Here is a 57,671-nt window from a genome sequence, read left to right on the forward strand (position 1 = left end):
ATTCGGAAGGATCTAGCGTATTTCGGCGACTTCGGCCGCAAGGGCATTGGGTATGATGTATCGTATTTGATTCAACAAATCAGACATATTTTGAAACTGGATCAAGTTATCCATGTTGGATTGGTCGGTGCAGGTAAATTAGGTCACGCACTCTGTAACTACACCGTATACTTGAAAGATAATATGAAGATCGTTGCAGTGTTCGATGCACAGGAATCCAAAATCAATACCGAGATAAATAACCTGAAAGTTCAGCCGATGTCTGACCTAATTACGACGGTACGCGAGAAGCAAATCCGTATCGGGATTATCACGGTTCCTGCTACAGAAGCTCAGTATGTAGCTGATCAATTTGTAGAGGCGGGTGTAGAAGCGATCTTGAACTTTGCGCCTGTCATTTTGAGGGTTCCTTCGAATATCCGTGTGCATACTGCCGATTTTACAACGGATTTGTTCAGTTTGGCCTATTATTTATCTGATAATGGAAAGGAAGTACCCGCCGAATGACACACCGAATCATTATTAAAAACGGCATGTTCGCCGATTTGTCTCCAACTGCGAAGCAGTCCTCATTCCATGGGTTCATGGTTGTTGAGAATGATCGCATCGTTCATATTGGATCGGAGCTGCCAGAGCAATATACAACAGCTGATGCTGAAATCATCGACGGCAAAGGTCTATTCTTCATTCCAGGCCTTATTAATACACACGGGCATGCTGCAATGTCTCTGCTTCGTGGGTATGGGGATGACTTGGCGCTTCAGACATGGCTGCAGGAGAAAATGTGGCCAATGGAAGGCAAGTTCACGGCCAATGATGTCTATTGGGGAACAGCTCTGTCTGTGATCGAAATGCTGAAGGGCGGTACAACAACCTTCGTAGATATGTATGACTACATGGACGAAGTAGCGAAGGTATGTGAGCAATCCGGTATCCGTGCATCGCTTATGCGCGGTGCGATTGGCTTATGCCCAGAGGATGTACAGCGCGAGAAGCTGAACGAGGCGATTCAATTCGCGAAGGATTGGAATGGGAAGGCAGATGGCCGCATTCGTACGATTATGGCGCCGCATGCTCCGTATACTTGTCCTCCAGCCTTTATTGAGAGCTTCGTACAGGCTGCTCATGATCTGGATTTGCCATTGCACACGCATATGTCAGAGACAAAGGCAGAAGTTGAACAGAATGTGAAAGATTATGGACTGCGTCCGGTTGCGCATTTGGAGAAGCTCGGATTCTTCTCCCGTCCTTCCTTCGTTGCGCATGCTGTCCATTTGACGGACGAAGAGATTGAGACGCTTGCGAAGTATCAAGTTGCGGTGTCCCACAATCCAGGAAGCAACCTTAAGCTTGCGAGCGGTGTCGCTCGTGTTCCTGAGATGCTGCGTGCGGGTGTTGTTGTATCCTTGGGTACGGACGGTGCAGCAAGCAACAACAATCTGGATATGTTCGAAGAAATTCGCCTTACGGCCTTGATTCATAAAGGGGTGTCCGGCGATCCAACTGCGGTTCCTGCTGCAGAGGCGCTGCGCATGGGTACGATCTATGGCGCGCAGACCATTCGTCTTGACGATATTGGAGCGCTTGAAGTAGGCATGAAGGCTGACTTCGTTGCGGTAGATATTGATCAACCTCATTTCCTGCCACATACCGACTTGGTATCCCACATGGTATATTCAGCGTCTGCGAAAGATGTCAAGCATGTATGGGTTGACGGCAAGCAGGTTGTGAAGAATGGGGAATGTTTGACGATGGATGAAGAACGAATCCTTCGCGAGGCGCAGCAATGCTTTGATGGCTTGCTGGCAAGATAGGCAGGAGGAGAATTCATGCAGAGAAGACGCGTACGCCGGAGGTCGCATTGGAAGTGGTTGATTCCGGTACTCGTTCTCTTATTTCTAGTCGGATTGTTCTTCGCCACTTATCAGTATGTGCAATACATCAATAAGGACGAACGGGTCAAGGAAGCGGAAATAATAAAGCGGGCGAATGAAGCAGTGAAGCTCGTAAATGTGACAGAAGTGGAGAAGGGTGTATGGGATCAAGTCGTATACATGGTGCGGGGAACTGACGAACATGGTAAGGAGCAGACCGTGTGGGTACTCCCTGATAAGGTAACTCCTATGGCGGAATCAACCTCTAAAGAGACGATTCAAGCCCAGATAGAAGCCCAATATCCGGATGCGGATGTAATCCGCATTACGCCAGCTTTTAAGGATGATCAATATGTATGGCAGGCATTGGTCAAACGCAAGGATGAACAAGGGGTTGTTCATTACTTCTATCATTTCTATTCATTTGCGAATGGTTCCTCAATAGGGGATGTCTATACGCTGCCTAATAAATAACATATTCAATGTTAGCCAATAACGAGTAATAGGCGATTTTGCAGCGCTGCTGCTTTGCATATGACGTACATATTGTACGCTATGCGAAGCAGCAGCGCTTTTTGTATTGGAGTAAATCCATTTCGATGGCAATCATGGTACACATTACATCCATAGTTGAAGTGACATATGTGATATACTCTTGATATATCAGATAGAGATTACTAGGGGTATTGATATATATTTGCAACAGGAGGTTTCAGCATGGCGAAAAAGATTCGAATCATGCCTACTTTGCTCATTATGGTCACGACAGCTGTTGCACTATTTGGAGGTTGGACACTGTATGAACGTAATTTCGTGAAGCAGCCTGTGGAACGAGTATTGAAGCAGCATGCTGAAATTACGCAGTATGATGTTCAATGGTATCCTGATGCGCTGCAAGTGAAACTGAAGAGCAAGGATGGCACCAATATTAGCAGCCTGATTGAAAGAGTGTCGGACGAGCTGCAACAGAATTCGAGCGGGAAAAAAGTACAATTGGAATACTTGAATGATGAGAGCACGCCGCTTATCGATAAGTTATGGTCACGTGCAATGTTCGACATTGCAGATGCAATGGTACATCAGAAATACAGCGATATTCCTGTTAGGTTGAAGGAACTGCAGCAGCAAAATCCAGGTATTCAGATCCAAACGGAAATGGATTCACGATATGTGTATATTCAACTCAAGGATGAGAAAGGAAGCAAGACCGTATTGCTTCCTTTGCAAGCATCGCCTGTGGGGGTATGGCCTAATGAAAAAGCAACGGCAATCCGTTCGTAGTTGGGAATTGGCATTAGGGATCGTAATCCCAGCGATATTATTTGTCAGTTATCTTGGAGTTAATATATGGCCGGTCATCGCGGCAGTTGCCGCGATCAGTGCTCTTCTGCTGTTTGTAAATCGCAGAGGACAAGCTGGCTTGGCGCGTTCGTCAGGGCGTGCGAAGTCAGGCAATAATCAGATTAGTGAAATGAGCTTCGAGCGTATTGGCGGGCAGGATAGAGCCAAGAATGAATTGATTGAAGCTCTTGATTTTCTGGTACGGCCAGATGACATTCGTAAATTCGGGATTCGTCCAATGAAAGGGATATTGTTAACTGGCCCCCCAGGAACGGGGAAAACGTTAATGGCGAAAGCATCTGCTCATTATGCAGACGCGATATTTATTGGTGTGTCAGGCAGTGAGTTTGTTGAGATGTATGTTGGTGTCGGAGCGGGACGTGTACGAGAGCTGTTCAAGGAAGCAAGACAGCGTGCAGAGAAAGAGAAAAAACAAAATGCAGTTATCTTCATTGATGAAATTGATGTGATCGGCGGCAAGCGTGAAGGTGGGCAACAAAAAGAGTATGATCAAACGCTCAACCAGCTGTTGACGGAGATGGATGGACTGTACGCAGATGAGTCACCGCGTATTCTGGTAATGGCGGCCACGAACCGTAAAGAGATGCTGGACAGTGCATTGCTGCGCCCAGGCCGTTTTGATCGACATATCCAAGTAGATATGCCGGATAAGAAGGGACGCAAGCATATTTTGGAGCTGCATGCTACGAATAAGCCACTGGCGGAAGAAGTAAGTCTGGAGCAAATCGCAGAAGAAACGTTCGGCTTCTCAGGCGCTCAATTAGAGAGCGTCCTGAATGAGGCGGCTATTTATGCAATGCGTCAGGAGCAAGAGGCGATTACGATGGAGCATCTCTCGCTTGCGATTGATAAGACGTTAATGGGAGAGAAGAGTGATCGAGAGACGAATGAGGAAGAACGACGCCGGGTGGCGATTCATGAACTTGGACATGCGATAGCCGCAGAGCTTGTCCGGCCGGGAAGCGTATCTCAAGTTGCGTTAAGCCCTCGCGGCCAAGCATTAGGCTATGTTCGACATCAACCACAGGGAGATCGCTACCTGTATACAAAGCCATTTCTTGAGGAGCAAATCATCATTGCGCTGGGCGGATCGGTAGCAGAGGAGTTGTTCTACGGCAACCGTAGTACGGGCTCACAGGGGGACTTCGATCAAGCACTCAACATTGTAGAGACGATGGTGAATGCAGGATTGACGGATCTCGGCATTGTCCGTTTGAAACATCTCTCACCAGATGTCTTGACAAAAGAAACGCAGACGATTATGGTAGATTTGACCTATCGAACGCGTGAATTGTTGGAACAGCACCGAGATGCTTTTGAGCGATGTTTGCAGCGTCTATTGGAAGAGGAATTGGTGAACGGAGATACGTTCCGGTGTCTGTTATGTGACAAGAAACAATTACCAGCGTGATTTCACGCTGGTTTTTCTTTTTTGCTCTCATATTCATGATAAGATAAGGTGAGGTACCTATGCACTGATAACGAAACCATCATCTCGGGTACACTATGCAGAGCATAGCAACAGGAAAGGTGGAAGAAACCATGTTTTTCAAAAAGATCGGCGTCATCGGCGGCGGTACAATGGGCCAAGGCATTGCAGAAATGCTTGCTGTCAAAGGCTTGGACGTGCTGTTGGTGGAGCAATCGCCGGAGAAGCTGGACCACGCGTATGAAATGATTGAAACGAGCCTGGATAAGCAGCTTGAAAAATGGGCAATCACACAGGCCGAAAAAAAATTAATTCTTTCGCGCATACATAAAGTGACGCATCTGGCGGAACTAAGTGCATGCGATATGGTAATTGAAACAATATCTGAAGATCTGGAAGCGAAGAAATTGGTCTTCGCTGAACTGGATCGCGTATGTCCAAGCAGCATTATCTTGGCGAGCAACACATCAACACTGTCCTTGACAGAAATGGCAAGCTCAACGAAGTATCCTGAGCGTGTTATTGGCATGCACTTTATTCATCCGGTCTCCAAAGTCGATCTCGTGGAAATTATCCGCGGGTTGAAAACTTCTGACACTACTTTCAATGAAACAAAACGTTTCGTTGAAGAAGTTGTGCAAAAGAAAGGCATCATGGTATATGAGTCGCCAGGCTTTGTGACTTCACGCATGATCTGCCTTCTCATCAATGAGGCATTGCATGAATTGCAAGAAGGCGTCGCTTCTGCAGAAGATATCGACAGCGCGATGAGAATCGGATATAATTTCCAATACGGGCCGCTTGAAATGGCTGACCGTTTCGGCTTGGATTCCATACTTGCAGCGTTGGAGCGCATGTTCCGCGAGTTCGGCGATATTAAATATCGTCCGTCCGTATTGTTGAAAAAAATGGTGCGCGCAGGCCACCTCGGCGTGAAATCGGGCGTCGGATTTTTCAAGTATGATAAGGATGGGGATAGACTATGAAAATACTCGTAATCAATGCAGGCAGCTCCTCACTTAAATATCAGCTGTATGATATGCAGGACGAATCGGTACTGGCAGCAGGCCGTGTAGAACGTATCGGAATGGATTCCTCCATTCTCATTCACGAACCGCATCACACGGATGAAATTACAGAAGTAAGCGAAATTCTTGACCATACGATTGCGATTCGTAAAGTATTGGACAAGCTGACAGATGCTAAGGTTGGCGTAGTTAAGACGATCAATGAGATTGAAGCTGTTGGACACCGTGTCGTTCACGGCGGTGAATCGTTCAGCAATTCCGTATTGGTTGACTCCGAAGTCAAAGCGGAAATCCGTCGTCTGTTCGATTTGGCTCCGCTGCATAACCCTGCTCACATGATGGGAATTAAGGCAGTAGAAACGAACTTGCCGGACGTACCGCAAGCCGTTGTATTCGATACTGCTTTCCATCAAACGATGCCTAAGAAGGCATACATGTACGCGATCCCGAAGGTGCTCTATAAGAAGCACAAAGTTCGTCGCTACGGCTTCCACGGGACTTCCCACAACTATGTAAGCCAACGTGCGGCTGAAGTTGTTGGACGCCCGCTCGAAGACTTGAAGATCATTACTTGCCATATCGGTAATGGCGGCAGCTTGACAGCGGTTGAAGGCGGCAAATCGATCGATACTTCGATGGGGATGACTCCGCTTGAAGGCTTGATGATGGGTACGCGCAGCGGTGACTTGGATCCAGCTGTCGTACCGTTCACAATGATGAAGGAAGACTTGACGGTCAACGAAGTCAACTCCATGTTGAACAAGCATAGCGGCTTGCTTGCAATCTCTGGCTTGTCCAGCGACATGCGTGAAATTACGGATGCAATGGCTGAGGGCGAACCCAATGCTACTTTGGCATTCGAAATGTATGTATATCGCCTGCGCAAGTACATCGGTTCATATGCTGCAGCGATGGACGGCGTAGATGTGATCGTATTTACGGCAGGTGTGGGTGAGAACTCCATCGTAATCCGTGAAGCAACATGCGAGAAGCTGACGTTCTTGGGCGTTGAAATTGATCCGGAGCTGAATAAGATTCGTTCGAAAGAGCCGCGTCTCATTTCGACTCCGAATTCCAAGGTTCAAGTTCTTGTCGTTCCTACGAACGAGGAGCTTATGATTGCACGGGATACTTACCGCCTTGTACAAGAATCGAAATAATTAATGCGTAAGGGAGAGAGCGATCGATGACGACGACTTGTGTCATCCGCGAAGTTAGCCGTCATGTGGGCGAAGAAGTCCGCATGGGGTGCTGGCTGCACAACAAGCGTTCCAGTGGCAAGATTCAATTCCTGCAGCTGCGTGACGGTACTGGATTTATCCAGGGTGTTGTAGTGAAAAGTGAAGTGCCGGAGGAAGTCTGGGAAGCGGCGAAGAGCTTAACACAAGAGAGTTCCTTGTATGTAACCGGGACAGTTCGTGAAGAGCCACGTTCCAAGTCCGGTTTTGAAATGACTGTAACGAATGTGGAAATCATTCAGATTACAGAGAATTATCCAATTACACCGAAGGAACACGGTGTTGATTTCTTGATGGATCACCGTCATTTGTGGCTGCGTGCACCGAAGCAGCATGCCATCTTGACGATCCGTGGAGAAATCATTCGCGCGGTACAGCAATTCTTCGATGAGAAGGGCTTCACACTGGTGGATCCTCCGATCCTGACGCCTTCTTCTTGTGAAGGGACGACAGAGTTGTTCCATACCAAATACTTCGAAGAAGATGCATTCTTGACACAGAGTGGTCAGCTGTACATGGAAGCTGCTGCAATGGCACTCGGTAAGGTATACTCGTTCGGACCAACGTTCCGTGCTGAGAAGTCGAAGACGCGCCGTCACCTGATCGAGTTCTGGATGATCGAGCCGGAAATGGCGTTCGTCGATCATGAACAGAACCTGAAGGTACAGGAGCAATTCGTATCGCATATCGTACAATCTGTGCTGAAGAACTGCCGTCCAGAGCTGGAAACGCTTGGCCGCGACACTTCCAAGCTGGAGAAATGTGTAGCGCCATTCCCACGCATTACGTATGATGAAGCAATCAAATTCTTGCAAGAGCAAGGATACGATATTCCTTGGGGTGAGGACTTCGGTGCACCGCATGAAACGGCAATCGCTGAGAAGTATGAGACGCCTGTATTCATCACGCATTACCCAACGAACATCAAGGCCTTCTATATGAAACCAGATCCGAACCGTCCAGAAGTTGTTCTGTGTGCGGATATGATCGCTCCAGAAGGTTACGGAGAGATCATTGGTGGATCTCAGCGTATTGATGATCCTGCCTTAATGGAAGAGCGCTTCAAGGAGCATGAACTGTCTCCAGAAGCGTACCAATGGTATATGGACTTGCGCAAATACGGTACAGTTCCACATTCCGGATTTGGACTCGGGTTGGAACGTACAGTAGCTTGGATCTGTGGGTTGGATCATGTCCGTGAGACAATTCCGTTCCCTCGCTTGCTGTATCGCTTGTACCCATAAGCATATTGCTTGGTTTTACAGTTTATGAAGATCGTCCCGTATCGCAACAGCGATGCGGGGCGTTTTTTTCACTAGTGACAAAGCCCTATTTCTACTGTTTGAAAACGTTGCCAATTTAGTGCTTATCAAATAGCCGTTCGTATGAGACAATAGAGGGGTAGTGAAGCGGAGAGGGGATTTATTGTATGAGTGGAGACGCTTTTCGCACCTTTGCTAAAGGGATGGCGCTAGGCATGCAATCAGGCAGCATCAGTGTGCCGTACCATCTGCTGCGCTGTTATCGACAGTTGAAGCTGAACGATACGGAGGCTATGCTGCTCATTCAGCTTATAGGCTTTAAGCAGCAGGAAATGAAGGACTTTCCGACGATTGATGAGCTGCAGGAACGAATGGGAACAGCCCCAGAACTTGTGATCAAATCACTTCAGCGCCTGTTGAAAGATGGCTTTATCAGCATTGATGAGGAGATCGATGCGGCTACGGATATTCAATATGAGCGTTATAATCTGACTGGATTATGGGAGAAAATGGCTGTGCTCGTGACGGAAGAGATACGAACGGAACGTCAGCGACTCAGACAATCATCTGCCTTAACGGATTCGGATCAGCCGAATCTGTTCAATATATTCGAGAAGGAATTCGGTCGTCCTCTTTCACCAATGGAATGTGAGACGATAGCTGGGTGGATTGATCAGGATCACTATCCAGAGGAACTGATCTTATTGGCGTTGAAGGAAGCCGTCTTTGCAGGCAAGGTGCACTTCCGCTATGTGGATCGCATCCTGCTGGAATGGAGCCGCAACCGCGTTCGTTCGATTGAAGATGCGAAGGCTTATACACAGAAATTCCGTTCTAGTGGAAGATGAGGTATGAGCTCCTGTAAGTTTGCATGGGAAAATAATTTTGAGGTTGCTGCAGAGAGGCTGTAATGGTGTTTCGGCGGCAATCTCAGATAATAATCTTATTCGGTTCTGGTTCTACGATCATGTATCAATGGACGAACACTGATAGCTTGATATTGACCTTGATATGGAAATGTTTAAAAAATCTCCGCCTTTTACTTCTCATTTGATATAGCCTCTACATATATTGTTCTTATCTGGATCTTTACCTTTATTTGTTGACTTTCCTTTAGTAATTCGTAACGACGATATATTCAATCTGGAGCTCTCATTCAGCTTATATGTGAGTTTTGTTAGATCGCTATGGAGGAACAACGCATGATTTATTTTCAAAATAGTGCAGAAGGATCAGAAGGACTTTGCAATCAGTTAATGTCCGTTTTTCGTGCTGTTGGTGAAGCGCTATATCATGCGAGCGAGGGCTCTCCTGCAGGAATCCTATTACAAAATGTTCAAACGAGAACCTCGATTGATTTTGATGTTACTCCGTATTTTCGAAGCATAGCAATCGATTGCTTCGTTGATGTACATGCGTTGCGGCAATTACTGTCAAGTCGACAGATTGATGTGAAACGCGCTGAAGAAGTACATGCAGAAGTACGTAATCAAGCGGTTAACTGTAAAAGGTATGCCATCCGCCAGATGTCTGCAATCGAAAATAAAAATAGCGGATTGTTCATTGCCAATGCCTTTCCTTTCGCTAAGCATATCGTAGAATTATCTAATTTCATTATCGCTTCCATGTCCGAGAAGCATCAGTGGATAGCGGCTCATCTAAGAATTGAAAAAGATTTATTGCTAATTTCCGATATAAAAAGTATGGGCCTAGAACATTATGCGGAAAGTCAGCTTCACTGTATTTATGCTTGTATGGAGGCTAAGCAAAAGGTATCAGCCATATATTTAGCATCCGGTTTATTGGATGAAGAGTATGCAGCTATAGCAAAAGGGACACAGGAAAAAAACGGGGATATTATGATTTATAATAAAAAAATAGTGTTAAAAGGATGCCCTGATCTGAAGCAGAAATTTGACTCCTTATGTTTAGAGGAACAAGCTTTGGTCGATTGGCTCGTATGTATTCATGCTCCTTATTTTATTGGCCCACATTCCTCATCCTTTTCTTATTTAGCGGGCTACATGCGTCATTATCGTGGTTATCAACCAGATACGCTGGAGTTATTTCCAACGTATCAACCCTATTGGGATATGTGGTTTCCTTGCATATAGGTGTTGTCATTCCTACACATGAATTTTAAAGCCCTCTGTCTATTGTGACTGAGGGCCTTATTCAGTTTTATGGAACAATAGCTAGAATTTATTGATGAAGTGCTTGTTTGCGGTATACATATTCGAACAAAAATTCGAATGCCTCCAAATGACGTTTGGCCTCAAAGGCATTGGCACCCCAAGCATATATACCGTGCTTCCGCAGCAGAATACCCGGAATACGGGGGTTAAGAGACGCTGTAACACAGGGTACGATACGGGGGATATCAGCGTAGTTAGGTACAACAGGGATGTGAATTTTTGCGTCTTCCTCCCAAATATTAAACGCTTTAATTAATTCCACGCCTTCGACGGGTACAGCACCACGATCCCCATATAAATCAGATACGATCGTGTTGAATACCGTATGTACGTGGAAGATGGCACCACATCCAGTGAGTCGATAGATTTCACAATGAATTAAGGTCTCGGCACTAGGTTTGAGATGAGTGGCTTCCGTTGCACGGCCATTCTCATCGACGAACAGGAAATCTTCGGGAGTATGAACCGATTTGTCTTTGCCGCTGGCTGTGATGGCAAATTGGAAGTGTTCTTCCTGTATGTCGCCAACACGAACGGAGAGGTTACCGCTTGTTCCTGGGAACCAGTGGCGGCTGGCAAATTGCTCTTTGATTGTTCGCAGCTCGGCAAGTGCCCACTGCTTCTGCTCTAAAGTGAGCGTATGCGTATTCATTCTATAGGTTGGCTCCCTTCACTTATCCACTTTCTCAGCCGATCTACGGATGAGTTATATGTGTATTGGAATGACTCAAATGTTCAATAATATCATAAAACGTCTGGAACGGCGCATATGGGAGCTGAAGCTCGTCGCATCGTTCTATTAATTGAGCTCTGGCAAACACGAAATCAGCTAACTTGGCTGCTGTAAAATCAGTGACGCTGTCGCCAATGACAATACGCTCATACTGATCCTTAGGGAAGCGGCGCACGATAGTTGTTTTGCACATCCCGCAATCATTCGTACATGGCGGCTGACAATAATGCGGCCATGTAATCTGAATCTTATCACCACGAAAGTCACTGCCATTGCAATAGATGTGATCGATAGATATTTGATAAGGCTTCAGCAGCGGATACACGAAGAAATCGATGCCGCCGCTTGTAATATATAATTCGATCCCTTCTGCTTGGCAGAACTGAACAAATTGCTCGAAACCAGGGCGAATACGTGCCTGTGTTACGGCGTATTGAATAACCTCTTCTTGCAATGAAGAAGGGAGCAGGGCGAACATTTCACCGACCCCTTGACGAATCGACTTGCGTTCATGGATGACGTCCTGCACGATTTTGTCCCATCCAGGCGGTTCGAAATGTCTAATAATCGACACGATGTTATCATTTTCAGTTATCGTTCCGTCGAAATCACAAAAGACAACTCGAAGCTTCTTCTCGGCGCTCACTTCTTCACACCCCACAATCCAATTGCGGCAGCCAATGGTTCAGAGATTGCGGCTCTTGCTTCTAAGGTGTCACCCTTCAAGACGGCATCAATGGCATCGACAAATGCGTGTCCGCCTGCAGCTGTTCCCATTGGATGGCCGTGAATACCGCCTCCTGCATTGACGACAACATCGTTGCCGAAATCTTGAATAATAAACGGAACCAAGCCAGGATGTATACCCGCGGAAGGCACAGGGAAGCTTCTCTTATGTATCGCTCCAAATGAATCATTTACACTGGTAAGAGCGTGACGGATCCCTTGCGTCTCTTCTTTCGGCATTGTGACCGAACCATATGGGGAAGGGAAGAGTACGAGATCAGCACCAGCTAATCGCATGAGTTTGCCAAGCAGAAGTGGGGCGGCAATTCCATGCTCCTTCGCTGGGTAGTAGGCACCGGCAAGTGCAGGATGAGCGGCAATTGGAACTGTAATATCAGGATCTTGGCTCAATCCATGCAGGACATCGTATCCGTAGCTTAATACGTTGAAGAGCAAGGCATTTGCTCCAGCTTCGATTGCACGGAGTGCTTGTTCACGAAGGGAGAACGTAGACCCTGTTAAGTTTACGGCATATAGCAATTTCTTGCCCGTCACTTGTTCGGCACGAGCGGCAGCTTCCATACATGCGCGGACACGCATGTCGATCGGTGTGAGGGGATTTTCAAATAAAATCTCGTCATCCTTGATCAAATCAACTCCGCCAAGTGCTTGCTGGTAGAACTGCTCCTTCAATGCTGCTAGATCATGACCGATGACAGACTTGAAAATGCTCATTAACAGTGGACGGTCTTGGACGCCCAGCAGTTCGCGAACTCCATCGATTCCATACTTAGGCCCTTGAAATGAAGCTGTAAATGTATCGGAAAAATCAAGATCCAGAAGCTTAATCCGACCATCCATGGACAGCTTGCCGAAGGCCGTAACGAGCAGGGCAGGAATGTCAGGGCTAAAGTTAATGTCCGGATAAGCAATTGCAATATCCGCGTAGCGTTCCCCAAGGACATCTGATGGATGTTCCTCAATCGAGATTACCTTGCCGAGATGCTTCGACATCTCGGCCTTTCTCGCCTCAGGGAGCTCGGTCCAGCTCCCGACCGTCAATCCAACGGCAATTCCTTCGGCCTTCTTATGAAAGTCTGCACGATCATCGAACAGCCGATAGGTGGCGACGCAGTGATCTTTCATTCGATTTCCCTCCCAATTTGGTGTTCCATTTCCTGAGATCGTTCTGCAGCGCGGTGCACAGCAGAAACGATGGTTCTGCCTACATGATGGGTATTCATGACGTCTATTGCAGCTTGTGTCGTGCCGCCAGGGGAGGTCACCTTGCGGCGCAGTTCAGCAGGTTCTTCCTGTGTTAGCCGTACCATTTCAGCCGCACCTAGAACAGTCTGGACGGTTAAATCCCGCGCATCCTCTTTTGTAAGTCCCCCATCTACAGCTGCTTGTATCATCGCTTCCATGACGTAGTACAAATAAGCAGGGCCGCTGCCAGATAATCCGGTCACGATATTCATGTGCTGCTCTTCAACTTCAACTGCGATGCCGACTGCTTCGAACATCGCCATCGCGATGGCGCGCTGTGTGTCATTGACCGCATCCGAACAGCAGATTGCAGTCGCACCGAGACCAATCGTGCTCGATGTGTTCGGCATGGTGCGAACAGCGGCAACTGGACCAAGAATATGCGCAATGGCATGAAGCGATAGACCAGCAATCACAGAAATGATAAGCGTTCCGGGGCGGAGAAGCGGCTTCAACTCATGAAGTGCTCCTGCGGCATCCTTCGGCTTCATGCACAATACAATGACATCTGCTTCCTGCAAGAGCTGCTGTTTGCCTTCTGATGAGAGCTCAATCGTGACGCCATACTTCTGCTTCAACTGCAGAAGCCGTTCGTTATTGCTGCGATTGATCATGGAGATTTGCGAAGGCTCAGTCAGCTGCTTCGCAAGTACTCCTCTCACAATCGCTTCGGCAATTGATCCTGCACCGAAAATACTAAAGTGAAGAGACCGGAATGTGTCCTTCTCTTGTGTTTTTATTTCATTCATGATGTCCATTCCTCTCCCTTCTTGCCAACACTTAAATGGAAAATAGTACTGGCGTGCGATGTTACTCGCGAATTTGACCTTTGCCATATATCCGATACTTCGTGGACGTTAGGGCAGGTAGGCCCATTGGACCTCTTGCGTGTAGTTTCTGTGTGCTAATGCCGATCTCAGCACCAAATCCGAATTCAAACCCATCTGTGAACCGCGTTGATGCATTATGGTAGACAGCAGCAGCATCAACTTCCCTTAAGAAACGGCTGGCACGGTCTTTGTTCTCGGTCACAATACATTCGGAGTGCTTCGTGCCATAGCGAGCGATATGCTCAAGTGCTTCATCAAGCGAGTCAATGACGCGCACGTTCAGTACATAGTCGTTATATTCTGTTGCATAATCCTGTTCGGATGCTTTCTTAGCCCATGGCGCATAGGCGATTGTTCGCTCGCAGCCGCGCAGTTCAACACGATGTGTGTCAAATCCTTCAAGCAATCCTGTCAGATGGCGCTCTGCAAATTGTTCATGTACGAGCAGTGTCTCCATAGAGTTGCATACGGAAGGGCGCTGCACTTTCGCGTTGAATGCAATTGCTTCGGCCATCTCCGGATCAGCGGACTGGTCAATATAGGTGTGACAAATACCTGCCCCGGTCTCGATAACGGGTACAGTTGCATTTTGAACGACATTCTGAATGAGCGATGCACCACCGCGCGGAATGACGACATCCAGCAAGCCGTTACATTTCAACATCTCGTCAACAGAAGCACGATCCGCATCTTCGATTAGCTGCAAGGCTTCAACCGGAACAGAAGTGAGCTTCAGCGCTTCATGCAGCACAGCGACAATGCGCTTGTTAGATTCCAGCGCAGAAGAGCCTCCGCGCAGTACGACCGCATTGCCTGTCTTAAGACACAGGCCAGCCGCATCCACGGTGACATTCGGACGCGCTTCATAGATCATGCCAATTACACCTAGTGGCACACGGATTTTCTCAATATGCAAGCCGTTGGGACGGTCAATTTTCTCAAGAACATCTCCAACAGGATCTGTCAGTTCGGCGATCTGGCGCAATCCTTCTGCCATATCTTCAATTCTTGCCTCATTTAGTGCAAGGCGATCCAATAGAGAATCTGATGTTCCCTGCTGCTTCCCTCGTTCTAGATCTTTTGCGTTTGCTTCAATAATCGAATCTGCATGTTGGACAAGCAGATCCGCCATTCTCAATAATGCTTCATTCTTCTGATCGGTTGTCAGTCGGTTCATAACTGCGGCTGCTTCTTTCGCTAACGTAGCCTTGGAAAGTACTTCACTCATCGTACATGCCTCCCTCTATGATCGTAGTGTGACCCATTCATCTCGATGTATCACTTCAATGCGCGGAACCTCGATGCGATTGAGAACCTCATCCGTAGACCAGCCCGCTGCAATCTTTAATTGATCGGCTTCGTAATTGACGATGCCTCTGCCAATCACACGTCCATCCTCACCAGACACCTCAACCACATCTCCAGGGTGGAAGTCGCCTTCGACTCCTCGAATACCAGCAGGCAGCAGACTTGATCCTCGTGATATCAATGCCCGTTCAGCGCCTTCATCGACAATAATTTGTCCATGTGGGGTAGAGTGGAAGCCAAGCCATTGCTTCTTCATCGGCAATGCGTGCAGGTGAGTATCGAAATAGGTACCCTTGCCAATACCGTCCACAGCAAGGAGCAAATCACCTGGCTCATTGACCCGGCCAACAAAGGCAGGTACACCGCCACGCATGGCGATACGTGCTGCATCTAGCTTCGAACGCATGCCGCCCGTACCGACAGATGAGCCGGCTCCTCCAGCATATGCGTAGATTTCCTCGTTAATTTCCTCGACTCTGTCGAATCGCTTTGCATTCGGATTGGAACGGGGATCGGCAGTATACAACCCGTCCGTATCCGTAATAATCACTAGCCGATCAGCATGAACAAGATTCGCAACCAGTGCTGAGAGCGTATCGTTATCACCAAACTTGAGTTCCTCAACAGATACGGTGTCATTCTCATTAATGATAGGGACGACACGCTGCTTCAGCAGTTCCTCCATTGTCATCTGGGCATTATGGCCGCGCTTGCGATTGGCGAAGTCTGGCCGAGTTAACAGCAGCTGTGCTGAAGGAATGCTGTACTTCTGGAATTGTTCTTGGTAGGCCTGCATTAGCAGCGCCTGACCGACTGCAGCAGCAGCCTGCTTCTCATGGAGAAGCTTCGGACGAGTCATATATCCAATATGTCGAAATCCGGCTGCAACGGCACCTGAGGTGACGAGGACGACATGTGCACCACGTTCCATAAGAGAGACGAGCTCGTGTACGTAGAATTCAATATGTTCTCGATTTAAGCCGCCATGCTCAGAGGTAAGCGAGCTGCTTCCAATTTTCACTACAATTCGTTGACACTGTTCCATCATTCATTCACTTCCTGATTCTTTGACTCTCATGAGTATAAGTATCATACATCTCACGATTGCCGGTACCAGATTGTAATACGATGATGTGAATGGATCAAGGGAATGCCGAACAGTGATGTCGCGAAAACGGATTATGGGTATAAAAAAAGACCCTCGTCCTCTAAAGGACGAAAGTCACACTTCCGCGGTACCACCTTCATTGAGGGTTCCTAGAGCATATACCTGAACTGCGTTGATCGCAGATTCATGATCATGCAGAAACCATCCCACTTGATCGCCTATAACGGAGGCAGCCGTTCAGCTTCACGCGTAACGCTTATGCTGACCGCTCAAGGATAGGTTCTGTAATGGCTCTGCGGCGGATGCTTGCAGCCTATGGCATTCCGCTCTCTGAACGCGACCTTCATTACGTACTGGTCCTGTCATCACGATAAGGGTATTCACTCTGGCACCCGCTGCTCCATGAGAGCAATGAGTGTATTACGAATAGAATACCATGTGATTCCAATGGAGTAAAGAAGGCGAATCCTGTATAAAGGCAGGTGACAGAAGATTCCTTTAGTTAGAAACACAATGAAATTGTTGATAAGCCCGATCATGAACCGGGACAGCATCATTGCACTGATCTAGCTTAGAATAGCGATAGTCTTCCAATTCGCTCGGCAGCTTCGCATAATCGCTCCTCTGGCGCGAGCAGTCCGACCCGGACGTAGCCCTCTCCATGCTCGCCAAATCCGATGCCTGGCGCGGTTACAACATTGGAACGCTCCAGAAGCAAGTCTGCGAATTGGGCAGAGGTGAAATTCTTAGGCACTGGGAGCCAAGCGAAGAAGGATCCTGCCGATGGAACGGCTTCCCAGCCAATGCGATGAAGCTCCTTGAAGAATACATTCCTGCGCTGTTCATATGTCGCACACAGTTCATGAACTGGTTGCTGCGAACCGGTCAATGCGGCGGCAGCGGCAGCCTGAACAGCACTGAACAGGCTAACATACATGTGATCCTGCATCAGATTGATTAGGCGGATAAGCTCTTTATTACCTACAGCAAATGCAACTCGCCACCCGGCCATGTTATAAGTCTTGGACATCGTGTAGAATTCGATACCGACTTCCTTCGCACCAGGCGTCTGTAAGAAGCTCACAGGTTGTTTTCCGTCAAATCCAATCGATCCATATGCGAAATCACTGGCAACGACGATATTATGCTTAGCTGCAAATTGCACGGTGTCCGCATAGAAATCAGAACTTGCAGTCGCTGCCGTTGGATTGTTCGGATAGTTCAGGAACATTAGCTTAGCCCGTTCTAGCTGCTGCTTCGTAATCCGTTCATAATCTGGAAGGAATTGATTTTCTTCCAACAATGGCATCATGACCATGTCAGCACCAGCAAGGGCAACGCCAGACCAATAATCAGGATAGCCTGGATCTGGAACGAGGCAGACGTCGCCTGCGTTAAGCAGAATTTGACTGATTTCAACGAGTCCCGTCTTGCCTCCGAACAATACGGCTACTTCTGTATCGGGATCGAGATCCACATTATAGTCTTCCTTATACCGCTTGGCTATCGCTTCCTTCAAGTAGCGATGTCCACTGAATGGAGGGTATTTATGATTGATTGGGTCAGTTGCTGCTTCCTGCAGCGCAGTCACAATATGAGGAGCAGTTGGCAAGTCAGGATTGCCCTGACCAAGATTGATGACATCATGACCGTCAGCGATGCGAGCGTTCGTCCGCTGCACAAGCTGGGCAAAGAATTGCTTCGGAAGCCGGTTCATGCGTGCGGCCGGCTTGATCGAGATAGAACGGTATGTTTCTTCTAACATGTCTTATCCACTCCAGCAACCGGATTCGTTATCGGTTATCAAAATAATAACGATAATTTAGCATGTTTCCACTGAAGTGTATACCCTTTTTTTTCATCGATTTCCGTAGCTTACATACGGTTTTTCTTTAAATACAACTTATCCGCTCGATTTTTCAGCCTTTCCTGTCGGTTCTGTTGTCAATAGCTGCTGCATAAATGGTTTGACATCTAAATTTAATCGCAGCAAATAGGGCTTGCGTTCCTTCGAGAATACGAGCAGCAGCGGATCTTTATCTGGGCAATAGATAAGAAATACGTCTTTTATCTGCACCGTCTCTCTTGGAAGAACCACATCAGCCACTGATGTTAATGGGATACGTACGATATATCCACATTGATGCCCAATCGTGAGCTGAGGGGACAGTCCAGTTATCGACTTGAGCCAAGAAGCAGCGACTGCTTGGAACTCCTTGCTGTTAGGGAACGTCTTCACAATCCGTTGTGCCTTAATATCGAACAGTTGGATCTGAGGACTTGCAGCCGAATCGCTGCCTTCACTCGGTGCCCATGCGGATACAGAATTCGTCATCAGTGTACTTGTGCTGCATACAAGTAAGAGAGCAATAGCTACGACCCATTTGACCATACAACAACTGCGCATGCTACTTTTCATCCTTTCAAGACCGCGGTGGGTGATTATTCGTTGTTTATTTTTGATTCCGCTTGCTTCCTTAACGTACCCATCTTGACTCCAATCCATGAAAAGGTATGATGGATGGTAGAAAGTGCTACCGAAGAACAAATGCATGCTGAAAGCCGAGAGAAGGAGTGTATACGATGGAACAATTATGGAATGTGTGTGCGATTCAAATGGATGTTGCAATCGGCGAACCGGACAAAAATATGGAGAACGTTATTCAATGGATCGGCAAAGCAATGGAGAGAGATTCGAAGCCGGACGTCATTGTGCTTCCAGAAATGTGGAATACAGGTTATGCACTTGAGCGGATTCACGAAATAGCAGATGTAAATGGACAGCAGACGAAGCAAATGCTCACGATGCTTGCTGCACGATATGGTGTAAACATTGTAGGTGGATCCGTATCGGTTCGTGAAGGCGACCAGATCTACAACCGGGTGTATGCAGCAAATCGTAACGGCGACATTGTTGGCGCCTATGACAAGGTTCATCTGTTCCAGTTGATGGATGAACATGTTTATTTATCTTCCGGAAATGCGCTCGGGACGTTTACCCTAGATGGTGTGAAGTGTGGAGTTATTATTTGTTATGATCTCCGTTTCCCGGAATGGACCCGAACAATGGCGCTCCAAGGTACAGAAGTTCTATTTGTTCCAGCTGAGTGGCCGCATCCACGGCTTCATCATTGGAAGACGCTGTTGACTGCGAGAGCCATTGAAAATCAAATGTATGTGGTAGCCTGCAATCGAGTCGGTACGAGCAAGGGGGCTTCCGGACAAGAGACAGCTTTCTTCGGACATTCGGCAATTATTGATCCATGGGGGGATACACTTGCTTCATCAGGGGAACAGGAGGCATTTGTGCAGGCACCGATCTCTCTGTCGCTCGTACAAGAGGTGCGGGGGCGAATTCCTGTGTTCGCTGATCGTAGAGAATCGCTTTATCAATCTGCTACGGCTTCCTATGCTTCTGCTCCATTGCTTGATCGTGTATGATGTCGAGAAAAGAGCGGCATAAGCGGGCAGACACATCTCGTAAACGTCGTCAAGCACGTCTTCTTTTTCTCATTCTTGGATGTACAATAGGTGTGCTCCTTCTAGTCTGGTCTAGATATGGCGCTCATGTGGTAGATTGGGTGCTGGGTATAGATGGTGATGGTAGAGTCCTTCATCAAAACGGTACGGATGCGATCCAATTGAAGGGTTCGGATTTTTCATTTGACCAGAAAATTGTAAACGGCTCTGCAGAAGACAACATTCAAGTGGAAAAATGGCTGCAAGCACTCACCTTAGACGAGAAAATTGGCCAAATGTTTTTGGTTCACTTATCTGCGCTTACTGCTGAGAAGCCTAACCAAGCGCTGTCGAATATCCTTCATGAACTGGCTCCTGGAGGCGTTATTTTATTCAAAGATGACATCAAGACTGTGGGGCAAACGATTGAAGACAATGTCCAAATGCTCCGCTCATCCCGTATCCCACTCTGGATTGGCGTAGATCAGGAGGGGGGAGTAGTAAATCGTATCCTGTTCACTGGCGATTGGAATGGAAATATGGCGATTGCTGCGACTGGACAACCCCAGCTTGCGAAGGAAACGGCTATTGAAACGGGCAGCCTCATGCAGTTGCTCTCCTTCAACCTAAATTTTGCCCCTGTTGCTGATGTAAATGATGATCCGTACAATCCCGTCATCGGACTTCGCTCATTTGGCTCTGAGCCTAAACAGGTGTCTGCGTACGTACGCGCCTATGTACAGGGAGCACATTATAGCGGCATGCCCGCCATTGTGAAACACTTCCCTGGGCACGGCTCGACACGTACTGATTCGCATGTGGGACTACCTCAGTTGACTCATGACTTGAAGCGGTTCGAGCAAGTAGAATGGTTGCCCTTCAAGGCAGCCATTGAAGAAGGAGTGGATATGGTTATGTCCGCTCACATTCAGGTTCCTCAACTTGAGCCGAAGACAACCTCCTCTCAAAAAGATGGCTCACTCATCACGATTCCAGCTACACTATCTTCCCGTGTCCTTACAGATATTTTGCGTGATCAATTGCATTTTCAGGGGGCCATTATTACGGATGCATTGAATATGAAGGCGATCGCGGATCATTTTGGTTCGGATAAAGCTGCTGTAATGTCCATCCAAGCAGGTGCAGATGTGCTCTTGATGCCCCCTAAGCCGCATCAGGCAATAGCTGCGATTCATAAAGCGATAGAAGAGGGGACATTGACCGAGCAGCGCATTGATGAGAGTGTGCGTCGCATCTTGCACTTAAAGTTGAAGTATAAGGTGACGAATGCAAAGCAGGCTTCTCAATTAAATGTGGAACAAGCGATTGGGAAAGCCCAATCATTTATTGCTTCCAATCAGGCGCAGGGATTAATGAAGCGCATAGCGGAACAGGCTGTTACACGTTGGGGGACAGATTCTATTGCTAATCAGCCCAGTGAGCTGATTACATCCAGTATGAACCAAGTACTTCTGGTCGGTCATGATAGTGCCAGCTTGGAAGCGATGCAGCGTGCATTAGTAGCTGAGGTGAAGGGAAGACGAGATGTTGGGGCGGAGGAGAAGGAAGCTCATGCAGCAGCTAATCGCAACAAGGTGCGTTCGGCTGTGACAGACGTTCGAGTGAGTAAGCTTGAAGATACAGGATTGACCGATGCAATCAGAGCCGCAGATGCCGTCGTTATCGTGACGAACGATGTATACCGACAGCCTCGTAGAATCAAACTGCTTGAAAAGCTGGTAGCTCAGCTTGAACAAATAAAGAAGCCTGTTGCAGTCGTTGCAGCAGGACTTCCCTATGATGCTCAGGCTTTGGCTAACATACCAATCGGCTATGCGATTTATGGGCTGACGGATAGCAATGTGCGGGCTGCAGCACGAGTATTGCTTGGACGCGCAGCTGCATCAGGTCAATTCCCTGTTGCGGTTGCAGGATTGCCATAGTGCGAATCGATGAGCTGATTCGTACATAGAGATACGATCTCATTCAGACTTCTTAGGTTGATTCATCATTCCTCCGGCGCGAACTCGTGAGCCGAAGCGGGCTGTGATTGTATCTTGCAGCGTCTGCATGAATGCTTCTGCTGCATGGGACATATAGCGGCCTTCACGATACGCGATAACAAGCGTACGGGAAGGTCTTCCTGTCAGAGGAAGATATAACGGAACAAATTCGCTTCGAGGAGCAGTCGCAATAAATGAAGGAACTAAGGCAACCCCCATACCAGCTGCTACGAGAGACTGGACGGTCTCAATGTTCGTGCTCTCGAATACGACATTCGGGGTAAAACCGGCTTCCTGGCACAATTGTACGGTAATTTGCCGGAATCCTTGACCACGCTTCAAGAGAATGAAGGGCTCGTCTCGGAGGTCTGATAAGGACACCGGACTTGGCTCAGAACATTCGCAATGCTGCTTGGCAAGAGAATGGTGCGGGGGGATTGCCAGCAGAATCTCCTCTTCCACGACAGGTCGATAGGTAAGAGAATCATCCGTTAAGGGCAGAGATAGCAGGCATAGATCATTCTTGCCTTGTGCCGTCATCCGCTCCAGGTTGGACGTCGAAGTATCCTCTACGAGTACCAGATCGATGGCTGGATAGCGTTCATGGAATTGAGGAAGGACATGGGGGAGGATATGGGATCCCGTAATCGGCATTGTCCCGATAACCACCTTTCCCCTCTTCGTTTGGCTGATATCGGCCATTTCGTTCTTCAACTGTTCCATCGCATCGAGCATCTTCTGCGCGCGGTCGACGAATATCTCTCCTGCATGTGTGAGTTCCACTGAATTGGTCGTCCGTTGAAATAAGAGGACGCCAATTTCCTTCTCTAGCTTCGACAACTGCTGGCTTAATGAAGGCTGTGCGATGTGCAGCTTCTCAGCAGCCCGGGAGAAGTTCCTCTCCTGTGCAATTTGGACGGCATAGAGCAGCTGTCTAAATTCCATGTCCGTTCATCCTTCCTCTGGATAGCTTATAGGTTAAACCTATTGTAATTATAGATATTATATCTTGGATCAATGAAGAAAGAAATGCTATATTTGGTGGCAAGAGAAATAGAGAGAGAAGCGTAAAATCGCGGAGAGGTGAAGGAAATGACGATAAAGAAGACCATGTACGAGAAGATTTGGGATCGGCACGTCATCGTGCAAGAAGAAGGCAAACCAAGCATTTTATACATTGATTTGCATTTGGTGCACGAGGTAACATCCCCGCAAGCTTTTGAAGGATTGCGCTTGAGCGGCCGCAAGGTAAGACGTCCGGATCTTACATTTGCAACAATGGATCATAATGTACCGACGAAGGATCGGTTCAACATAACAGATCCAATCTCGAAGCAGCAGATCGATACATTATCACAGAACTGTGCAGACTTTGGTGTTACGCTGTTCGACCTGGACAGCATTGATCAAGGCGTGGTGCACGTTATGGGGCCTGAGCTTGGTCTTACTCATCCAGGGAAGACGATTGTCTGTGGGGATAGCCATACGTCGACGCACGGTGCATTCGGCGCCCTTGCGTTCGGAATTGGCACAAGCGAAGTTGAGCATGTAATGGCTACACAATGCTTGCAGCAAGCGAAGTCGAAGACGATGGAAGTGCGCTTCGTTGGCAAGCGCAAGCCAGGCGTTACTGCGAAGGATATGATCTTGGGCTTCATTGCGCAGAACGGCACTGATTTTGCAACTGGGTATGTCATTGAATACACAGGCGAATCAATCCGCGAATTGACGATGGAAGAGAGAATGACTGTGTGCAATATGTCCATTGAAGCGGGTGCACGTGCTGGTCTAATCGCACCAGACGAGACAACATTCCAATACTTGCGTGATCGTCAGTATGTGCCTCAAGGCGAAGCTTTCGATGCTGCTGTTGCAGAGTGGAAGAGCTATGTAACCGATGAGGGCGCTGCTTATGATGTTGTTGTTGAAGTGGATATGGATCAGCTTATCCCACAGGTGACTTGGGGAACGAGCCCAGGTATGGGTACCGATATTACGTCGAATGTACCGAACCCTGCTGATTTTACAACCAAAAATGAACGTAAGGCTGCTGAGAAAGCGCTTGAATATATGGATCTGACACCTGGTACGCCGATGACTGAAATTGCTGTCGACTATGTATTTATCGGCTCCTGCACAAATGGTCGTATTGAGGATTTGCGTGCAGCGGCTGAGGTAGCTAGAGGCTACAAGGTGAGCGATAAGGTAACGGCTATCGTCGTTCCAGGCTCTGGCCGGGTTAAGCTTCAGGCGGAGAAAGAAGGATTGGATCAAGTATTCGTGGAAGCGGGCTTCGAATGGCGTGATGCTGGATGCAGTATGTGTCTTGCCATGAACCCGGATGTGCTCCAGCCAGGACAACGATGTGCCTCGACTTCCAACCGTAACTTCGAAGGACGTCAAGGCCGCGGTGGACGTACGCATTTGGTATCGCCAGCAATGGCAGCAGCAGCGGCAATCAAGGGGCATTTCGTTGATGTGCGCAACTGGGAAATCAAAGCGGAAGTATTGAACTAAGGGAGGAACGAATCATGCAACCATTTACATCATTGAACGGTCTTGTTGCCCCAGTTGATCGGGTCAACGTGGATACAGATGCAATCATTCCTAAGCAATTTTTGAAGCGTATTGAACGGAGCGGATTCGGCCAGTTCTTGTTCTACGAGTGGAGATTCGACGAGGCGGGCAACGTTATTCCTTCCTTCACCTTAAACCAGCCGCAATATGAAGGAGCTTCCGTATTACTGTCCCGTGCGAATTTCGGTTGCGGTTCTTCACGTGAGCATGCACCATGGGCGATTCTTGATTATGGCTTCCGCTGTGTTATCGCTCCATCATTCGCAGATATCTTCTACAATAACTGCTTCAAGAATGGTATTCTTCCTATTAAGCTGTCAGAAGAGCAAGTTGATGAACTATTCCGTCGTGCAGCGGAGAAGGACGGCTATCGTCTAGACGTGAATTTGGAAGAGAAGACAATTACGGATGAGTACGGATTGAACTACACTTTCGATCTGGATGAGCACCGTCGCCAATTTTTGCTGCAAGGTCTCGATGATATCGGATTGACGCTGAAGCATGAAGATGCAATTACTGCATACGAAGCCGCGAATGCGGGTCGTGTCGCTTACCCAGTCGTATAAGCACAGTTGATAATAAAAGGTATTAAAATCCCTGGATTCGCTTCGGCGTTCCAGGGATTTTATTGTATAAGCGTCGAGTAGCAGATTAAGATTAGTAAGTAGCATGCGGCACATAACGGACTTTTTCCTATTTGAGAAAAAATACATATTGTAAAATAGAAAAGAAAATGGATTCCGGATTTCGTCCATGACAACGCATGGATATAGGAGATGAATAATAAATGAAGCAAAACAAATACGATGATGCGAATTTCTTTGCCGCATATGAGAATATGCCACGTTCTATCCATGGGCTAGAAGGAGCGGGAGAATGGCATGTATTACAGACACTAATTCCAGATTTGCGCAACAAGAGTGTGCTAGATCTGGGCTGCGGCTTCGGGTGGCATTGTAGATATGCCCGAGAACAGCATGCCGACTCTGTAATAGGGGTTGATATTTCAGAGAAAATGCTGCAGAAAGCACGTGAATTGACAAATGATTCGTCGATCTCCTATTTACAAATGCCAATTGAAGACATTCAGTTTGCAGATGAGCAATTTGATGTGGTGATTAGTTCGTTAGCCTTTCATTATATTGAGTCGTTTGATACGATTTGTGACAAAGTCTATCACAGCTTAAAACCAGGGGGCGTGTGTGTTTCTGTTCTCGGTGGAGCATCCGATCTTCACTTCGCGCAATGAACAAGATTGGGTGTACGATGAGCAAGGGAATATCCTCCATTGGGCAGTGGATGGCTATCAGGATGAAGGGAAGCGTGAAACGGCCTTCTTAACGGAGGATGTCGTTAAGTATCATCGAACGTTCGCTACGTATATGAGTAACTTGATCGATGCGGGATTTACGATACGTGCAGTGAAGGAGCCGACTCCATCTGAGAAAATGCTGCGAGAAATACCCGGGATGACTGATGAGCTGCTCAGACCCATGTTCTTGATTATTTCTGCTACTAGAAGTTGATACTTTTAATGACGTGGAGACCGTTTTCTATTTGCACTTTTTGTATGATCAGGTGCGAAATAGAGAACGGTCTTTTTTTTGTTGTTACGAATCATGTCAATATTTATGTTCAGATGTGCAATTTTTGTCTTGCCATGTGGGAGTAGGTGATTTACAGTGAAAACAAGGGATATTTTAGCAGGTTTATTTTAGCCAAAAAATGTAGAAACTACGCAACTTTTGTACTTTTTATACGTCTAATATTACGTCCGTTCTTAATAGACAAATAGAATAGTGCGGAACATGACGAAAGGATGTAGAGGTGAAGATGCAGAAAAAACAAAAATTTGCGGTTGGATTGCTATTAATGCTGTTGTGTTTAGTGTTTCCTACGCTGGGACAAGCTGCACCTAATACGAGCTTGTACTTGAATGGAAATTCTTTGGCGATGTCAGAGAATATTTTGATGCTGAACAATTCGGTCATGGTCCCGATTCGCGTCGTTTCTGAAGAGTTGGGTTATAAGGTTGATTGGAATCAGAAGGCGAAGACGGTAGCTATAAATGATAATAGCAGAAGCATGAATCTCACCGTCAATCAGAAGACGGCGACAGTTGACAACAAGAGTGTTACACTCGTTGCACCACCGGTTATTAAAGGCGAGACTACACTAGTCCCACTTCGTTTTATCGGGGAGAATATGGGATTGAAAGTGGATTGGGATAACTCAACCAAATCTGTGTACATGTTCACTTCTGACGAAGTAACGCCTCCAACACCTGATAAAGGCAATGAGGACAAGCCGACAAAGCCGGACAACGGCAATGGAGATAATGGCAGTAATGGTGGAGACCAAGTAAAGCCAGATAACAATGCTTCAGTCGTTACGAACTTTTCTTTTGACAATAATCAATTACATATTGCTTTAGATCGTAATGTAAGACCGAGCATTATGACGATGGACAGCCCTAACCGGGTAGTTATTGATTTGCCGAATGCAGTGTTCTCGGACGAGTTCTATGAAAAATATAGTTTCAATAAAGATGGGCAAGGGGAATATGTAGTATCAGATTACCCAGATGTTCAGCGCATTCGCTTTGCAATGTTCAGCGATAAGCCGAATACAGCGCGCTTCGTTATTGATTTGAACTACCCGTTGAATGGTGAAGTCACACTGAATGATCAAGGTTTGACGACCATTTCGCTGAATCAAAAGAGTGGAAATGACGATGGGAACGGCAATGGCGGAACAACGAAACCACCTGTAACGCCAAACAAACCAAATGGTACTTATACCGTTGTTATTGATGCAGGCCATGGAGGTAAGGACTCCGGTGCGCTTAGCTTGACGAAGAAGACGGAAAAGGACTTTACTTTGGCACTTTCCTTGAAAGTCGGAGAACTGCTTCGTAAAGAAGATAAGATCAATCTTGTCATGACGCGCGAAGACGATTCCTTCCCTGAATTATCGGATCGTTCATCGCTTGCGAACAAAATTGGTGCGGATATATTCGTATCGATACATGGAAACAGTGCGAAAAACAGCCCTTCCGTAACAGGTACGGAGACGTTCTATTATCACAAGAGCAGCGAAGCACTTGCCAAGACGTTGCACAAAAATTTATTGAATGGAACGCAATTTAAGGATCGGGGTATCAAATTTGGAGATCTCCATGTCGTTCGAGAAACGAAGATGCCGTCGGCTCTGCTCGAAATAGGCTTTTTGACGAGCACGAATGACGAACCAAAAATGTATGACGACCAGTTCCAATGGCGCGTTGCGGAGAACATTGTCAAAGGGATTAAAGAATATTTGGGCGTATCCTGATTCTATAAAAAATGCAACCTTTGACGATCTGTTGCGTTATGAACGATGTAAAGGAGGTCGTGCTTCATGAAGACACGAAAATGGTGGGCACTTGCTGCCGCAGTTCTATCCATTACAATTATAAGTGCATGCGGTGCTAAGCCGACAACAAATGGAGCTGCTCAACCTGAGCAGCCAACAGCTGAACAACCTACGACGGAGCAGCCGACAACAGAGCAGCCGAACGAGGAAAAGCCGTCAGACGAGACAACGAAGCCTGAGCAGCCAACAACTGACAAAGGTCAAGAAACGAAGTCTGACAAGCAAGAAATGTCGCTTGACGTATTTGTCTCTGATGATCAGCTGATGGAATTGAAGTCGTATAAGAAGATGATCCAGTTCTCTAATGATGACGAGAAGTATCAAGTTGCACTTTCAGCGTTGAAGACATCTGACAATGATAAAGATATTCCGTTGTGGGAAAAGATCGACTTCAAATCTGTGGAAATGGATAAGGGAACGCTAGTCATTGACATTCATATTCCGGAAGAGGGTCATCTTGGAGCAGGCGGAGAGGCTTTTGCATTGGATGCTCTTACTAAAACGCTGTTCCAATTCGATGAAGTAAAGGCAATTGATATTCTGGTAGATGGAAAGTCAGATGAAAGCTTGATGGGCCATGTTACGTTGAAACATCCAATCAAGCGTCCATAGAGATCTGCACGAATCATGTAATTGAACAAAATAATACCAACAATTATTCGAGAACAGGGGCAGGAATTGCCCCTGTTCTTGTCGAAAAAGAACATCTTACGAAGAAATATATGTGGAAGGGGATGCATCATGCAATTAAATTCTAAACCGTGTGTGCGCAAAGCGCGAGCATTAACAAGTGCATTATTGGCCGTATCCATGATGCTGACATCTATGCAATTCGCGATGGCAGCTGAATCAAATACCGCTACAAAGACGAATCAAGTTACATCAACTTCGAGTACAAGTCCGATATTCAGCGATGTTAAGCTTGGTTATTGGGCAGAGAAACATATACATAAGCTTGCAGCATTGGATATTTTAAAGGGGAATAACGGCAAGTTCCGTCCTGGTGACGATGTAACGCAGCAGGAAGCTATCACAATGGCAATTCGCTATATGGGACTTGAGGGGGAATTGAATGCTGCAGATTCCGTAGCACTACCTGCTGATTTTAAGGTCGGGAATTTCTTCAAGCCGTATATTGTTCTGGCATTCCAAAAAGGGCTGTTGGACAAAGAAGAAGAGATGGCGAAGCCGGATCCGAAGCAAGCATGGGGCGATCAAAAGGCAACCCGTGAATGGGTGACGAAAATTTTGGTTCGTGCTGTAGGAAAACAAGCAGATGCAGAGCGTGCAAAGACGAAGAAAACGACATTTGCCGATAATAGCAAAATTAGCGCGTCTGCATTAGGATATGTCAACACTGCTGTTGATCTGGAATTGACTACAGGAATGAGCGGCAACAAATTCGAGCCGCAAGGCAAAGTAACGCGCGCGCAGCTTGCAACATTCTTCAGTCGCGGAGAAAAAGTATCTAAGGTAAAGCACGCATTCGAATCATTCGGTTATGTGATGAGCCTAACGGATCAAGAGATTCGCTTGTATACGGAAGAGGGCAAGACAGCAACCTTCCGCCGCGATAAAAACACGATGTACTATAAAAATGACAGCGAGCAGGCGATCAATGCCTCCGATATTGGCCTATACATGAAAATCCGTGTCGCTGGACAATCGGGAAGCGCGGCATATGTTGAATTATTAGACGCTGAACCGAAGGTGGAAACTTCAACGGTTAAGCTGAGGTATGTTGCGCCTTCAGAGAAGAAGCTGTATTTCACGAAGGATGGCACTGATGCATTGTCTGATATTGTGTACGACAACAGCGCGACTGTATTCAAGGATGCCAGCGGCAACACGATCGATCCTTCTAAGCTGATGGCGGACAGTGAGCTTGTCATCAAGCGTGAAACGTTTACGAATGAACGCAAAATTATTGAGGTTCAAGTAAAGTCTGGGCCTGTCAACAAATCGGCCAAAGGTACTATTACTTCTATTGATGTGAGAAACCGTTCCGTGACGATCAAGAACGAACAAGGCGAGAGCGAAACCTACACGGTTGTGGAGGGAGCTTACGTTCGTTATAAGGATCAATTGTTATCCGGTCTAAGCAGTATCAAGGAAAATGACAGCGTCAATTATACGGTGAAAAATAGCGTCGTAACGGAAATCGAATTGACAAATGCCCAACAAGTTACGATTTCTGGTACGCTGTACGAAAAAGGTGCGACGAAAACGAGCATCACGATCCGAAAAGAAAACAATGAACTCGTGGCGAAGCTGCTTGCTCGTGATGTAAAGATTGAAATTGACGGAATGAACAATCCAACGTTCGACGATATTGTCGCAGGAGAATACGGAGATCGCGTCGAGCTGGCCATGAACAGCGAGGATCAGGTTGCCAACATCAAAGTAATGAACCGCAAGGCGGAAATGATAATTGGAGCTACAGTTGTAGATTTCGATAAAACGAACAAACTGTTAATGGTAACTGACGAGCGCAAAGAACCTCACGTCTTTAAGCTCACATATGAGACTCGCTTTGAGAATAACGGCTCCAAGGTTGGACTTGAGGATATCGCAAATCAGCTTAAGGATGGCAAACGCAAGGTGAATGTGCAACATACGGCCAAAAACGCGCTTCTGGTGCAGCTCGTCAACAAATTCGAAGGAACATTCGTCTATGCAAGCTCTACCGCGAAGACAGTGACGATGAAGCTTGCGAACGGACAAACGGTAACACTGCCTTATAAGGGGACTGAGCTAAGCGTAGAAAAGTATGGGAAAAACAATGTGACCTTGAATGATGTGAATAATGGTGATACAATAGTTGCCTACTTCACGGATGATCAATCCACACTATCGTCTCTCGCTGTTCGGCAAACGCTACAATTCGATATCGCGTATCGGGATGCGTCGGGGTATCGCCTTCGTCTGCGCTCGAGCGACTCGAAGGTTGAGGACTTTTATGTGGGAAATGCCAAGATCTATGATCTGAATAATAAAGAGATCAAGATTGCAGACTTGAAGGATAATGACTATGTCAACGTTGTAATGGACGGACGTTCTATCGTGGAAGTGCGTCAAGTTCAAGTTACTTATGGCCGAGTAGAGTCTGTGGATACAAACAACGGAGCAATTCGAGTACGCGACAATGCTGGCTCCTTATCTGTACACCAAGTAGGCAAGAACGCGCAAATTCAGGTTGATAATTCTTCTTCTACTTCGAATTTGAGCGCTTTGAAAGAAGGAGACCGCGTAGAGGTGCGCAAGGACACAAGCGATCTTTCAGCTGTGAAGCTGGTCAGCGGAATGAAGCGCAGCTTCTGGCGCTATAATTCAAATACAAATGAATTGTATGTAAAGCGCACGATGGCTGAAAACAATTATATATTCAAAGTTCATCCGAATGCATCTATTCATTCGAAGGGCGAGAAAATCAGCCTGTCTTCCATCAAAGAAGATACCGATATTATGCTGTATATTATTAAGGATCAGGTTGTTGAAATCGAGAAAGTGTCTTAAACTACGATTAGGTTCACTTCGAACCGTCTCACCTTAGCGGGTGAGACGGTTTTTAGATGTGAATAGTCAAGCAGAATGGATAGAAAGGTGAGGTGACTTCCAGATGGCAACAAGTGCCCGCGTCCGACATATTCTCGATACGATTGGTCAGATGTACCCTGACGCGCATTGCGAGTTGACTCACGCCAATCCGTTCGAATTGACAATTGCAGTCCTGTTGTCAGCGCAGTGCACGGACGAGACGGTGAACAAAGTAACAGCTACGCTGTTCCAGAAATATAAAACACCGGAAGACTATCTAGCAGTTCCGCTTGAAGAGCTGGAGTCAGATATTCGGCGCATTGGCTTATTCCGCAACAAGGCCAAAAATATTCAAAAACTATGCCGCATGCTCATAGATAAATATGAGGGTGAAGTACCAAGGGAGCATGCTCAGCTAACAGAGCTTCCAGGTGTCGGCAGAAAGACGGCCAATGTGGTCGTATCCAACGCCTTCGGTGTTCCTGCAATGGCAGTGGACACACATGTCGAGCGCGTCTCCAAGCGCTTGCGACTTGCCAACGAAGACGATAGTGTGTTGGAAGTGGAGAAAAAGCTGATGCGTAAAATTCCCCGTGAGGAATGGACAGATACGCATCACCGGTTAATCTTTTTTGGACGTTATCATTGCAAAGCGCAATCCCCCAAATGTGACATTTGTCCGCTGTTAGATAGCTGTCGAGAGGGTAAAATACGTATGAAAGCGACCAAACCTAGAAAGACTGGAAACTATAAGAACGTGGATGGGAGTCGGTCGTGATGAAATGTATTTCGGTATACACGAATGATTTTGAACAATTCTCTAATATTTATGAAAAGATTATGCAAACACCTATGCAAGAGGATGAAGAACGTGAGATTGACGGCGTTACGGTATATGCAGCTGGACAAGTTCCTGATCAGTATGTAGAACGTATGCGTCAAAAACGTGATGTTGTCGTAATGCGCGTGAAAGATTCAGGCATTACTATTTTACAGCGCGGAGAACAATTCGAAATCATTCTCCCCGAACAGCAAAATATGGTACACTAGAAACCGAGTATAAGGCAAAAAGAGGAAGCCGATTACTCGGTTTTTTCTATGCGCAAAAATAACGACAATTCGTGTTCCGTTAGGATAAAAGCGGTGAGGGAGACGTGAATGGAGAAGATGAATGCGAGGTTGCACACCAATTCGGCCATTGTGGAAAGAGATAGCGATGAACTCGGAAAATGGCTGAAGCATACAGCGGATCAGATGCGGCATAGGGGAGATGTGCAGCACGCCGAGAAGATGACTGAGCTTGCGAAGAAGTGGCAGGAAGCGATTGTGATGGTCACGTTTTGTGGACACTTTTCGGCAGGCAAATCAAGTGTAATTAATGCATTATGCGGCAAGCAGCTGCTCCCGTCGAGTCCGATTCCAACGAGTGCGAACGTGGTTACGCTCCGCTACGGAGAGCGTCAGGCGCGGGTTCTACGCAGATCTGAACAAGATGGAACGGTTCTTGAAGAGCCTGTGCAATTCGAGCAGCTGGATGATGTGTGCCGTGATGGTGCTGGTATAGAACGTGTCGTTCTCTTTGATGAAATTGATTGGTTGAAGCAAGGCGTTGCTCTGCTGGATACACCCGGAGTAGATTCTACAGATGCGGCACATCGAGCAGCTACGGAGGAAGCCATGCATCTGGCTGACATTGTGTTCTATGTGACGGACTATAATCACGTCCAGTCGGAGACGAACTTCGCATTCGCGAAGGAGGTTGCAGATGCAGGTAAGCCGCTTATCTGGATTGTGAATCAAATCGACAAGCACAGGGAGCAGGAGCTTACCTTCGAATCGTATCAGAGCGATGTCCGAAGTGCACTTGATGCATGGCAGTTGAAGCCCGAAGGCGTATTCTATATCTCTGTAAGGCAGCCAGAACATCCATTGAATGAATGGAATGCATTAGAAGCCTATGTTCGTCAGACAGCGAGAGAACGGCTGCCGCTCGTTCGATATGGTATCTTACGTGCGGCACGTGAGCTCGTGTCTGCCCATGCAAAGGTTTTAAAGGAGCCGTTTGTAAGTAAACGTGAACAGCTAGTGGAACGTATAGGCGACGAAGCCTCCTTGGCTGCTTGGAAGGAACAGCTGCATCTAACGGAACAGCGCATTGCAGAGCTTACAGCTCAGGAGCAGGAAGTAAATGCATCGTTCCAGAAGCAAGTGCAACAGCTGCTTAGTAATGCGAATGTTACGCCTGCAGTAATGCGTGAACAGGCGCAGTCATATTTAGAATCCCGCAAGCCTGGCTTCAAGGTCGGTTTCTTATTCTCCAGTGCGAAGACAGACAATGAACGCACGCAACGACTGCAGTCCTTCACATCCATCTGGAAGGAAGGGTTGCGGGCAAATGTTGAGGTTCATCTCATCCAAATGATTCGCTCGCTGGCTGAAGAGGTAGGAGCAAACGAGCAGGAGGCATCGGCTGCGATGGAGCAAGCCATGCCTGATCTAGGTGATTCCTGGCTTGCTGATTCGGTGTCAGAGGGAGCGAGCGGTTCACCTGAGTATACCTTGAATTATTGCAGATCAATAGCTGATGAAGCACGCGCGATGCTGCGTAGAGCCGCTTTGACAGTGGCAGAGCCATTACTAGAGATCAAGCTCCGTCAATATCGTGAAGAGCTTACGCGGGCAGAATCTAAGCTTGCTTCCATGAGCGAGCTCTCCCTCGAATTCTCGGAAGTGGAGAATCGCCTACAAGCTACTACAGGGATAGAATCGGAATTGGTTCAAGCCATACAATTATGGCTGCCTGCTGATAAGCTGGAATGTGGCTGGATCGGTCTTCTTCCCGATATTCACAGCTTGAAGCAGGAAGCAAACAGCAAGGAGAAGGTAGTAGACCAGCAGCATGCTGCAGAGGCCAGGAACCAGGAACGCGTTCACAATGCTCCGGCCGGTAGTGGCATAATTGATCACGTACAGCAGAGACGTTCAGATAAGCAGGCAATCGTTGAATCATGGTTGGAGTTGTCTACAGAGGCTGATGGGCTCGGGACAAGCGGTAATCTGGATAGACATGCCCAAGATCAATCTTTTATAAAAGACCCTGAGCGCAATCTTACTGATCATGGGTCAGCTCCTAGTGGAACAGAACAGCGGTCAGAGGCTGCTGCTCCTAGCCAAGTTCGACGCAAGCTGATCTATACTGCTCAGAAGCTGGAGCAAGCAGCAGGTGTGCTTGAACGGCTGGAATCAATGCAGATGCTCGCAGCAGAGATGCGAGAGAAGGCTAAGCGGCTCGACGAGAATCGCTTTACGGTTGCCTTATTCGGTGCGTTCAGCGCTGGCAAATCATCGTTCGCGAACGCCCTTATCGGGCAAGATGCACTGCCAGTATCACCTAACCCGACAACAGCCGCAATTAATACGATCGAGGCAGCGACAGATGAGCATCCGCATGGCACGGCTCGCGTAACAATGAAGCGCGAAGCGAAGCTGCTTGATGACCTTCGCTATGCGCTGGAGACCTTGGGCGAGCCTAATGCATCTACCATGAACATGGATGAAGTGCTCCATTCGCTTGCGCGAATTCGTCCAGAGACAATTCATCCGTCTGGGCGGCCATATTATCGATTCATTCAGGCTGTGGATCGTGGGATAGAAGAGGCTCGAGGCCTATTAGGTCAGGAGCTAATGGTTGATGAGGCACAGTATCGCTTATTTGTGAGTGATGAATCAAGATCAGCGTTCGTAGAGCGCATTGATTTGTTCGTAGACAGTGAGCTTACGAGACAAGGCTTCGTATTCGTAGATACTCCGGGTGCGGATTCCATTAACGCGAGGCACACGGGCGTTGCATTTGAATACATGAAGCAGGCGGATATCATATTGTTCGTGACGTACTATAACCATGCCTTCTCCCAAGCTGATCGACAATTCCTTACGCAGCTGGGCCGGGTGAAGGATGCCTTTGAGCTTGATAAAATGTTCTTTGTGGTCAATGCATCTGACCTTGCTGCCTCACCTGAAGAGCTGTCAAGTGTACTGGATTATGTGGAGGATCGTCTGCGCGAATTCGGTGTGCGCAGTCCGCGGCTATTTCCGATTTCGAGCTTGCAGGCATTGGAGGGCAAGCAGCAAGCACAGAAGGACAAGATTAGAACGTCGGGTATTGGTGAGTTTGAGCAGTCATTCCTAGAGTTTGCAGGCAATGAGCTGACTCAGCTCAGTATTCATTCGGCTCACAATAGTCTGGATAGGGCAGCAAGACAGCTGAAGGCGATGTGGGATGCCTCACATGCCGATGCAGCAGAGCGTGAACGGGAAGTCATTCGTTATCAAGCATTGGCCGAACAAGCGCGTCGCAGCTGCACGGAGTGGCTGGAGCGAGATGAATCAAGCCTATTCCAGCAGGAAGCAGATGAATTGCTCTACCATGTGGGTCAACGATTGCAATTCCGCTTCGGTGATATGTTCTCTCACGCCTTCAATCCGGCTTCCTTGCGCAGAGATGATCGGGATATAGATAATGCGCTGCAGCGCTGTTATGTGGAATGGATTCGCCTATTTAGCAAAGAGCTTGTGAATGAACTGTATGCAACCTCATTGCGGATGGAACAAGGAGCCAAGAAGCTCGTAATGAGCTATCACGATCGCCTGCAGCAAGCCATAATGGAGCAGCTGCCCGGGTACTCACCGGCTGATGTGGATATGAGGGCTTGGCCAACGCCTGAGGTATCAGGTGAGCTGGAATTGCCGAATGTAACAACGCGGTGGATTCGTGGTTATTTCCGCAATAGTAAGACCTTTTTCGAAGGCAGCGGACGCAGCGAACTTAGACAGGCGCTAGAGCTGCAGGCGATGCAGGCGGTTAAGCGGGTAACAGAAGCTCATCGGCAACAATTTATCGAACATATCCTCACTCACTATAATAAGGTCATTCAAAAGTCCTACAAGGAGCTGTCAGACGCATTGGATCTGTATATGGAAAGATTGAACAATGCGCTGCATGCAAATGTGGATGAAGAATTGCTTCAAGCTGTGATGAGTGCTTTGGAAGAGGTTATTACGACAGATTCATAAAAGCATCCAAGTGAAGAGATGAATTCACACGGAATTGATATCAAAACCGTATAAATTGCGTTCAAACGCTTACTGGGCATATGCTCGGTAAGCGTTCTTTGTTGAATAATGAACGACAAGTCAGTAAATCAGACGATTTAAAAGAAATGAATGGATATGTTACCGCAAAGCTCGGAAAAATCGGGCACAAACGGCATTATGATGAAATTGGCGTTTTGCTGTTGTGTTTTCATGATGATAAACTGCATTACATCTCACGAGAACGTAGAAAAGGGGAGGAGAAATCATGAACGTCTTCAAGCGGCTAAGCACTTTTTACTGGCCGAAAAAAGGCTACCTATTCGTATCTATACTTTGCTTGATGGCGGCAACAGCGCTCGGATTGGTGTATCCCAATATGCTGCGCATCTTGATTGACGACGTCATAGCAAAAGAACGATTCGATTGGGTGCCTTGGCTGTCATTGACGGTGGTCGTCGTTGTCAGCATCAAAGGCACCCTCACATTTTTACACGGCTATTTTGGCGGTCGTCTAGGCAACTATGTTGCCTACGAAATGAGAAATGCCTGCTATCGCAAGCTGCAATTCCTTTCATTCCGTTACTATGACAAGGCAAGAACAGGGGATTTGATGTCCCGCTTGACTGCAGATCTTGAAGGGATACGCAACTTTGTTGGGTTCGGCTTCGCACAAATTTTGAATATGGTGCTGATGGTTCTATTTGGTGCGGGAATGATGTTCTCAATTGATTGGAAGTTAACGCTAACAACGCTTATCCCAATACCGCTGTTAATTCTAGTCGCGCTTCGGTTCGAGTCCAAGATACATCCGGCCTTCCGTGAAATGCGCGTCGCCTTCAGCCGCCTGACAACGGCAGTACAGGAGAATATTACGGGCGTGCGTACGGTCAAATCTTTCGCGCGTGAAAGCCATGAAGTCGATAAATTCTCTGTACGGTCTGAAGCATATAAGGAAAATCAAATTCATGCTGCGACACTATGGGGACGATACTTCCCTGTGATGGAACTTCTTGCTTGCTGCTGTGTGGTCATGCTGCTTGCGCTTGGAGGTACGAAGGTCATTAACAAGGAACTGACGCTTGGTGAGTTAGTTGCCTTCTTCAGTATGATCTGGTACATCATTGGCCCGATGTGGGGAATTGGCTTCCACATCAATAACTATACGCAATCGAAGGCATCTGGAGAGCGTGTTCTGGAACTGCTGGACACCCCAATTGACATTGCGAACAATGATCGTGCGGTTGTATTGAATGATGAAGAAGTTAAGGGACATGTTCAATTCAAAGATGTTACCTTCCGCTATGAAGGTGATGTAAACGCTCTTAGCCACATTACGCTAGACGCAACACCTGGGAAGGTGATTGGATTGCTTGGCGGTACAGGAGCGGGCAAGTCAACAATTATTCAACTGCTCATGCGCGCGTATGATGTGAAGTCAGGTAGCATTATGCTAGATGGTCATGATATTCGAGACTTGGATGTGAAGAATCTCCGCAGTCAGATGGCTACCGTATTCCAAGAGACATTCCTGTTCTCATCTTCGATCTATAACAACATTGCTTACGGACGAGATGATGTGACCGAAGAAGAAGTGGTTCGAGCAGCGAAGCTTGCGCAAGCACACGACTTCATTATGGAGCTGCCGCTTGGCTATGATACGATTGTGGGCGAACGCGGTATGGGACTCTCAGGCGGTCAGAAGCAGCGGATTGCGATTGCCCGCGCGCTGCTGAAGGATCCGAAGATTCTGATATTGGATGACGCAACAAGTGCCGTTGACATGGATACTGAACATGCGATTCAGGCTGGCTTCCAAGAGGTTATGCGTGGACGTACGGTATTTATAATCGCACACCGTATCTCGTCGCTGCGGCATGCAGATGAGATTCTGGTATTGGATCAAGGGAGCATCGCACAGAGAGGTACTCATGAGCAATTGATTGAGGTGCCGGGTACCTATCAAGATGTATATCGTATTCAGTATGCTGATAAGTTTGAGTCAGAAGATCAGATGGATTCTACCACCGATGGAACGTCGAACAGAGAGCAGGTGAGAGTATGAGTGGAGCACGATTCACAGCAGCATCCACGGCGGCGAGCCCGGCGAATGAAGACGAGAACACAGCTGCGGAGAACGCAGAACGTAAGCGTTCTCGATTCGTCTATCAAGATGATGAAGCAATAGAAAAGCCGTTCAACTGGGCTCAGATGCGTCGCCTGCTGGTGTACATGAAGCCGTATAAACGCCAACTGCTGCCGGTATTGTTGGTAATGATGGTTCTGGGTACGCTTACGAAACTGGCAATCCCATTTCTCATCAGCTATGCCATTGACCATGCGATACAGCCCGCTGACGGAAACCCATCGCTGCGTATGCTGTATATGATCGCGGGAACGGTGTTTGGACTTTATATTGTGCAGTGGGGCGCCAATGCGTTCCGCATCAAATTTATGAATGTGATTGGCCAGCGCATTATTCATGATTTGCGAGGGGATCTGTTCAAGCACATTCAGAAGCTGTCATTCCATTTCTATGACAAACGTCCAGCTGGTTCCGTGCTAGTGCGCGTGACGAACGACGTCAACTCCTTGCAGGAACTGTTCACGAACGGTGCTGTCAATACGCTAATTGATTGCATGCAGCTGGCAGGTATTATCATTATCCTCTTGTTCTTGAATGTTCAGCTTGCACTGGCAGTTATGATTACGGTTCCAATCATGTTCTTAGTGTCGACGAAGCTGCGGAAGAAGATCCGCTTCGCTTGGCAGGACGTCCGCATGAAGCAATCGCGGATTAATTCTCACTTGAACGAGGCGATCCAAGGCGTTCGTGTCACTCAAGCGTATACACAAGAAAAGCAGAACATGGAATTCTTCGATCATATGAACAATGTGAATAAGAAGTCTTGGGATCGCGCTTCTGCCATGAACCAATCGTTCGGCCCTGTTATCGAGATAACAAGCGCTGTAGGTGCATTTATTCTATTCATGTACGGTTCATATTTGATCCAGAGCCATGTGATTACGGTTGGGGTACTATTCGCATTTGCCCAGTACATCGGGAACTTCTGGGAACCTATTAATCGCTTGGGGCAAATGTATTCGCAAATGCTAATTGCCATGGCTTCTTCGGAACGCATCTTTGAATTTATGGATGAACAGCCATCTATTGAGGATACAGCGAAATCAAAAGTGCTTCCACCAATCCATGGCGATGTGGAATTCGAGAACATAATGTTCGAATACGAGAAGGGACGTCCCGCGTTGAAGGGCATTTCATTATCAGCCAAGGCAGGCGAGTCCATCGCGTTAGTCGGACACACAGGTTCCGGTAAGAGTACGATTATCAATTTGTTGTGCCGTTTCTACGATACGACAGAAGGCCGTGTCACCATTGACGGTCATGATATTAAGCAAGTTACAATTGAAAGTCTGAGGTCGCAGGTTGGTATTGTTTTGCAAGATACCTTCATCTTCTCAGGTACGATACGAGATAATATTCGCTTCGGCCGTCTCGACGCAACAGATGCAGAGGTAGAAGCGGCAGCACGGGCCGTGTATGCACATGACTTCATTGTAAGTATGCAAGATGGCTATGACACTGAGGTCGAGGAACGAGGAAATGTGCTGTCTATGGGTCAGCGTCAGCTTATCTCGTTCGCACGTGCCTTGCTTGCAAACCCTAGAATATTAATTCTTGATGAAGCGACTGCAAGTATTGATACCGAGACCGAATTAAAGATTCAAGAAGCATTGAAGACGTTGCTGCAGGGTAGAACCTCCTTCATTATTGCGCACAGGTTGTCTACGATTCGCAATTGTGACAATATCGTTGTGCTTGACCATGGGGTTATTCAGGAACAAGGTACGCATGATCAATTGATGAATCTGCGTGGCACTTATTACAATCTAGTAGCGGCTCAGTATAAGTACATGTAGTCGCACCGCGTGTAGCGATGGAGCGATTCTGCTGCTTGTAATTGCTTCTGTGTCTTGTACAATCGTATAGGAAATTGATGAAAGAGGCGGCCGAATTGATCGGTCGCCTCTCTTGTTGCCAGGGAACGTGGTAACAGCAGATGACTCAGTTTGCAAATAGGAACCTGAACAGGTAATGTAAAGGGAGAACAGAGTTCAGGGATTGAGACAGGAGGACTAGGATGAGTCGTAAAACGGCATCGCGGCAATGGTTATGGATTGCTTCATGCGGCGTGGGATGTACGCTGCTCTTGCTCGTTGGCTTCGGACTTGGAATTGCGGATATTATCTATCCTGCTTCTGTTCCGTTTGCGGATGCGCCTGGGGTGAAGACTTCACCGACAACAGATACCGCCTCTCACTCGGAGCAAGAGATACGGATCGCTGCTCTTGGCGATTCGTTGACAAGAGGTACTGGCGACGGGACGGGACAAGGATATGTACGACGTGTGTTGAGTACGCTTGAGAAGAGCAAGGAGAAGCCGGTTACGCTTCTGAACAATCTGGCAGTGAACGGGCTTCGTGCAGATCAGCTTGTGGAACGAATAGAGAAGGATAGTGCGGGTTATGTATTGAAGCAAGCGAATGTCATCCTACTAACGATTGGCGGCAATGACTTATTCCAAGGTGCTCAATCGGAACAGATGAGCGCCAAGGAAATGCAGCTCGATACACTCATAGCCAAGGTGGATGCTGGCATTGTCCACTTGAAACAGGTGCTGACTCAACTGCGTAAATGGAACCCGGATGCGCTTATCATCTATGTAGGACTGTATAATCCATTCTCGGATCTGCAGGCGATGCGTGAAATAGGAAATGCCGTCGTTCAGAAATGGAACGATTCAGCTTATGCGTTTATCAATAAGGACAAGAATATGATGATGGTTCCAACCTACGATTTGTTCCAGCGGAACAGCAGCAAATATTTATCTTCTGATCATTTTCATCCTAATGGAGACGGATATGATGCCATTGCGAAGCGGATTGTGCAGAGCATTCAATAATAGAAGGACACTAGAGGACGGCCAGGAGGTGGCTTAGTGATGGAGCATGCGAAGGAAGTTATATTATCTGTAGAACATGTGAAGAAGAAAATAGGCTCTAAGCTGATTATCAAGGATGTAACTTTCGAGGTTCGAGCAGGCGAAATTTTTGGCTTCCTCGGGCCGAATGGGTCTGGCAAGACAACGACTATTCGAATGCTGGTGGACTTGATTACTCCCACTTCAGGCCGGATTCAAGTATGTGGTCTGGATGTGAATCGAGATCCGGAGCGGGCCCTGCGGCATGTTGGCTGTATCGTAGAGAACCCGGAAATGTATAACTTTCTGACAGGATGGGAAAATTTAGAACATTTCGCGCGGATGGTAAGTGGCATTGGTCAAGAACGCATTCAAGAAGTTGTCGAGATCGTTGGGTTGTCGAATCGAATTCATGATAAAGTGAAGACCTATTCGTTAGGGATGAGACAACGGCTTGGGATCGCGCAAGCATTGCTTGCTGAACCGAAGCTGCTCATTCTGGATGAACCCACGAATGGATTGGATCCACTCGGCATTAAGGAGCTGCGATCATTTATCCGTACGCTGGCTGACAGTGGTATGGCTGTGTTCGTCTCGAGTCACTTGTTAAGTGAAATTCAACTAATGTGTGATCGCGTTGCGATTATCAGCCATGGTGAAGTGCTTGCTGTAGATGATGTCGAACAGCTGCTTACGGGACGCAATCAGTTTGTAGTATGGCAGGCACAGCCTGCGGAGCGGGCTATGGAGCTGTTAGCAGAAAACGACAGGGTTACAATCTATAGCCGAGAGACAGCGCCGATTGACGAGTCTACCTTGATCGGGATACCTGATTACGCAATCGTAACGGAAACTGCACCGGACATCATTCCAGAACTGAATCGCAAGATGATGCATGCCGGCATCCAAATCGAAGGAATCCAGCATATTATGCCTACCCTAGAACAGCTATTTCTAGAATTAACGGAGGGTGAACGCATTGAGTAGCTTGCTGCCGCTTATCCACAATGAGACATTAAAAGTGTTGAAGAAAAAACGATTTTATGTCATCATGCTCATATTGATAGTGTTAATTCCTGTCTTCACATATGCGCAAATGAAGATGGCGGAAAATAGTAGGGAGAAGTTCAAAGAGGACTGGCGACTGGAGTTGCAGCAGCGCATCACCGATATTCAAAATTCGCTCGGAAGCGACCGAATACCCGAAGAGTGGAAGAAGTATCGGCTCATTATGCTGCAGCAGCTGCAATATTATTTGGACCATGATGTGAATCCGAGTGAGCCGAACGGGGTGACATTTACCCGTACTTTTATGGACAATGCAGTAACTCTGTTCATTCCGCTGCTTGTTATGGCGATTGCTTCGGACATCGTTTCATCGGAGCGGTCTACCGGCACGATCAAGATGCTGCTGACTAGGCCGGTTCGCAGGTGGAAGGTGTTAATGAGCAAATGGATTGTCCTGATGATGTTTACCGGAATCATTGTCGTGATGACAGCACTGCTTGCTTATTTGATTTCAGGGGCGGTCTTCGGGTATGGAGGCTGGTCTTTTCCGATATTTACCGGATTCTCGGTAGCGGGCACGAACGTGGATTTCAATGCCGTACATACGCTTCCCTCATGGCTGTACTTGCTTATGCAATGTGGCCTTATCTGGTTCTCCAGCATCGTAGTCGCAGCACTTGGGTTTATGATATCCGTGCTCGTCCGGAGCACAGCGGCAAGTATTGTAACCTTAATGGCTACCCTGATCGCAGGTACCATCTTGTATAATATGGCCTCTTCTTGGCCGACTGCCAAATATCTGTTCATGATTAACTTGAAATTGACGGACTATATGGCGGGTACACCGGCCCCTGTAGAAGGGATGAGCTTGCCGTTCTCGCTTGCTGTATTAAGTGTATGGGGCATTATTTCCCTATTCATTGCATTCCGTGTCTTTACGAAACAGGACATCTTGAATTAAAATATACAAGAATGCGAAACATCTGTTTGCATCCGGACGATATAAGTAATGGGGCATTTTGTTGTTCCTCTCGTCCGGCAGCGGCAGATTTTCTTTTGCCAACGAAGGTTGGAACGCTAATAAGGTAGCATTTTATTTGTGAAGTACGCATTTGGTATGAAGCACGTATTATGGTATGGAACACGCATGATTATTGATTATGCACTACATGTATTTTTGAAGGAGGAGCATGAATGGTCGAGCAAGTCGATATGTTCGGACAGTCGCCTGAGAATGGGGGGGCATCTGGCAACCGCAATTCTGAGTATGGGGCTGACGACATTCAAGTGCTCGAAGGGCTTGTCGCGGTACGCAAACGGCCAGGGATGTATATTGGCAGTACAAGCTCCTCGGGGCTGCATCATCTGGTATGGGAAATCGTAGACAACGCTGTCGACGAGCATCTCGCCAAATTTTGCTCTCAGATTGATGTGACAATTCACAAGGACCAGTCGGTCACCGTTCGAGACAATGGACGAGGAATTCCGACAGGTATGCATAAGACAGGGGTACCGACCCCGCAGGTCGTCTATACGATCTTGCATGCGGGTGGTAAGTTCGGTGGTGCAGGCTATAAGAAATCTGGCGGTCTGCACGGCGTTGGCGCTTCAGTCACGAATGCGTTATCGGAATGGCTTGAGGTGGAGATTTGTCGAGACGGCAAGATTCATCGCATGCGCTTTGAGACATGGACGGATAAGAAAGGCAAAGAACATGTCGGCGAACCGGTAACGGGGCTGGAGATTGTCGGTAATACGAATCGCACAGGCACGAAGGTAACATTCAAGCCGGATGCGAAGGTATTCCATGGCAATATTCATTTGAATTATGACAATCTTGCTGAACGATTGCAGGAGATTGCATTTTTGAACTCTGGCTTACGGGTCACATTGAAAGATGAGCGGACAGGGAAGGAAGAAACTTTCCTTTATGAAGGCGGAGCAAGCGAGTTTGTACGCTTTTTAAATGAAGATAAAAACGTGCTGCATGAAGTGATTCATTTCACTGCTGAGAAGGATGATGTTGAGGTTGAGATTGCACTTCAATATAACGATGGGTATACGGAGACAATCGTATCGTTTGTAAACTCGATCCCAACTCGTGGCGGCGGTACGCATGAGACAGGCTTCAAGACAGCCTACACGCGTGTGATGAATGAATATGCGCGCAAGAACAGCTTGTTGAAGGAAAAGGATAAAAACCTAGACGGCAACGACCTACGTGAAGGCATGATGTCGGTCATTAATGTGAAGATGTCCGATGTGGAATTTGTCGGTCAGACGAAGGATCAGCTCGGTAGTGCCATGGCTAGGGGCGCTGTAGATACAATCGTGGCAGAGCATATGAGCATTTTCCTGGAGGAGAACCCACAAATTGCGCAGATGTTAGTCAAGAAGGCCATTCAGGCGTCAAGGGCGCGTGAAGCGGCACGTAAGGCGAGAGAGGATGTGCGCTCAGGCAAGAAGCGCAGCGAGAGCTCAAACCTTAACGGCAAGCTGACACCAGCGCAGTCTAAGGATTATACACGCAATGAGCTCTTTATCGTCGAAGGGGACTCGGCGGGCGGTTCTGCGAAGCAAGGGCGCGATTCCAAGACGCAGGCAATCCTGCCGCTGAAGGGGAAGCCGATGAACCCGGAGAAGGCCAAGCTGGCCGACATCTTGAAGAATGATGAATATCGGACAATTATCCATGCAATCGGAGCAGGGGTAGGCTCCGACTTCGATGCGGATGAGAGCAACTACGCGAAGATCATTATTATGACAGATGCCGATACTGACGGTGCGCATATTCAGGTGCTGCTGCTCACGTTCTTCTATCGTTATATGCGTCAGCTTATTGATAAGGGCAAGGTATATATTGCACAGCCTCCGCTCTATAAGATATCGCATAAGAAGGGCAAGCACTCGACGGTTCGCTATGCTTGGACGGACGAGCAGCTTGCCAGCTACGTGAAGCAGTTCGGACAAAGCGCTGAAATTCAACGCTATAAGGGTCTTGGCGAAATGAATCCCGATCAACTGTGGGAAACGACGATGGATCCGGAGACGAGAACACTGCTGCAGGTGCAGATCGATGACGCTGCCAAGGCAGAGCGCCGTGTGACGACATTAATGGGCGACAAGGTGGAGCCGCGTAAGCGCTGGATCGTAGAGAACGTTGACTTTGCGGAGTTCGAGGAATAGAAAGGTGAGAGACACATGAGCGTATCGGAACAATTCAAACCCGCGTTCTTGGAAGACGTGGTTGGCGACCGGTTCGGGCGCTATTCCAAATATATCATTCAAGATCGCGCGATACCCGATGTCAGGGACGGTCTCAAGCCGGTACAGCGACGCATCTTGTATGCAATGTATGAATCCGGCAACACACCGGAAAAGCCATACCGTAAGTCGGCCAAAACGGTCGGGGACGTCATGGGTAATTACCACCCGCACGGGGATTCTTCAATATATGACGGCATGGTGCGCATGGCGCAGCCATGGAAGATGGGGCATGTCCTGATTGACGGTCACGGCAACTGGGGGTCAATCGATGATGATCCAGCAGCTGCAATGCGTTATACAGAAGCCAGATTGTCCTCCATTGCGATGGAGCTGCTTCGGGATATTGAGAAAGACACCGTTCCGTTCCGTCCAAACTTTGATAATACGGAAGAAGAGCCTGTTGTATTGCCTTCGCGCTTCCCGAACTTGCTCGTAAATGGCGTTAGCGGGATTTCGTCCGGCTTTGCAACGGAAATTCCCACACATAATTTGCGGGAAGTGATTGAGGCATGCATCGCCATGATCGACAAGCCCGAGATTGATCTGGATGAGATTATTAACATTGTGCAAGGTCCGGATTTCCCTACAGGCGGAATCATCATGGGTGCGGAAGGCATTCGCGATGCATATCGTTCGGGTAAGGGCCGCATTTACATTCGCGCGAAGACGGATATTGAGGAGATGCGCGGAGGTCGTCAGCAGATCGTCGTTACCGAAATCCCGTATCAGGTCGTGAAGTCGCGTCTCGTTACCGCAATGGAGAACATCCGTTTAGAGAAGAAAGTAGACGGTATTGCAGAGGTTCGTGATGAAAGTGGACGCGAAGGGATGCGTATCGTCGTTGAGCTGAAGAAGGACGCGGATGCGAACGGCATTTTGAACTATTTGTTCAAGAAGACCGACTTGCAAGTGACCTATAACTTCAACATGGTAGCGATCGTGAACAAGGCTCCGATGCAAATGGGCATTTTGCCTATGCTCCAAGCCTACATTGAACACCAGAAGGAAGTTGTCACGAATCGTACCCAATATGACTTGTCGAAGGCAGAAGACCGAGCACATGTGTTGGAGGGCTTGGTCAAGGCGCTTGATATATTAGATGCGGTTATCGCGACTATCAAAGCTTCGAAGAATCGTCAGGATGCACAGCATAACTTGATTGAACAATTTGGCTTCTCTGAACGTCAAGCTGATGCGATCTTGACATTGCAACTGTACCGCTTGACGAATCTGGAATTGACTTCATTGATGAAGGAATTAGAGGATATTCGCAAGAAGGTTGCCGACCTTCGTTCGATTCTGGAGAGCAGCAAGAAGCTGATGAAGGTAATTAAGAAGGAACTGACGGATATTCGTGATCGATATGGAATTGATCGCCGTTCAGTCGTGCAGGGGGAAGTCGAGGAAATCAAGGTTAACCTTGAGGTCATCGTAAATGCCGAGGATGTTCTCGTCACCTTGTCCAATGATGGATACATCAAGCGGACGAGTCAGCTATCCTTCACACGATCTGGCGGAGAATGGGATGCATCTGGCGTTAAGGAAGGCGACTACATCCGTCAAATTTATGAAGTGAACACCTTGGATCGCTTGCTTATCTTTACGCAGCGGGGACAATATTTCTCCTTGCCTGTCCATATGATTCCAGAATTCAAGTGGAAGGACAATGGTACAGCCATCGTCAATGTGATTCCGATTGCAAAGGAAGACTCTATCGTAGCTGTCATTCCAGTCAAGTCATTCGCAGACGAGTTGAGTTCGCTCTTGTTCGTTACGCGTCGTGGCCAAGTAAAGCGTACGATGCTCAAGGAATACGAAACCAACCGTACAGGGGCAGTCGCTGCTTGTAAAGTAGCAGACCAAGATGCGTTGTTGGCTGTCATGCTCAGTGATGGGGCGGCAGATCTTCTTCTCGTGACCGAGCAGGGAATGTCTATCCGATTTACAGAAGCGGAAGTGAATCCGATGGGACGCGCAGCTGGTGGTGTTCGTGGAATGCAGCTTAAGGATGACGATGCAATCACAGCAGCTCTTCGGGTCACTGGTGAAGAGGGCGAGATTACTGTTCTAACGGATATTGGATGGGGCAAGCGTTCGTTGCTGCTGGATTACCCAACACAGGGACGCGGCGGTAAAGGAATGGCTACATTCGAGTTCAAAGAAGGGAAGCGAGTGAAGCCGAATGGGAAGAAGTTAATTGGCGCTTACTTCAGTAAAGAGTCGTATCCGATTACGATCATTACGGAACAGGGACACTTGCATCAGCTTATTACTGAACATGCCCCTCTCATGGATAAGAGAGCGCAAGGCCGAAGCTTGGTTGCAATCGATAAGGAAGATAGTATTGTAAATACGATGATTATTAACCCACCATCCGTCTAATCGAATGGCTTATGCGGTGGATTCAACACATCGTGCAGGGTATTGATAATCTCTAATAGGACCCACAATGGTACGGGCTCATCGAGTCGTTCTATCCATTGTGGGTCTTTTATGATCCCGATCTCCATTGCTTTGCGGAAAATACCGGATTTGTCCTGATCCATTGTGTCCCCTCCTTGCAGTTAAAGCATCAAATTAGTGAGAAGTTGGTGTGACAGATGCCTATACAACAGTATATGTGCTAGTTGATTGCTTGGTTCCTGAACTTTCTTTGGCAATAAATTTGTAATTAAATGGCATTATGCTAAGATTAGGGATGTCCTATCTACTTTGCTGTGGTATAATTTAGGTGTTTGTAGATCGACATGGAATAAAGGGGGAGTCGTTTGCATGCATGCAACCGAATTTGCCAAGCTATGGTCGAAGTTATCCAAGGATTATAAGTCAATGATGGACGAGTCCCTGGCGCCAAGCTTGACAGAGAGCCAGTTAACCGTATTAGAACGAATTGCGGAATATGGGAAGGTTAAGCCTTCTGATCTGTTGCCTCACTTAGCTACGACTCCTGCTGCGATTACAACATTGATGGATCGGATGGAGAAGAATGCTCTAATTATTCGAGAGCGAGACCAGGATGATCGTCGAATTGTGTGGATCCAGGCAACCGAATTCGGAGAACAGGAAATGCGCCGTGGAGTCGCTATTCGAGAGAACTACTGGAATGAAATTTTACATCGGATCTCAACGCATAACCAGCAGCTGCTTATCCTTTTGCTTGGCAAGCTAACTCAGCCGCCACAACCGTCTACTGTTGAGAAAGAGACGGCTGCAGCGTCAGAGCCTGTTCGTGCAGGCCAATAATCTATGGTGAAGGCGAGACATTGAGTACAACCGGTACAGCCGATCTTGAGGCAAGATGGCTTGTCGCGCTGGTGAGCATCTTTTTCATTGCCTGATATTGCTGTGTGCTTAATCGATTGTCAGAATGTGATTTGATCGTTTGTTCCAGTGGGAGTACACGGTACTTGCGCTTGTCACGGGCACCTTCAATATGCACCCATGTTGGAATCGTTGTCACATTTTTTAGTTCGATTGTGCCTTCAGGCATATGCTTATTAATTTCTACACCGAAGATTACTCCAATATCAGTACCATTGCCAGTTTGATTGGATATAAAGTTCCCCATTGAATAAATAATAAGCCCATCGCGCTTAGAGCCGTCGGGCTCTCTTACCGTAATACGCTCATAGGGTTGAATGACATGTGGATGAGAGCCCAATATAATATCTGCTCCAGCTTGGATCAGCGAACGCGCCAGTCGAATTTGCTCTTGATTCGGCGTGTGCTCATATTCAGTGCCGAAATGAATGGCAATTGCGACAACGTCAGCTCCAGCCTTCTTCGTATTCTGAATATCCTGTATCATGCGCTTCTCATCAATGAGAGAGACAAGATAAGGCTTCTGCTTCGGGAGCGGGATGCCATTTGTTCCGTACGTATACGCGAGAATGCCTAGTTTTATTCCGTTTTTCTCAACTAATGTTGGCTGCTTGGATTCCCATAATGAGGCGGAGAGTCCCTTCGTTACCAGCCCTTTTTTCTTCAACACTTCCAATGTGCGCAGGGCTCCGGCTTCATATCGATCTAATGAATGATTGTTCGCCGCCGTTACAATATTGAAGCCTGCGAACTTCAAGGCATCTGCAAGCTCTGGTGGTGCGTTGAACATGGGGTATCCGGTATAGACCTTCTCGCCGCCTAGCAATGGAGTCTCCAGATTCGCCCAACACCAATCTGCTGTCTCGAGAATAGGCTTCACCTTAGTAAAATAGGTCTTGAAATTGTATGTGCCTGTCTTCTTATTGAAATAGGCAGGAAACTGAGGGGAGTGCATCATAATATCTCCTACCGCAAGAAGCTTGCTGGAAAGAGTATATGGCTTTGCCTTCGTGTTGTTAGGTGGCGTAGTGGCCGTACTAGCCGGGATGTTCGTAGAAGAGTTGAGATGATCGGCATCGGTCGATGAAGGTGAACTGTCCTTATGCTGAGCTAGTGCTGCTTTATGTGCCGGTTGAGGCTTTGTCTGCTGTTCGCTGCCCGTTGTTGATTGCGAACTAGATGCATCTTGATCGACAAGCTGTGATGGCGCGGCAATTGCGCAAGCAGTGGATAAAATCAAGAGAACAATTGCAATGACCAGCAATCCTGTTCGTACATACCGTCCTTTACTCATTTTCCTATTTTCCTCCTTTCATACACGAATAACACCATGCGTTAAATGAGCATGACTGAATGATGACTGTGTCTGCAAATGAACGCATCGTGTACAATCGCATCGAGAGAAGGTTGCTTCTCAGCAATGCGATCGTACAGTCACGGTGTTGCGTGCGATGATTATTTACCGAATCGGTAAGATTGCCCTAGCTTACTTGTTGATGTACATAGAAAGTACATCAACAGGAAGAATAGATTGCCGGATCCCAGAGATTCCATGGGTATTCCATGGGCGGCTGAGATCTAAACTCCATAACTTCCTTCGTAGTCGGATGGGGGAACGATAGCTGCACAGACCATAGAGCAATCTGCTGACCAGGCTTATTGCGATCAGCGCCGTACTTCTGATCTCCATATAATGGACAACCAATCGTTTTCATTTGTACGCGAATTTGGTGCGGTCGTCCGGTATGAAGCTCTATACGCACAAGCGTCATGTCGCCGCTCATGCCAGCTACCTCATAAGACAGGCGTGCCTCCTTGGCTCCTGAAGTTCCAGGAGCAACAGCGCGGACTGTGTTCGTGCGGACATCCTTCAGCAAATGGTGAGTTAGTGTCCCGTTGGTCTTAGCTGGACGGCCGTGAACGACAGCCATGTAAGTCTTGCCCAGCTTGTGTGTGCGAACGACATCAGATAAGCGTGAGGCAGCCTTGCTCGTCTTCGCGAATACCATGGCTCCACCGACAGGACGATCCAATCGGTGGACTAGACCTACATAGACATTGCCAGGCTTCGCATAACGCTCCTTCAAGTCTTGCTTCAGTAAGGTCACCATATCTGCATCCTGCGTATCGTCCGCTTGTGACAAGATATTAACTGGCTTCTCGACAACGATTACGTGATTATCCTCGTATAAGATGCCAATATGCGGAGTTGCAGGTTGGCCTAACATCTATCGTTATGCCTCCCATCTTCCCAATATACCGCAAGGGAGTACCATACCGGACTTCGTAATCGGGATGCCTATTTCACCTGAGGACAGCTTGCCGCCGTAGCGCTTTTTCATTGTCATACTCAGCATATTGCTTAGTACGGTAGGCGAGATCCCAGTCGTATATGAATTGATTTGCAGGAAAAGTGGATTGTCCGACATTATTGTCGTACAGAACTCAAGAAACGGATACAAGCTTTGCTCCAGCTTCCACGTTTCTCCGCCAGGTCCTCTACCATAGGAAGGGGGATCCATAATGATGGCGTCATATTTGTTGCCTCTGCGCTGCTCTCTTTGTACGAACTTGAATACATCGTCCGTGATGAAACGGATAGGGTGAGATTCCAAACCGGACAACGCGGCATTTTCCTTCGCCCACTGCACCATCCCCTTAGCAGCGTCAACATGGCAGACTTCGGCGCCAGCAGATGCACAGGCCACTGTTGCACCGCCAGTATAAGCGAACAGGTTAAGAACTTTAATTGGACGATTCGCACTCTTAATTTTGTTCATCATCCAGTCCCAGTTTACTGCTTGTTCAGGGAACAGACCTGTGTGTTTAAAGTTCGTTGGCTTAATATAGAACTTGAGATGCTTGTATTCAATCGTCCAACGCTCTGGAATAGGCTTCTTCATATCCCATTGACCGCCGCCAGAGGAACTGCGATGATAATGGCCGTGTACATTGCGCCAAATATCTGTCTCCCTTTCAAGAGGCCATATGATTTGTGGATCGGGACGACGAAGCACAACATCTCCCCAGCGTTCAAGTTTCTCTCCGCCGCCTGTATCAATTAATTCATAGTCTTTCCAGTCAGTAGACATGTACATGTAATGTGACTTCCTTTCTTCTGTTCAAACTTCCTTAACACTAAGCGTTATTGTACTATAAACAAGCCCAAGCTTCCAGAAAGTTTACGAAAGCAATACCCGCATGAGATGAATTCATGCGGGTATTGGTGTAGAGCTGGTTATTCGGTTTGAAATTTGTACCCTACACCTCGTACGGTTACGATGTAGCGTGGGCGTGTAGGATCCGGTTCAATCTTCTTGCGTAGATTGCTAATATGTACCATGAGTGTTCGTGTATCACCGAAGCTCTCGGTATTCCAGATATGCTGATACAATTGTTCTAACTTGAATACTTTGTTCGGCGATTGTGCCAAATACGCGAGTAAGTCGAATTCTTTGGCAGATAGTGCAACAGCTTTGCCTTGTACGGTCACGGTGTGGCTCTGCAAATCCATCTCCAATTCTTCGTAGGACAGTCTATGTTGAGCCGAGCGTTGCAGTGCTTGAGCAGACAGAGAGTTGCGGCGCAAATGGGCCTTGACCCTAGCAACGAGTTGACTAGGGCTGAATGGCTTCGTAATGTAATCATCTCCACCGACTGTAAGACCTAATATAATGTCTACATCGTCACTCTTGCAGCTTATAAAGAGGATTGGAACATTCGATGTCTTGCGCACTTCCTTGCATACCTCAATACCATCTAGCGACTTGAGGAGGATGTCCAAAATAATTAAGTCTGGTTCAATTTCCTTCATCATCTGTAAGGCGGTATATCCGTTGTCTGCAACGTATACACGGTAGCCTTCCCTGCGCAAATATAAGGATATGAGTTCAGTAATCTCTATTTCATCATCTACGATTAATATTTTGCTCTCGTTCACTGCAGGTTATCACCTCCGCCACTTCTTTCATTATAGCGAAAATCGTCAGGATATGGCAATCTATTCCTAATTGCGACATGAAACCTTAATTCCTTGGATTCTTCTATCGTCAAATAAGAAAGTATGTTATAAAATGGAAGGGTTGAGGAGGGCGTCATCGATGCGTCGAATAACTTTTCATATTATGATGGCCATGATTATTGTAACTATAATTATTCTACATGTTGCAGGGGCGATTATTGATTCGAAGCGTGCTCCGAGCGCGGAAAATGGAATACTTGATTTGCGGAACTGGAATTTTGAAAAAGATGGAATTGTGCCATTGAACGGAATGTGGAAGATGAAATGGGGGAGCTTGCTTCCTACGGAGAAAATAACGGACTCCCCTTCAATGATGGCGGATGTGAAGGTGCCATCTTCTTGGAATCAGTTAACGAATCCGGGGTTCTCCAAGACGGGTACGGGAGTCGCGACGTATTATCTTACGATAAAGAAGAATGCGAAGGATAATCTGTTGGGTGTATGGCTCCCCAGCATATATAGTTCATATCGCATGTGGGTGAATGGTAAGCCGATTATTCATGAAGGACAAGTCTCCGAGTTTGAGGACTATTCTGTTCCTTCTATGAAGCAACGCATGGTTATGGTGAGTACTCCTGGAAACACCGCAGATATCGTTATCGAGGTTACGAATTTCTCGCATCATCGTGGAGGAATATGGCAGTCACTATACCTGGGTTCATCGGAGAAAATCATAAGCAAGAGCAGATTGGAATTGGTTAGGGACAGTATGCTGTTCGGCTGCTTATTAATGGTGGGGCTCTATCATATTGGTCTGTTCATAGAGAGGCGTAAGGATTGGTATACGTTTCTATTTGCGATTCTTTGTATTGCAATGGCAATCCGAATCCTAACGTCGGGAGATGCCATTCTGCTTACTTGGTTTCCTGGTTTATCGTGGTATTTCGTTATTCGCCTGGAATATGTGCTAATGATCGTGGCGACGATGGCAGGATGCGGATATGTGAGATATTTATTTTATGAGGACGCCTGCTATAGGACGTATACGATAATGAATGTAGCAGGAGCATTGCTAATTGGCTCCATTGTATTCCTGCCTGTGCGTACGTTCACCTCTTACCTTCTGCTTTACCAATTATATGTGATAGCAGCGGCTTGCTATGTAATCATAATGAATATGAAGGCTGTCTATAATCATCGGATGGGAGCGCATATTGCATTATTCGGCTTTACTGTTTTCAATATATTGGTTCTTAATGATATTTTATATTATCATTCGCTTGCTCCCATTCGAGACTTGGCTCCAAGTGGACTTGTATTTTGCGTTTTCATGCAGTCGCTTATGATCTCAATGAGATATTCCAAGGCGATGTACGACGTAGAATCTGTAACGATCGAGTTACGAGAGTTGAATGCTAACTTAGAAGCGCGGATCCAAGAGCGCACAGCTGCCTTAACTCAAATGAACGCAAATTTAGAAATGAAAAATTATGAGTTAGAGCGGATGGAGACCTCCCGCAGGCATCTATTTACGAATATTTCACATGATTTGCGAACACCAATGACCTTAATTCGTGGTTACTTGGAGGCGCTCCAAGATGAGGTAATTCAGGATAGAGAGCAGCAGAAGAAATATATTCGCCTCATGCTAAATAAAATTAATGGCTTGAATCATCTGATTGACGATTTGTTTGAGTTGTCCAAATTAGAAGCAAGAAGGGTGCCTGTATCGATAGAATCTGTACTTCTTGAACATTTTATTTCGCATCTGGAAGAGCATTACGAGTTGGAACTGCGAAGCAGAGGGTTAATGTTCGCATGTTACAACTTGACGTACCGCAATGCTCCGCCTGTAAGTCTTATGCTGGAAGTGGACATTGATCGTATGATGCAGGTATTTGACAACATTATTTATAATGCGGTTAAATTTACGCCAATTGGCGGCTCGATTACCATTGAAGTGGACTATCTGAAACAGGAGCAAGCGGTGCATATTCAAATCACGGATACCGGAATTGGTGTGGGAGAAGAAGACTTGCCTTATCTATTCGACCGTTTCTACAAAAATGATAAGTCGCGAAATTCAATGACAGGCGGCAGCGGTATAGGGCTGGCAATTGCCAAAGAAATTGTTGAATTGCACTTAGGAAGAATCGGCGTTGAGAGTGTGCAAGGACATGGAACGACATTCTACATTATATTGCCTGCTCAAGTAAGATAGGGATGGTCGTAAACTCTATCGCTTGGAGTAGAGTGATTGCCTCATGAGCTGGAGTGTCTGCTGTCTTGAGTCGGCATCAAGCCCGTGCCATAGCTGTAGAAGCTGATTCGTCTCGCGTGATTCCAGATAGGAGTTATCATTGATTAGGTAATCCACGGATACATCAAATAAGACAGCTAGCTTAAGAAGGGTTGTATAGACGGGCTGCCGATTGTTAATTTCGTAATGGCTATATGCCGAACGAGTTAATCCAATATGTCGAGCTACTTGCTCTTGCGACATGTTGCGGGCCGTTCGTAAATTGCGTAAGCGCTCTCCAAAGGTCATAGCAGGACTCCTTTGTCATAAATATGCTAGAGTAGGATCGCAGATTCATAAGTTACGTTACACATACTTGTAATGTATGATACAAAATGTATCGTGTCAAGTTTGAATTTACAAAAGAATAACGTGTAAAGATTGCAAAAGGCGTAATTCCAAAAAGGAATTACGCCTTTTGCAATGATCTATCAAAACAATTCTGTCGGAATTCAAATGCACGAATGATTAATATAAGGACAATGCTACAGTGTCCATTTCACGTCTTGAATGCAAGATTGCCTCTGAGCCGATAATTTCAATACTGATCAAGGTTTCAAGACAGGTCTTGATCGCTCGCTTGCCTGTATTCATCTTGCGGTTAAGTGCATCCATAAGTAGTGAGAATGTATTTTTGTGGGACATATTTGTGCAAAACACGGGTATTTTTCGTTGTTGGAATTCAATATAAACTGTTTTCATCTGGCAACGGACCTCCTTCTATTGATCTATTTCCGTTAATACAAATAATACGAAAGGAACATTAAATGAACATTAAAAACTGAAGACAATGTTGTTACATTTACGAAATGTAACAAAGAAATCTATGAATATCGTAGAATTTGGACGACATGATAGCGTTGAAGTCAAAGGAACCCATTTCCGACATGCACGACTGGGCTATTTGCGGCATATATCGTTTGTAGCGATGTGAAAAGGGGATGGGAAGTTGGAGAAGCGACTATCATTATGCATGATCGTTAAGGATGAGGAGACATTTATCGGCATTTGTCTGGACAGCGTCAAGAATGTTGTAGATGAAATCATTATTGTCGACACGGGATCATCCGATCAGACGATTCCAATATGCCAATCATATGGAGCGAACATATATGAAATGCCGTGGAATGACAACTTTGCCGAAGCTCGCAATTATGCCCTGAAGCAAGCAACTGGCGACTGGATATTATGGATGGATGCGGATGAGAGGCTGGATTCAGATCAAGCCATGTTGATTCGAGATATATTGCAAGAAGAGCAAGCTCACATCGGTGTAATTCAGCTGTTGAACTACATTGGGGAAGACACACCTAGCAGTGAGAAAACATACTTAATTGGTCAGCATCGGCTGCTTCGCAATCATATGGGTTTCCAGTTCGTCGGAGCGATCCATGAACAGGTAAATGTACATGAGGTTCTGGGCGAGCAATTCGATGTTAAAATCTTGCCGGTACAACTTCATCACTATGGCTACCTAGAAGTAGTAACTCATTTGCGGAACAAGTCGGAGCGGAACTTGCGATTGTTACAGATGGAGAAAGACAAGCCGGACTACAACCCGTGGGTCGATTATCATATTGCAAGTGAGCAGTATCGGCTGAAAAAGTATGCTGAAGCTTATGAGTCTGTAAATACTTCCGTTATGCGGTTTGTAGAACAGGGGAAGCTGCCACCGTCGCTTCTATATAAATTAAAATATGAGCTTATGTTGATCATGGGCAGTTATGAAGGGGCATGGCCTTCGATCGATAAGGCGATCGCGTTATATCCAGATTACGTTGATCTCCATTTCTACAAGGGGATCATCTTGTATTTAAAACAAAAGGTTGAACATGCATTGCCTGTATTTCAGTACTGTGTTGAGCTGGGGGAACAAAATATCTATCATCTTACGCTGCGAGGAGTTGGAAGCTTCCACGCTTGGTATTATGTCGGGAAGTGCCATGAACTTCTTAATCATCGGGAAGAAGCGATACAGGCCTATGAGAATTGTCTAGAGGTAGATCGCAGCCATAAAGAAGCCAGAGAAGCGCTTGACCTGCTGCTAGCTCAGTCTAATCAGGTACAGCTAGATTCACATATTGAGGAGGCAGAAATGACGATGGATCAGTCTGCATCAATCACGATTAGTCTATGTATGATTGTACGTAATGAGGAGATTGCACTAGCGCAATGTCTTGCATCAGTCCATAACATTGTTGATGAGATCATTATTGTTGATACGGGATCTACAGATCGGACGAAGGAAATTGCAGGACAGTATCAAGCCCGTATATTTGATTTTGAATGGATTGACGATTTTGCTGCTGCACGGAATTATGCCTTCAGTCAAGCTACTCAAGAATATATTCTATGGCTCGATGCGGACGATG

Annotated in this window: 46 protein-coding genes and 2 pseudogenes (2 of these 48 running past the window's edge); 32 read left to right on the forward strand and 16 right to left on the reverse strand. The window is 46.9% G+C overall.

The genetic code is table 11. The annotated features are described in order from the left end of the window. The 10 genes from M3661_RS06640 to M3661_RS06685 all read left to right on the forward strand — a co-directional run. On the forward strand, window positions 1–507 hold the 3' portion of the coding sequence (locus tag M3661_RS06640) for a redox-sensing transcriptional repressor Rex (protein ID WP_021254649.1). 141 nt of this gene lie to the left of the window's left edge; only the last 507 of its 648 coding nucleotides appear in the window; its start codon lies off the left edge, out of view; the stop codon is at window positions 505–507. After that, window positions 504–1,814, forward strand: coding sequence for an amidohydrolase (locus M3661_RS06645; protein ID WP_251483062.1), 1,311 nt, complete (start codon window positions 504–506; stop codon window positions 1,812–1,814). The genes M3661_RS06640 and M3661_RS06645 overlap by 4 nt, the downstream gene beginning before the upstream one ends. Before the next feature lie 15 nt (window positions 1,815–1,829). Beyond that, complete coding sequence (locus M3661_RS06650) at window positions 1,830–2,348, forward strand: hypothetical protein (RefSeq protein WP_021254647.1); 519 nt, start codon at window positions 1,830–1,832, stop codon at window positions 2,346–2,348. Window positions 2,349–2,591: 243 nt separating this feature from the next. Continuing rightward, window positions 2,592–3,155, forward strand: a complete 564-nt coding sequence (locus M3661_RS06655) for a quinolinate synthase (RefSeq protein WP_065291645.1) — start codon at window positions 2,592–2,594, stop codon at window positions 3,153–3,155. Next, window positions 3,127–4,647: an AAA family ATPase gene (locus tag M3661_RS06660; protein ID WP_021254645.1), complete on the forward strand. Its 1,521-nt coding sequence runs from the start codon at window positions 3,127–3,129 to the stop codon at window positions 4,645–4,647. Before M3661_RS06655 ends, M3661_RS06660 begins: the two co-directional genes overlap by 29 nt. A 131-nt stretch (window positions 4,648–4,778) precedes the next feature. Further along, on the forward strand, window positions 4,779–5,651 hold the full coding sequence (locus M3661_RS06665) for a 3-hydroxyacyl-CoA dehydrogenase family protein (protein WP_021254644.1): 873 nt from the start codon (window positions 4,779–4,781) through the stop codon (window positions 5,649–5,651). Next, window positions 5,648–6,853, forward strand: a complete 1,206-nt coding sequence (locus tag M3661_RS06670) for an acetate kinase (protein ID WP_072727991.1) — start codon at window positions 5,648–5,650, stop codon at window positions 6,851–6,853. Before M3661_RS06665 ends, M3661_RS06670 begins: the two co-directional genes overlap by 4 nt. A 26-nt stretch (window positions 6,854–6,879) precedes the next feature. Next, a complete protein-coding gene (gene asnS, locus M3661_RS06675) occupies window positions 6,880–8,175 on the forward strand; it encodes an asparagine--tRNA ligase (RefSeq protein WP_021259164.1) in 1,296 nt (431 codons plus the stop codon). A gap of 185 nt (window positions 8,176–8,360) precedes the next feature. Beyond that, on the forward strand, window positions 8,361–9,041 hold the full coding sequence (locus tag M3661_RS06680) for a DnaD domain-containing protein (RefSeq protein WP_021254641.1): 681 nt from the start codon (window positions 8,361–8,363) through the stop codon (window positions 9,039–9,041). Between the two features lie 354 nt (window positions 9,042–9,395). Continuing rightward, a complete protein-coding gene (locus M3661_RS06685) occupies window positions 9,396–10,307 on the forward strand; it encodes an O-fucosyltransferase family protein (protein ID WP_251483064.1) in 912 nt (303 codons plus the stop codon). 88 nt (window positions 10,308–10,395) lie between these two features. Here M3661_RS06685 and mtnB read toward each other — a convergent pair whose 3' ends face one another. From mtnB to M3661_RS06725, 8 genes are all read right to left on the reverse strand, one after another. Beyond that, on the reverse strand, window positions 10,396–11,040 hold the full coding sequence (gene mtnB, locus M3661_RS06690; RefSeq protein ID WP_065291642.1) for a methylthioribulose 1-phosphate dehydratase: 645 nt from the start codon (window positions 11,038–11,040) through the stop codon (window positions 10,396–10,398). A 43-nt stretch (window positions 11,041–11,083) separates the two neighbouring features. Beyond that, the gene (locus M3661_RS06695) at window positions 11,084–11,767 is read right to left on the reverse strand and encodes a 2-hydroxy-3-keto-5-methylthiopentenyl-1-phosphate phosphatase (RefSeq protein WP_251483067.1); all 684 of its coding nucleotides are present in this window, start codon (window positions 11,765–11,767) and stop codon (window positions 11,084–11,086) included. Then, window positions 11,764–12,993, reverse strand: a complete 1,230-nt coding sequence (locus M3661_RS06700) for a 2,3-diketo-5-methylthiopentyl-1-phosphate enolase (protein ID WP_251483069.1) — start codon at window positions 12,991–12,993, stop codon at window positions 11,764–11,766. Before M3661_RS06700 ends, M3661_RS06695 begins: the two co-directional genes overlap by 4 nt. Next, window positions 12,990–13,871 carry a pyrroline-5-carboxylate reductase gene (gene proC, locus M3661_RS06705; protein ID WP_397376494.1) on the reverse strand — a complete coding sequence of 294 codons (882 nt, stop codon included), beginning with the start codon at window positions 13,869–13,871 and terminating at the stop codon, window positions 12,990–12,992. The genes M3661_RS06700 and proC overlap by 4 nt, the downstream gene beginning before the upstream one ends. Before the next feature lie 52 nt (window positions 13,872–13,923). Beyond that, on the reverse strand, window positions 13,924–15,171 hold the full coding sequence (locus tag M3661_RS06710; protein ID WP_065291640.1) for a glutamate-5-semialdehyde dehydrogenase: 1,248 nt from the start codon (window positions 15,169–15,171) through the stop codon (window positions 13,924–13,926). 15 nt (window positions 15,172–15,186) lie between these two features. Continuing rightward, window positions 15,187–16,296, reverse strand: coding sequence for a glutamate 5-kinase (gene proB / locus M3661_RS06715; protein WP_065291653.1), 1,110 nt, complete (start codon window positions 16,294–16,296; stop codon window positions 15,187–15,189). A gap of 634 nt (window positions 16,297–16,930) precedes the next feature. Further along, a complete protein-coding gene (locus M3661_RS06720; RefSeq protein ID WP_251483072.1) occupies window positions 16,931–18,124 on the reverse strand; it encodes a pyridoxal phosphate-dependent aminotransferase in 1,194 nt (397 codons plus the stop codon). 138 nt (window positions 18,125–18,262) lie between these two features. Continuing rightward, complete coding sequence (locus M3661_RS06725) at window positions 18,263–18,766, reverse strand: type IV secretion system protein VirB6 (protein ID WP_065291638.1); 504 nt, start codon at window positions 18,764–18,766, stop codon at window positions 18,263–18,265. A gap of 176 nt (window positions 18,767–18,942) precedes the next feature. Between M3661_RS06725 and M3661_RS06730 the strand changes: the two genes are divergently transcribed. Both M3661_RS06730 and M3661_RS06735 read left to right on the forward strand, forming a co-directional pair. Beyond that, a complete protein-coding gene (locus tag M3661_RS06730) occupies window positions 18,943–19,800 on the forward strand; it encodes a carbon-nitrogen family hydrolase (protein WP_065291637.1) in 858 nt (285 codons plus the stop codon). Next, window positions 19,797–21,761: a glycoside hydrolase family 3 N-terminal domain-containing protein gene (locus tag M3661_RS06735; RefSeq protein WP_251483074.1), complete on the forward strand. Its 1,965-nt coding sequence runs from the start codon at window positions 19,797–19,799 to the stop codon at window positions 21,759–21,761. The genes M3661_RS06730 and M3661_RS06735 overlap by 4 nt, the downstream gene beginning before the upstream one ends. A 39-nt stretch (window positions 21,762–21,800) precedes the next feature. Here M3661_RS06735 and M3661_RS06740 read toward each other — a convergent pair whose 3' ends face one another. Then, window positions 21,801–22,766: a LysR family transcriptional regulator gene (locus M3661_RS06740; protein ID WP_251483076.1), complete on the reverse strand. Its 966-nt coding sequence runs from the start codon at window positions 22,764–22,766 to the stop codon at window positions 21,801–21,803. 147 nt (window positions 22,767–22,913) lie between these two features. Between M3661_RS06740 and leuC the strand changes: the two genes are divergently transcribed. The 16 genes and pseudogenes from leuC (at window position 22,914) to gyrA (ending at window position 48,100) form a co-directional block, all read left to right on the forward strand. Beyond that, entirely contained in the window at window positions 22,914–24,338 is a 1,425-nt protein-coding gene (leuC, locus tag M3661_RS06745) for a 3-isopropylmalate dehydratase large subunit (protein WP_251483078.1), read from the forward strand. 14 nt (window positions 24,339–24,352) lie between these two features. Further along, window positions 24,353–24,964 carry a 3-isopropylmalate dehydratase small subunit gene (leuD, locus tag M3661_RS06750; protein ID WP_065291634.1) on the forward strand — a complete coding sequence of 204 codons (612 nt, stop codon included), beginning with the start codon at window positions 24,353–24,355 and terminating at the stop codon, window positions 24,962–24,964. A gap of 221 nt (window positions 24,965–25,185) precedes the next feature. Further along, window positions 25,186–25,924, forward strand: a pseudogene (locus tag M3661_RS06755) (class I SAM-dependent methyltransferase). A gap of 307 nt (window positions 25,925–26,231) precedes the next feature. Continuing rightward, the gene (locus M3661_RS06760) at window positions 26,232–27,731 is read left to right on the forward strand and encodes an N-acetylmuramoyl-L-alanine amidase family protein (RefSeq protein ID WP_251483080.1); all 1,500 of its coding nucleotides are present in this window, start codon (window positions 26,232–26,234) and stop codon (window positions 27,729–27,731) included. Between the two features lie 66 nt (window positions 27,732–27,797). Then, window positions 27,798–28,424, forward strand: a complete 627-nt coding sequence (locus M3661_RS06765; protein WP_251483082.1) for a GerMN domain-containing protein — start codon at window positions 27,798–27,800, stop codon at window positions 28,422–28,424. 129 nt (window positions 28,425–28,553) lie between these two features. Then, window positions 28,554–31,328, forward strand: coding sequence for an S-layer homology domain-containing protein (locus M3661_RS06770; protein ID WP_251483084.1), 2,775 nt, complete (start codon window positions 28,554–28,556; stop codon window positions 31,326–31,328). A 103-nt stretch (window positions 31,329–31,431) separates the two neighbouring features. Then, the gene (nth, locus tag M3661_RS06775; RefSeq protein ID WP_021254622.1) at window positions 31,432–32,127 is read left to right on the forward strand and encodes an endonuclease III; all 696 of its coding nucleotides are present in this window, start codon (window positions 31,432–31,434) and stop codon (window positions 32,125–32,127) included. Then, window positions 32,127–32,399, forward strand: a complete 273-nt coding sequence (locus M3661_RS06780) for a hypothetical protein (protein ID WP_021254621.1) — start codon at window positions 32,127–32,129, stop codon at window positions 32,397–32,399. Before nth ends, M3661_RS06780 begins: the two co-directional genes overlap by 1 nt. A gap of 108 nt (window positions 32,400–32,507) precedes the next feature. Then, window positions 32,508–36,422 carry a dynamin family protein gene (locus tag M3661_RS06785; RefSeq protein WP_251483085.1) on the forward strand — a complete coding sequence of 1,305 codons (3,915 nt, stop codon included), beginning with the start codon at window positions 32,508–32,510 and terminating at the stop codon, window positions 36,420–36,422. 286 nt (window positions 36,423–36,708) lie between these two features. Further along, complete coding sequence (locus M3661_RS06790) at window positions 36,709–38,505, forward strand: ABC transporter ATP-binding protein (protein WP_251483088.1); 1,797 nt, start codon at window positions 36,709–36,711, stop codon at window positions 38,503–38,505. Next, window positions 38,502–40,382, forward strand: a complete 1,881-nt coding sequence (locus M3661_RS06795) for an ABC transporter ATP-binding protein (RefSeq protein ID WP_065291627.1) — start codon at window positions 38,502–38,504, stop codon at window positions 40,380–40,382. Before M3661_RS06790 ends, M3661_RS06795 begins: the two co-directional genes overlap by 4 nt. A gap of 221 nt (window positions 40,383–40,603) precedes the next feature. After that, window positions 40,604–41,425, forward strand: coding sequence for a GDSL-type esterase/lipase family protein (locus tag M3661_RS06800; RefSeq protein ID WP_065291626.1), 822 nt, complete (start codon window positions 40,604–40,606; stop codon window positions 41,423–41,425). A 39-nt stretch (window positions 41,426–41,464) separates the two neighbouring features. Beyond that, a complete protein-coding gene (locus M3661_RS06805) occupies window positions 41,465–42,430 on the forward strand; it encodes an ABC transporter ATP-binding protein (protein WP_251483090.1) in 966 nt (321 codons plus the stop codon). Beyond that, the gene (locus tag M3661_RS06810; RefSeq protein WP_021254615.1) at window positions 42,423–43,412 is read left to right on the forward strand and encodes an ABC transporter permease; all 990 of its coding nucleotides are present in this window, start codon (window positions 42,423–42,425) and stop codon (window positions 43,410–43,412) included. Before M3661_RS06805 ends, M3661_RS06810 begins: the two co-directional genes overlap by 8 nt. A gap of 233 nt (window positions 43,413–43,645) precedes the next feature. Continuing rightward, window positions 43,646–45,637 carry a DNA topoisomerase IV subunit B gene (parE, locus tag M3661_RS06815; RefSeq protein WP_065291624.1) on the forward strand — a complete coding sequence of 664 codons (1,992 nt, stop codon included), beginning with the start codon at window positions 43,646–43,648 and terminating at the stop codon, window positions 45,635–45,637. 15 nt (window positions 45,638–45,652) lie between these two features. Then, window positions 45,653–48,100 carry a DNA gyrase subunit A gene (gene gyrA / locus M3661_RS06820; protein ID WP_065291623.1) on the forward strand — a complete coding sequence of 816 codons (2,448 nt, stop codon included), beginning with the start codon at window positions 45,653–45,655 and terminating at the stop codon, window positions 48,098–48,100. Here the strand turns inward: gyrA and M3661_RS06825 are convergent. Further along, window positions 48,097–48,264, reverse strand: a complete 168-nt coding sequence (locus M3661_RS06825; RefSeq protein WP_021254612.1) for a hypothetical protein — start codon at window positions 48,262–48,264, stop codon at window positions 48,097–48,099. The genes gyrA and M3661_RS06825 overlap by 4 nt on opposite strands. 226 nt (window positions 48,265–48,490) lie before the next feature. Between M3661_RS06825 and M3661_RS06830 the strand changes: the two genes are divergently transcribed. Then, the gene (locus tag M3661_RS06830) at window positions 48,491–48,961 is read left to right on the forward strand and encodes a MarR family winged helix-turn-helix transcriptional regulator (protein WP_021254611.1); all 471 of its coding nucleotides are present in this window, start codon (window positions 48,491–48,493) and stop codon (window positions 48,959–48,961) included. A 1-nt stretch (window position 48,962) separates the two neighbouring features. On the opposite strand, the gene M3661_RS06835 is transcribed toward M3661_RS06830, so the two are convergent. The 4 genes from M3661_RS06835 to M3661_RS06850 all read right to left on the reverse strand — a co-directional run bounded on the left by M3661_RS06835 (window position 48,963) and on the right by M3661_RS06850 (window position 52,979). Then, window positions 48,963–50,333, reverse strand: coding sequence for a CapA family protein (locus M3661_RS06835; protein WP_251483093.1), 1,371 nt, complete (start codon window positions 50,331–50,333; stop codon window positions 48,963–48,965). A gap of 220 nt (window positions 50,334–50,553) precedes the next feature. Further along, entirely contained in the window at window positions 50,554–51,267 is a 714-nt protein-coding gene (locus tag M3661_RS06840; protein ID WP_251483094.1) for an RluA family pseudouridine synthase, read from the reverse strand. Window positions 51,268–51,273: 6 nt separating this feature from the next. Further along, window positions 51,274–52,137, reverse strand: coding sequence for a class I SAM-dependent methyltransferase (locus tag M3661_RS06845; RefSeq protein ID WP_065291620.1), 864 nt, complete (start codon window positions 52,135–52,137; stop codon window positions 51,274–51,276). 140 nt (window positions 52,138–52,277) lie between these two features. Then, a complete protein-coding gene (locus M3661_RS06850; protein ID WP_065291619.1) occupies window positions 52,278–52,979 on the reverse strand; it encodes a response regulator transcription factor in 702 nt (233 codons plus the stop codon). Between the two features lie 160 nt (window positions 52,980–53,139). Here M3661_RS06850 and M3661_RS06855 point away from each other — a divergent pair, with 160 nt between their 5' ends. Then, window positions 53,140–55,221, forward strand: coding sequence for a sensor histidine kinase (locus tag M3661_RS06855; RefSeq protein WP_251483096.1), 2,082 nt, complete (start codon window positions 53,140–53,142; stop codon window positions 55,219–55,221). Window positions 55,222–55,236: 15 nt separating this feature from the next. Here the strand turns inward: M3661_RS06855 and M3661_RS06860 are convergent, their stop codons facing one another. Continuing rightward, entirely contained in the window at window positions 55,237–55,548 is a 312-nt protein-coding gene (locus M3661_RS06860) for a helix-turn-helix domain-containing protein (protein ID WP_021259129.1), read from the reverse strand. A gap of 219 nt (window positions 55,549–55,767) precedes the next feature. Continuing rightward, complete coding sequence (locus M3661_RS06865; RefSeq protein ID WP_021254604.1) at window positions 55,768–56,001, reverse strand: hypothetical protein; 234 nt, start codon at window positions 55,999–56,001, stop codon at window positions 55,768–55,770. A 271-nt stretch (window positions 56,002–56,272) separates the two neighbouring features. Between M3661_RS06865 and M3661_RS06870 the strand changes: the two are divergent. Beyond that, window positions 56,273–57,301 (forward strand): annotated as a pseudogene (locus M3661_RS06870) (glycosyltransferase family 2 protein); the annotation flags it as partial. A gap of 99 nt (window positions 57,302–57,400) precedes the next feature. After that, on the forward strand, window positions 57,401–57,671 hold the 5' end (the start) of the coding sequence (locus M3661_RS06875) for a glycosyltransferase family 2 protein (protein WP_065291652.1). Its footprint extends 848 nt past the window's final position; only the first 271 of its 1,119 coding nucleotides appear in the window; it begins with the start codon at window positions 57,401–57,403; its stop codon lies off the right edge, out of view.

Origin of the sequence: Paenibacillus sp. MER 180, assembly GCF_023713665.1 — a bacterium.
Classification (GTDB): Bacteria; Bacillota; Bacilli; order Paenibacillales; family Paenibacillaceae; genus Paenibacillus_B; species Paenibacillus_B suaedae.

Bases quoted from the DNA above. Each gene is read 5' to 3' on its own strand.
- proB (WP_065291653.1), bottom strand. From the start codon at position 16,296: ATGGAACAGTGTCAACGAATTGTAGTGAAAATTGGAAGCAGCTCGCTT.
- M3661_RS06760 (WP_251483080.1), top strand. From the start codon at position 26,232: ATGCAGAAAAAACAAAAATTTGCGGTTGGATTGCTATTAATGCTGTTG.
- M3661_RS06770 (WP_251483084.1), top strand. From the start codon at position 28,554: ATGCAATTAAATTCTAAACCGTGTGTGCGCAAAGCGCGAGCATTAACA.
- M3661_RS06785 (WP_251483085.1), top strand. From the start codon at position 32,508: ATGGAGAAGATGAATGCGAGGTTGCACACCAATTCGGCCATTGTGGAA.
- M3661_RS06730 (WP_065291637.1), top strand. From the start codon at position 18,943: ATGGAACAATTATGGAATGTGTGTGCGATTCAAATGGATGTTGCAATC.
- M3661_RS06680 (WP_021254641.1), top strand. From the start codon at position 8,361: ATGAGTGGAGACGCTTTTCGCACCTTTGCTAAAGGGATGGCGCTAGGC.
- M3661_RS06670 (WP_072727991.1), top strand. From the start codon at position 5,648: ATGAAAATACTCGTAATCAATGCAGGCAGCTCCTCACTTAAATATCAG.
- M3661_RS06685 (WP_251483064.1), top strand. From the start codon at position 9,396: ATGATTTATTTTCAAAATAGTGCAGAAGGATCAGAAGGACTTTGCAAT.
- leuC (WP_251483078.1), top strand. From the start codon at position 22,914: ATGACGATAAAGAAGACCATGTACGAGAAGATTTGGGATCGGCACGTC.
- gyrA (WP_065291623.1), top strand. From the start codon at position 45,653: ATGAGCGTATCGGAACAATTCAAACCCGCGTTCTTGGAAGACGTGGTT.
- M3661_RS06740 (WP_251483076.1), bottom strand. From the start codon at position 22,766: ATGGAATTTAGACAGCTGCTCTATGCCGTCCAAATTGCACAGGAGAGG.
- parE (WP_065291624.1), top strand. From the start codon at position 43,646: ATGGTCGAGCAAGTCGATATGTTCGGACAGTCGCCTGAGAATGGGGGG.
- M3661_RS06790 (WP_251483088.1), top strand. From the start codon at position 36,709: ATGAACGTCTTCAAGCGGCTAAGCACTTTTTACTGGCCGAAAAAAGGC.
- M3661_RS06860 (WP_021259129.1), bottom strand. From the start codon at position 55,548: ATGACCTTTGGAGAGCGCTTACGCAATTTACGAACGGCCCGCAACATG.
- asnS (WP_021259164.1), top strand. From the start codon at position 6,880: ATGACGACGACTTGTGTCATCCGCGAAGTTAGCCGTCATGTGGGCGAA.
- M3661_RS06825 (WP_021254612.1), bottom strand. From the start codon at position 48,264: ATGGATCAGGACAAATCCGGTATTTTCCGCAAAGCAATGGAGATCGGG.
- M3661_RS06805 (WP_251483090.1), top strand. From the start codon at position 41,465: ATGGAGCATGCGAAGGAAGTTATATTATCTGTAGAACATGTGAAGAAG.
- M3661_RS06655 (WP_065291645.1), top strand. From the start codon at position 2,592: ATGGCGAAAAAGATTCGAATCATGCCTACTTTGCTCATTATGGTCACG.
- M3661_RS06795 (WP_065291627.1), top strand. From the start codon at position 38,502: ATGAGTGGAGCACGATTCACAGCAGCATCCACGGCGGCGAGCCCGGCG.
- M3661_RS06700 (WP_251483069.1), bottom strand. From the start codon at position 12,993: ATGAAAGATCACTGCGTCGCCACCTATCGGCTGTTCGATGATCGTGCA.
- M3661_RS06765 (WP_251483082.1), top strand. From the start codon at position 27,798: ATGAAGACACGAAAATGGTGGGCACTTGCTGCCGCAGTTCTATCCATT.
- M3661_RS06830 (WP_021254611.1), top strand. From the start codon at position 48,491: ATGCATGCAACCGAATTTGCCAAGCTATGGTCGAAGTTATCCAAGGAT.
- M3661_RS06645 (WP_251483062.1), top strand. From the start codon at position 504: ATGACACACCGAATCATTATTAAAAACGGCATGTTCGCCGATTTGTCT.
- M3661_RS06835 (WP_251483093.1), bottom strand. From the start codon at position 50,333: ATGAGTAAAGGACGGTATGTACGAACAGGATTGCTGGTCATTGCAATT.
- M3661_RS06845 (WP_065291620.1), bottom strand. From the start codon at position 52,137: ATGTACATGTCTACTGACTGGAAAGACTATGAATTAATTGATACAGGC.
- M3661_RS06780 (WP_021254621.1), top strand. From the start codon at position 32,127: ATGAAATGTATTTCGGTATACACGAATGATTTTGAACAATTCTCTAAT.
- M3661_RS06665 (WP_021254644.1), top strand. From the start codon at position 4,779: ATGTTTTTCAAAAAGATCGGCGTCATCGGCGGCGGTACAATGGGCCAA.
- proC (WP_397376494.1), bottom strand. From the start codon at position 13,871: ATGGACATCATGAATGAAATAAAAACACAAGAGAAGGACACATTCCGG.
- M3661_RS06710 (WP_065291640.1), bottom strand. From the start codon at position 15,171: ATGAGTGAAGTACTTTCCAAGGCTACGTTAGCGAAAGAAGCAGCCGCA.
- M3661_RS06720 (WP_251483072.1), bottom strand. From the start codon at position 18,124: ATGTTAGAAGAAACATACCGTTCTATCTCGATCAAGCCGGCCGCACGC.
- M3661_RS06650 (WP_021254647.1), top strand. From the start codon at position 1,830: ATGCAGAGAAGACGCGTACGCCGGAGGTCGCATTGGAAGTGGTTGATT.
- leuD (WP_065291634.1), top strand. From the start codon at position 24,353: ATGCAACCATTTACATCATTGAACGGTCTTGTTGCCCCAGTTGATCGG.
- mtnB (WP_065291642.1), bottom strand. From the start codon at position 11,040: ATGAATACGCATACGCTCACTTTAGAGCAGAAGCAGTGGGCACTTGCC.
- M3661_RS06865 (WP_021254604.1), bottom strand. From the start codon at position 56,001: ATGAAAACAGTTTATATTGAATTCCAACAACGAAAAATACCCGTGTTT.
- M3661_RS06800 (WP_065291626.1), top strand. From the start codon at position 40,604: ATGAGTCGTAAAACGGCATCGCGGCAATGGTTATGGATTGCTTCATGC.
- nth (WP_021254622.1), top strand. From the start codon at position 31,432: ATGGCAACAAGTGCCCGCGTCCGACATATTCTCGATACGATTGGTCAG.
- M3661_RS06840 (WP_251483094.1), bottom strand. From the start codon at position 51,267: ATGTTAGGCCAACCTGCAACTCCGCATATTGGCATCTTATACGAGGAT.
- M3661_RS06735 (WP_251483074.1), top strand. From the start codon at position 19,797: ATGATGTCGAGAAAAGAGCGGCATAAGCGGGCAGACACATCTCGTAAA.
- M3661_RS06855 (WP_251483096.1), top strand. From the start codon at position 53,140: ATGCGTCGAATAACTTTTCATATTATGATGGCCATGATTATTGTAACT.
- M3661_RS06725 (WP_065291638.1), bottom strand. From the start codon at position 18,766: ATGCGCAGTTGTTGTATGGTCAAATGGGTCGTAGCTATTGCTCTCTTA.
- M3661_RS06660 (WP_021254645.1), top strand. From the start codon at position 3,127: ATGAAAAAGCAACGGCAATCCGTTCGTAGTTGGGAATTGGCATTAGGG.